This window comes from Streptomyces sp. NPDC087420 (assembly GCF_044744165.1).
Taxonomy (GTDB): Bacteria; Actinomycetota; Actinomycetes; order Streptomycetales; family Streptomycetaceae; genus Streptomyces.
The window spans coordinates 354184-410132 of the sequence record NZ_JBIUXU010000007.1 but is presented as its reverse complement, the minus strand read 5'-3'; the positions used below and the strand labels follow the sequence as shown (position 1 = coordinate 410132).

The following is a 55949-nucleotide window of genomic DNA, read 5'->3' as shown; positions in this document are numbered from 1 at the left end:
AAGCCGATCTCCTGGTTGAGCACGAGTGGCGTGCCGCTCGTCGGGCCGCCGTGCACGAAGACGACCCACGGCGGGAGTTCGCCCGCCGGTCCGGTGTGGGTGGGGCTGTAGGGCGGATACACGTGGGCGTACACGTCCTGGCCGTCGTCGCCGCGGAAGGCACGGCGGTACGGCGTGGTCGCCCACGCGTCGAGCGTGGTGCCCGAGGGCGGCCGTACGACTCGCACACTGCCGTCCGCCGGGTCCGCGAGGACCACACTGCGGCGCTGTCGCGGCCCGGCGCACACCGCGGCGACGCGCCGGCCGTCGGTCGCCAACGAGAACCACTCCGCGCCCGCCCCGGCGAAGCCCTCCGGGTCGGTGAGCGTGCCGTCGGGGGAGAGGATCCCCAGCGTGCGGCGGCCCTTGCCGTGCACGACGGCGAGCGTGCCGTCACGCAGCGGGAGGCACCAGCGCAGCCCGATCCGCCACAGCGCGTCGCCGAACTCCTCCTCGCGCGGGCACAGGTTGCGCAGGAGGCCGCCCTCCGGCGCGACCTCGTGGACGTTCCACCACCCGTCCGGGTCGGCGAGCGCGTACAGCGTGCCCGATCCGTCGGCGGCCCACTCCGCCTGCGTCACCGCCAGGCGGTCCCCGACGAGGACGGCCGGCTCGCTCAGGGTGCCGTCGGCCCGGACCACGGCACCCATGAGCCGGGTGGCGTCCCAGGGCATGTCCGGGTGGTCCCAGCCCAGCCAGACGACCCGGTCGCCGCCGGGCTCGATGCGCGGACCGCTCATGAAGTGGTGACTGGCCGTCAACTCTCGTACACGGGAGGCGTCGTCGGCCGCGCTGCCGTCCAGGGGCAGTGCCACGAGATGGCGGGTGACCCGGGTGCCCTCCTCGTCCTCGACCCGCTCGCGCAGGCACCAGACCTCGTCGCCGCGCACCGCCAGGTCGGCGTGGCGCAGCTCGGCCGGCCACGCGCCGGGCGGGCTGAGGGGCACCGGCTCCGTGCCCGGCCGCCAGAGATGGACACGCTGGTCCCCGGCGTGGGTGAAGACGACGCCGTCCTCGGCGCGGTCGGAGAGCGCGAGCCAGGGGCGGCCTCCGTACTCGATCACACGGGTCCGTACGTCCCAACCGCCGCCGGGCAGCGCCTCCTCGGGTCCGTCGGGGCCACCGCGCATCAGGGCGGCGCGGCCACCCTCCTCGGGCAGCGCCTCGGTCCACCACACCTCGTCCCCGACGAAGCCCACCCAGTCGAGCTGGGCCTCGCCCCGGGCGACGTCGGCGGCGCCGAGCGGGGACGGCCAGCTTCCGTACGGCGCCGTCCGTTGTCCGTGTGCCATGTCCTGCCTCCCGATTGACAAGCTTGGCAAGATATTGACACTGTGTCGGGCATTCAGGCAAGTGCCGGGCATTCGGGCAAGCGGTGCCACTGATGCCACGTCACCAGGTCGGCGCGCCTTGCCTCTTCCTGCGCGAAGGCCTGTGCGAAGGATGCGAAGAAGGAGTTGATCGACATGGCGGAACGCGCTCTCTCCGTACGGTGGACAAGGGCGGGGGACCGGCCATGACCCACCAGCCGGGGACCCTTACCCCCCTCGAAGCGCCCGCGGCGCGGGCTCCGCGCCACCTGCGCTCCGCGCTCTCCCTCGACCATCTCCTCGGCAGTCTCGGCCTGTTCACCGTCTTTCCCGTGCTCGGCCTGCTGCTCGCCGCGCGGGCGCCGGGGTCGGGGACCGCCGTGGTGGGCGCCGGGCTGTTCTGCTACACCGCGTCCGCCGGACTCGCCGCGCTCACGCTGAACCGCTGGCTGCACCGGGTGGGCTACCGCACCGGGATGGTGGGCGGGGTCCTGCTCTCCGCCGTCGCCTTCGGATCGCTGCCGTACGCCGGTACCGCGTGGGCGCTGTGCGCGCTGCTCGTCCTCGCCGGCACCGGCGTGAGCATCCACTTCACCCTGTCGCGCGTGCTCATCGCCGAGGTCGTGCACGACAACATCGGCCGGAACCGGATCTTCTCCCTGTTCCAGATAGCCGTCAACGCGGGCGCGATGCTCGGCCCGTTCGTCGCCAACCTGCTCTACACGGATTCCGACCCCCGGCTGCTCATGGGGTTCGTGGCGCTCTGCTACCTGGGCGCCGGCGCGGTCATGGTGCCCGGTGTCCCGGCCCACCGCAGGCCGCCCGCCACCTCCGGCACGTGGCCGGTCAGCAAGGCGGTCCTGCTGCGGGTCGTGCGGACCCCGGCCATGCTGCGGCTGGTGGTCGTGAGCACCCTGGGCACGTTTGTGTACGCCCAGTTCTACTCGGCGTTCGCGCTGTCCGTCGGCCGGGACTTCGAGTCGGCGGCGGCCCGTTCGGTGCTGATCGCCGCGCCCGCCGTGTCGATCGTCCTGTTCCAGACGGCGGTCACGGCGCTGATCAGCAAGCTGATGGCGGCGGGGAGGACCCCCTTCGCCATCCTCGGCCGCGCCAACATCCTCTTCGGCGTGTCCATGGTGCTGCTCGGGGTCGGCCTGCCACCGCTGTTCGGAGCGGGTGTCGCGGTCCTGGTGTTCGCCCTGGCCGAGATGATGTTCGCGCCGATGATGAGCACCGCGTTCGCCGGGCTCGGGGTGGGCTCCAGCCTGGAGGTCATGCACCTGCGGCAGGTCTGCTGGTCCACGGGGGAGGCGCTGGGATCGCTGGCGGGCGGGTCGCTGTTCCTCATGCTCCACGACGCGGGTGAGGCGTGGCTGTACTGGGACGTGCTCGGGGTGGTCACGCTGGTGTGCACGGGGCTGCTGGCGTTCCTCGTACGGCCCGGGACACCTCGTACCTGACGCTGTCATTCTTCTCGTGGAGTGTGCCGCCGCGTCGACCGCTGCCGTACCGTCGGAGCATGGGATTACGACGGCTCTTATCGACGGTGGCGGTCCTGGGCGGCCTGCTGGTGAGCGGATGCACCTCGTCGGACGGGGCGTCGAGCCCCGCCGACCCGAGCGCCTCCGGCGACGAATTCGACCCCTCGTACATGCAGCGGATCATGGACTCCCAGCTGGACCGTGGAGTCTCCGAGCTGCGCGCGGGTGTGGTCCACCGCCCCAAGAAGGACCGGCCCCTGGGGATCTCACCCTGCCGGCTGGTGGAGCTGGACAGAGACGTGCGCATCACCGACGCGGGGGCGGCCACCCGCAAGGCGGTGCCCGTACCGGCTCTGTACGAACTGCGGTCGGAGCGCTACGACCCCGGATTCAGCGTCAGCGTCTACCTCCTGCCCCGGCGGACCGACACCTCCGAACTGCTCGCCGAGGTGCTCACGGCGGCCCGCGACTGCGGCCCTCGCACCGCCGACGCCCCGTTGACCGCCCTCTCCCGTTCCCAGGCGCCGGTCACCACCGTCGCGCGGGCCACCGCGGGGAAGCACGGCCCGGGGGTGGCCGTCCTCAGCGACGCCCGGTACCGGGCGGCGCCGCCCTCCCCCGGGCCGGGCTGGACCATCGGGCCCGACGGGAAGCTTGCCCCTGTCGGCGAGCTGCCCAGGGCGTCCAGGCCGCCGCTCACACCGACCGACACCTCCGTGGAGTACGGCCAGGCGGTGGTGTACGGCACCAACGGACGCTTTCTCGTCGAGGTGTTGAAGGTCGCCGAGGAGAGCCTGTCGGCCCCGGAGCCGGACCCGACCCCGGCGCCCGGCGGGCAGCCGAGCGGCCCGACGTACACCGAGGCACAGGAGATTCTCACCACCGTGCTGACCGGCTTCCAGGGCGTCCCCGAGTAGGGGGTCCGGGTTCAGCGGCAAGAGGGTCCGGGTTCAGCTTCGGACGACGGACCGGTCGAGGAGGCCGAGGACGATCTCGGTCTGACGGCCCAGTGTGCGGCCGATCAGGAGGTCGCGGAGTGATACGGAGACCCCGAGCCGCAGTTTGATCCGGCGCGCCAGATGGGTGGTCGCCAGTGAGTCGCCGCCCAGGTCGAAGAAGTCCGAGTCGCCGGTGAGGCCGGTGTGGCCGAGGAGTTCGGCCCAGAGCCCGGCGAGGACGGTCGCGGGGTCTTCGGCGGCCGGCGCTTCCTCGACCCGCACGTCAGGCAACTGCCCGTTTGCCGTCGCCGTGCCCGGACCCTCCGCCGTCCCCGGCGCCCGTCCTGCGACCCCCCGGAGCGCGGCCTCGCGGGGGCGGGCCTCCGGGGCCATCCAGCGCGGTCCGGCGAACGCGTATCCCGGCAGGTGTACGCGTCGTCCCGGGCCGCTCAGCGCTGTCGGCGCGAGCGGCAGCCCCTTCGCCCAGAGCGTGCCCAGGGCCGTCAGGACCTCCTCGCCCGGCCGGTCGGTACGGGCCGGGGAGAGCGCGACCGGAGTCAGCCCGGCGGCGACGGCCAGGGCCGACAACACCCGTCCCGGGCCGATCTCGACGGCGACCGCGCCCGGGAAGCGCCGCGCCAGGGTCTCCATCGCCTCGGCGAACCGCACCGCCCCCCGCGCCTGGGCCACAAACCGGTCCGCGGTGATCCGGGCGCCCGCCGGGACCAGTTCCCCGGTGGCGTTGGCCGCGAACGGCAGCACCGGCCGCCGCAGGGTGATCCCCGCGAGCGCGGCGGACAGCGGGGCGAGCGCGGGTTCGACGAGCGCCGAGTGGAACGCGCGGCTCGTCCGCAGCCGCTTGGTGGGCACGCTCTCACCGAGCCAGGTACGGAACGCCTCGACGGCGTCCTCGGCGCCCGCCACGACACAGCTCTCCGGGGCGTTGTGCGCGGCGAGTTCAAGCTCCTGCCCGCTCTCCGCGAGCAGGGTACGGAGCGTCGCCTCGTCGCAGCCCACCGCGAGCATCGCGCCCGGCGGGCAGTCGGCCATGGCCCGGCCGCGTACCGTCACCAGTCGGGCCGCGTCGGCGAGGTCCAGCGAGCCGGCCACACAGGCCGCCGTGATCTCGCCGAGGCTGTGTCCCGCCACGGCGGCCGGGGTGACACCGAGGGCGCGCAGCGCGGCCGACGCCGCGTACTCCACGGCGAACAGGGCGGGTTGGGCCAGCTCGGTGGCCTCCAGCTCCGCCGCGGGGAACGACTCGTCCAGCAGCGCGCGGCGTACGACACTGGCCGTCGCGGGGTCGAACGCGGCGAGGCAGTCCCGCAGGGCGTCCTCGAAGCCGGGCAGTGCCTCGGCGAACGGCCTTGCCATGCCTGGGTATTGGGACCCCTGCCCCGGGAAGAGGAACAGCGCCGGGGCCGGCAGGCCACCCGTGGTGACCTCGTCCCGTACGACCCCCGCGCCGGACGCGAGGCGCTCGGTGATCTCCGCGCCGGTGCGCCCCGCCACCGCCAGCCGTACGGGCAGTTCGGCGCGCGCGGCCGCGAGGGTGAACGCCACGTCGGCCAGGGCCGGTTCCGCGCGCCGCAGATGCGCGCCGAGCCGCTGGGCGGAGCGCGCGAGGGCCTCGGGGTCGGCGGCGGACAGCAGCACAAGATGACCGGAGTCCTCCTCGCCGCCGGTCTCCGCGGCCTGTACCGGCGGCGCCTGCTCGATGACCACATGCGCGTTGGTCCCGCCGACGCCGAACGAGCTGATCCCGGCCCTGCGCGGCAGCGGCCCCCGCCACTCCCGGGCCTCGGCGGGCACGTACAGCGGTGAATCGGCCGTCTCCAGCAGCGGGTTGAGCCGGGTGAAGCCCGCCACCGGCGGCACCACCCCCTCCTTGACCACCAGCAGCGCCTTGATGAGCGAGGCGACCCCGGCCGCGTTGTCCAGGTGGCCGGTGTTGGCCTTGAGGGCGCCGACCGCGATCGTGGCCGGGCCCGCCCCCGTACCACCGAGCGCGGCGGACGCGGCCGTCCACTCGATCGGGTCGCCCACGCGGGTACCGGTGGCGTGCGCCTCCAGATACCCGAGCGACCCCGCGTCCACGTCAGCCGCCGCCAACGCCGCCCGGATGACGGCCTCCTGGCCGTCCACGGACGGCGCGTAGTAGCCGGCCTTCGACGCGCCGTCGTTGTTGATCGCCGTACCGAGCACCACGCCGTACGGCTCGGGGCCGTCCTCCAGGGCGTCGGCCAGCCGCCGCAGCACCACACAGGCGACGCCGGACCCGGCGACCACCCCGTCGGCGCTCTCGTCGAAGGGGCGGCACGCCCCGGTGGCCGAGTGGATGCCGCCCGGCACGTGGAGGTGCCCGCCCTGCGGATGCGCGATGCCCGCCCCGACCACCAGCGCCTGGTCGCAGTCCCCGTTCAACAGGGCCTGCACGGCCATGTGGACGGCGACCAGCGAGGAGGAACAGGCGGTCTGCACGGCCACCGCCGGTCCGGTCAGGCCGAGTTTGTACGAGAGGAGGCTCGCCATGAAGTCGGGCTCGGTGCCGTGCAGCGCGTCTTCGAGGGTGAGCGGGTCGAGCGCGCCTCCCGCCACCATGGCGCGCAGGTAGCCACTGCTGCTCGCGGACGCGAAGACCCCGGTGACCGAGGTGTCGCCGGGCCTGCACCCGGCGTCCTCCAGTGCCCCCCACGCGACCTCCAGCATCAGCCGGTGCTGCGGGTCCATCATCTCCGCCTCGCGGGGACTGACCCGGAAGAGCGTGTTCTCAAAGCGGTCCGCGTCGTCCAGATGGCCGTGCACGGGGACGAAGTCCGGGTCGTCCAGGAGGCTCCGCGGCATCCCGGCGTCGAGCAGTTCGCCACGTGTGTGACGCCGCGTCAGGACGCGTCCCGCCACCAGGGCGGACCACCAGTCCGCGAGGTCGGTCGCGCCGGGAAACCGCGCGGCGAGGCCGGTGACGGCGATGTCGAGAGAACGGTCACGGGACATGCTTCCCCTTCGGTCGCTGGGCGGTGCCGTCCGCGCCGGGGCGTGTCCTGACAGCACTCTGTTGGCAATAGATTGCCTTGACTGTGACTCATGTGGCAACCTATTGCCTCACATTGGACCGTACGTACCACGCGTCCCCCAGGAGCCCTGTCATGACGGTCACCGTTGCCCTGAGGCCAGAACAGCTCGCCGACCCCGGACTGCACGCCACCGGCGACCCCCACGAGGTGTGGCGCTGGATGCGCGCGTACGCGCCCGTGCACCACCACGAGGCGGGGGACCTGCCCGCGTTCTGGTCGCTGACGCGGTACACCGACATCAGGTCCGTCTACCGCGATCCCGGTACGTTCAGCTCCGCGCGCGGCGTCCTGCTGCGGCCGGTCGCGATGGGCGAGGACCCGGGCGGCGGCACCACCCTCGCGCTCACCGACCCGCCGCGCCACAAGGCGCTGCGCGGACTCATGGCCGACTGGTTCAGCACGCGGGCCGTCCGCGAGCTGGAGGGGTACATGCGGGACGCGATCCGCGCGGTCCTGGCCCGCGCGGTCGAACAGGGCACCTGCGACTTCGTCCACGACGTCGCGGGCCGGGTCTCGCTGTACGTCATCGGCCGCATCCTCGGCGTCCCCCCGGAGGACCACGAGGACCTGTTCCAGTGGACCAACGAGGCCTTCCTCGCCCATACGTCGCTGGCCGCGCACCACCGCTTCATGGCGTACTTCGTCGACCTCATGGACCAACGGCTGGAGCATCCCACCGACGACCTCGTCACCTCCCTGGTCCACGGCACCATCGACGGCGAGCCGCTGACCGAGGAGGAGATCCTGCTCAACTGCGAGAACCTCGTCGGTGCCACGGAGAACGGCCGGCTGGCCCTGGCGGGCGGCATGCTCGCCCTCCTCGAACACCCCGGCGAGCTGCGCAGGCTGCGCGAGGACCGGAGCCTGCTGCCGAGCGCGGGCGAGGAGATCCTCCGCTGGACCTCCAGCGCGACCCACAGCATGCGTACCGTCACCACGCCCACCGTCATCCGGGGACAGCGGATCGAGGCGGGCGAGCGTGTGGTCGTCTGGGTGCCGTCCGGCAACCGCGACGAGGAGATCTTCGACGACGCCGACCGCTTCGACATCGGCCGCGCCCCGAACCGGCACATCGCCCTCGCCGCCGGTGAACACTTCTGCATCGGCAGCACCCTGGCCCGCGCGGAGATGCGCATCCTGCTCACCGAGATCCTCGACACCGTGGGCCGTATCGAGCTGAACGGCCCGGTCGTACGGCTGCGTTCGATCCACGTCGCCGGTCCCGAGAGCATCCCGCTGTACCTCGCCGCGCGCTGAACACCCCACGTCACCGCCGCCTCACGCGTGGTGTCACGACCACCCGCAGACCCGCAGACCCGCAGACCTCAACCCTTCCCAGGAGAAGCCCAGATGGCCCACCCGCACGTACTCCTGATCGGCTGGCGGCCCGACGCGGTGACCGCCCTCCACCGCCTCGGCGCCGAGGTGACCTGCGTCCTCACCGCGAGCGAACTCGACCTGCGCGGGGACCTGTTGGACGACGCGCACACCGTCGCCGTGCACGACCCGTCCGACACCGAGTCGACCCTCGCGGGACTGGTCCGCCACGGACTGGACGCCGAGCGCTTCGACGTCGTCACCAGCCAGTTCGAGTTCACCCTGGTGAACGCGGCGGTGCTCGGCGGCGCCCGCAGCCCCATGACACCCGTGGACGCGCTGGCGCTGCGCGACAAGGACCTCCAGAAGCGGCGCATCCGGGCGGCCGGCATCCCCGTAGCCGACTCGCGGGTGATCGTCCGCCCCCGCGACCTGGTCGGCTTCCCCTCCGTGCGCGGGGTGCTCAAACCGCTGGCCGACTCCTCCACCCGGGGGGTACGGACCTGGAACAGCCACCCGGAACGCGAGCAGATCGCACGGCAGTTGGAGCAGGACAGCGTCGGCGCGCCCTGGCTCGCCGAGGAATGGGTGGACGGCGGCGAACTGCACATCGACGGTGTGGTGCGCGGCGGCGAGGTGGTCTTCACGTCCGTGGGGCGCTACCTCCAGAACGTCATCGCGATCCGCGAGGGCGGGATCGTGGCGTCCGTGATGCAGCACCCGGAGGAGTGCCCCGACCTCTACGCCCGCGCGCACGCGGTCGCCGGGCGGGTGATGGCGGCGCTGGGGCACCACGACGGGGTGTTCCACCTGGAGGTCTTCGAACAGGGCGACACGCTCGTCTTCGGTGAGTGCGGCGGCCGGATTCCGGGCGGGTCCTTCGACGAGATGATCCGCCTCCAGCACGGCGTCGACCTGCACGACGAGTGGGCCAGGTCGGTGCTCGGCCTCCCCTCCGCCGCGACCCCGACGACCGCCGCCACCTGGTTCGGTGACGTCTTCCTCGCCACCGCCCCCGGCCGGCTCGTGTCCCGCCCGGCCGACGACGAGGTGGCCGCCCGGGACGGCGTACGGTACGTGTCGCTCCAGGCGCGGCCGGGCGACCTGCTGGCGGACGCCGCGCAGGCGTCGAGCGTCTTCGCCGGGACGGCGGTGGTCGAGGGCAAGGACGAGGCGCACACGGCCGACCGCATCCGCCGGCTGGCGAGCTGGTTCGCGGAACAGAGCGTGCTGACCTCCCCCTGAGACGCCCCACCACCCGTCCCCTCATGGGACTTGACCCCGCCCGGCCCTCATTCAGGAGCACCTGTGACCGCACTACCCACCCCTCCCCACCTGCTCTTCGTCGGCGGGGCGAGCCCGCTCGCGTCCAGCCTGGACATCGTCACCGCCGCGCTGACCCAGGCGCGCGCCCGGGGGATCCGTACCCATGTCACCGGCAGGAGTGAGGTCCTCGCGGCGACCCCCGCCATCGGTGAACTGGCCGACGAGGTCTCCCCGGTCGACCCCGACGACCCGGTGCTGTCCGAGGCCTGGGCCCGCCGACGCCTCGCGGACGGCGACTCCTTCGACCTGGTCCTCGGGCTGCGGGATCCCGTACAGCTCAGCGTGGCGCGGTGTGCGGCGGTCGCCGGGGCCCCCGGCAACACCCCGGAGGCTGTCCGGCGCGTGCGCGACAAGGACGCCTGCCGGGCCGCCCTGGCCGCCGCCGGGTTCCGGCAGCCGCGGGTGCGGCTGTGCGCCGGCCTCGGCGAGGCGGAGGCGTTCCTCGCGGAGTCGTACGGCCCCTGGGTGGTCAAGCCCAGGGACGGCATGGGCAGTGTCGGGGTACGGAAGGTGACCGGCCCCGCCGACCTCCCGCGCGCCGTGGAGGAACTGCCCACCAGCGAGCCCTTCCTCGTGGAGGAGTTCGTGGAGGGAGCGGAGTTCAGCGTGGAGGGCGTGCTTCTCAAGGACGGGCCCAAGGTGCTCGCGATCACCGCGAAGGAGAAGCTGCCGCCCCCGTACTTCGTGGAGATCGGCCATGTCCTGCCCGCCGAACTGCCCGGCCCCGTACGGCGGGAGGTCGAGGACGAGGTCGTGCGGGCGCTGATGGCGCTGGACCTGCGCTTCGGGGTCTTCCACGCCGAACTGTGGGTCACCGACGCCGGGATCGTCCTCGGCGAGGTGCACACGCGTCCCGGCGGCGACTGGCTCCACCTGCTGCTGTCCCACGCCATCCCCGGACTTGAACTGTTCGGCCTGTTGTACGACGACGCCCTGGGACGCGACCACACCGGGGACCTGGTCCCGACCCGTGCCGCCGCCGTCGCCTTCCTCGCCCCGGAGCCGGGGCGGCTGGTCGGGGTGACCGGCTGGGCGCGGGTCCTGGCCCATCCCGCCGTGCTGCGGGCGGAGTTGAGCGTCGGGCCCGGGGACGTGATCGCTCCCGTACGGAACTCGGGCGACCGGGCCGGATTTGTGGTGGTCGGCGCGGCCACACCCCGTGAGGCACGGGCGCTGGCGGCGGAGGTGACCGCCCTGCTGTCGTTCGAGGTGGAGCCGGCGGTGGTGGCGGTGTCGCACTGAGACCGGCGGGACCACGAGCCAGCTGCCGCATACGTGAACGACCCGGACGGTGCGCCGATCCGTATTCCGTACGGAGGCGCACCGCCCGGGGCGGTTCGTTTCGGCGGCGGCCTCCGGGTCAGCCCGCCTCCCGGCGGCCCGTCGCCGCCCGGGCCGCGTCGAATTCCACGTACCGCCGGCTCAGGATCGCGGCCAGGTCCGCCCATCCGGCGTAGTCCCCGTACTCCAACGCGCAGCGCTGGAAGGCCAGCCGGGGATCGTCCACCACCAAGCGGCCCTGGTTGGCCGCCACATGGTCCAGGAACGCCCGCGACTCATCGATGATCTTCGCGTTGTTGATGTGCCACTCGCCGGAGGAGTACGCGGCGACCCGCTTGGCCAGCCGCTCGCGCGCCGAGGCGGTCCACTTGAAGTGGTGCACCTGCGCGTACACACGCTCCGCGGGGGCGCCCCGGCCGGTCCAGCTGTTGTGCTGCCCGTACCCCAGCTCCACCCGGCCGCGGGCCAGCGGCACCTTCGTCGGCCGGGCGCCCATGAGCCGCAGGGTCACCAGTCCGGCGAGCGGGTACTGCCGCCACAGAGGCGCGGAACCGAACGGTTCGGGGTCGGGGAAGGAGCCGTCGGCGGCCACCCGGTCGAGGAACGCCCCTTCCACGTAGTCGAATCCGTGCCGCTCGCAGTGGGCGACCGTCTCCTTCAGGGAGTCGGGGTAGACCTGGAACTCGTCCAGGTCGGCCACCACCCACCAGTCGTCGGGGTGTTCGGCCATCGTCTCGCGGATCAGCCGCGGGTTGAGGTGTTCGTGCCACGGTCCGACACTGATCCGGGTGAAGTCGTGCCCGGCGCCCCGGACGACCTCGACGGACGGCGGGAGGGCGGGGTCCGCCATGCTCTCCACATGGCGGATCACATGGAACGCCTCGACGCCGAGCCCCTCGTAGTGGGCCAGCATGTGGGCCAGGAGAGAGGTGTCCCCGCCGACGACCGACACCAGCCGGACGGTCACGACGAACCGGTCAGGGCGAGGACGGAGGAGTACTCCTCGTAGAGGCGGCGCAGCGCGTTGTCGGGGAACACGTCACCCCACGGCTTGTCCCCGCCGATGAAGTGGATGATTCCCTCACGGCGCGTCAGATAGTCGAGACGCCCGCTGCCGAAACGCCCGTGCACCGGGTGCTCGATGAGCTTGTTCCACTTGTCGGGTACGGGCGTCCAGCGCTCCGCGTAGAGGTAGTTGAGGATGTCCTGGTCGAGCGTCGGGATGTCCTTCCCGTACGTCCGGTAGATGTCCAGGGACCGTTCCGTGGTGTTCTCGGCCCGCCACCGGTCCATGTCGATCAGCAGGACTCCCGCGTTGAAGTAGCCGGGCGGCTTGGCGCCGGTCTGGCTGAGGCTCGCCCGGTCGCCCAGGGTCAGCACCCGGGCCGGCGCCACCTCGTTGATCACGGCACCGATGGTGTTCCCCGCCAGGTCGTACCGGTACAGCTCCGTCAGGTCGTCCAGGACCAGGGTGTCGACGTCCAGGTAGATGACACGGCCGATGTCCCGGGGGACGACGTCGCCGATGTGCAGGCGGTGCAGTGTGGCGGCCGTCCAGTGCTTGCGGGGTGTGGCCATCTCCAGGCGGTCGGGGACGGTGTAGAGGTCCACGTCCCCCACCCGGCCCAGGGCGTCGGCGAGGAACCGCCGGCCGTCGGCCCCGAGTCCGGAGTCGATGACGTGGAAGGCGGGGCGGCTGCTCGTGTCGCGCAGGCCGGCGCCGATCGAGTGGGCCACCACGGCGGCGGCGTCGACATAGTTCTGGTCCACCGCGAACACCACGTGGAGATCCTGCTGTCCCATGACCGCTCCTCGGCTTCTCGGGGGTTCGTGATCGCCACTCTACGAGGCGGGACATGCGCTGGCAATGTTCTGCCTCAACTTGGCACAATGGGATAACTCCAGCGGCTCGATACCGTTGCCACGTTGGGCAATGGCTGGCAAACTTGCTGTCGGGCGCCTCGCCCGCCCTTCCCCGAGCCCGTCAGAAAGGCGTGCACCGTGACCATGACCCAACTGCCCTTGACCGACGTGGGGATCGTCCCGCTGGCCGGCGCTATCGGCGCCGAACTGACCGGTGTGGACGCGGCAGGACCGCTCGGCGACGAGACAGTCGCGCAGGTGCGCCGCGCCCTCCTCGCCCACAAGGTGGTCTTCCTCCGCGGCCAGCGGCTCGACTACGACAGCCAGGCGGCGTTCGCCCGCCGGTTCGGCGACCTGACCCTCGGACACCCCGTCTACAGCGCCCCCAAGGACCGGCCCGCCGTACGGGAGATCGACTCCCGCGCGGGCACCCGCGCCAACCACTGGCACACCGACCTCACCTTCGTCGAACAGCCGCCGGCCCTCGCCTTCCTCCACAACAAGGTCATCCCGCCGGTGGGCGGTGACACCATGTGGGCGAACACCGTTGCCGCGTACGAGAGCCTGCCCGAGCCCCTCCGCGAACTGGCCGACCGCCTGCGGATCGTGCACAGCAACGACTCCGACTACACCGACGAGACGGTCGCGGCCCGCGCGGAGTACATCTCCACGCTGTACGAGACCGAGCACCCCGCCGTCCACGTGCACCCGGAGACCGGCGAACGGTCGCTGCTCCTCGGGGGCTTCGCCCGCCGGGCGGTGGGCTTCGGCCCGCAGGCCTCGCGCGACCTGATGCGGATCCTCCAGGAGTACGTGGTCCGGCCCGAGCACACCGTCCGGTGGACCTGGCGCGTCGGCGACCTGGCCATCTGGGACAACCGCGCGACCCAGCACTACGCGATCCACGACTACGGCACCGAGGACCGCCGCGCCGAGCGCTGCACGGTCGTCGGCTCCGTCCCGGTCGGGGTCGACGGCCGCCCGAGCGTGACCGTGAGCGGTGACACCTCCACGTACAGCGCCGGTGTCGCCTGAGCGTCCGCCCGTCGAACCGAGAGGGTCCCATGACCACGACGATCCGCAGGGCCGTCATTCCCGCCGCCGGCCTGGGCTCGCGCCTGCTGCCGCTGACGAAGTCGACACCGAAGGAGATGCTCCCGATCGGTGACAAGCCCGTCATCGAACACACCGTCAGAGAGCTGGTGGCGTCCGGCATCACGGACATCACCATCGTGGTCTCCGGGGGCAAGGGCCTGATCCAGGAGCACTTCCGGCCCAACCCCGCCCTGGCCGAACAGCTGCGTATCGACGGCAAGCCGGCGTACGCGGACGCGGTGGAGGACGTCGCCGAGCTGTCCCGGCTCGGGCACATCACGTACCTCGACCAGCACGGCCCGTACGGCAACGGCACCCCCGTCCTGAACGCGGCCCGCAACTTCGACGACGAACCGATGCTCGTCCTGTGGCCCGACGACGTGTTCGTCGCGGAGGTCCCGCGCGCCCAACAGCTCATCAGGGCCTACGAGATGACCAACAGCCCCGTCCTGGCCCTCATCCCGATGGACCCCGCGGACTCCCGGCGCTACGGCGTCCCGGTGGTCGCGGAGGACCTGGACGACGGGCTGCTGCGCATCACCGGCCTGGTCGAGAAGCCCAAGCCCGAGGACGCGCCCTCCGCGTACGCGGCCATCGGCGGGTACGTCATCACCCCCGCCATCATCGACGAACTGCGCGAACAGACCCGGTGCTGGCACGAACACCGCACCGGCGAGATCTACCTGACCGACGCCATCAACGCGTACGCGCGGCGCCACGCGGCGTACGGGCAGGTCATGCGGGGGACGTGGTACGACACCGGCAACCCGCTGGCGTACCTCACCGCGCAGTTCGCGGTGGCTCTCGCCGACCCCGAGTACGGCCCGCACCTGCGCCGGCTGGCGCGGGACCTGGGCGATCCCGAGGGCTCCGTCCAGACGCCTGTCCGTGGGGGGCGGCGGCGCACCGGGACTGGCCGGTTCCGGCCCGGCGCGTTCGGCCCCGTTGACCGTCCGAATCGGCACATGTCAGCTTGGGTGCCGCCCGGGGACGCGCCCCGGGCACGACGTGTCGAGGGAGAACGATGAAGGCGGAGAGATCCCGTTCCATGTCGGCTGTCACACTGGTCGCCGTCCTGGCGACACTGTCCGTCGGTACGGCGGTCACGGCGCAGGCACAGCCGTCGGCGTCCGGGGCCGCCGTGACGGCCGTCGCCTTCGGGGCCGAGAGCGAGCCGTCGCCCGAGGAGCAGGCGCACCTGCGGGAGGTGGCCGGGACCATCTGGACGCCGGAGCTGGCCGCCGGGTGGAACATGAACAGTGAGGTCGAGGCCGTACTCTCGACCGTGACCAACGAGATCCTCGAATGCTCCCGCGCCTTCGCGCTGGTGCCGAGGCCGCCCGCGTTCTTCCCCGGTCCGAGCTACCTGCGCCAGTACTGGAAGCAGGTCAAGGACTACTTCCTGGCGGTGCGGGACAACCGTACGTACCGGGCGTGTGTGGTCACCGGTGCGGCGAACTACCGGTCCGCGATCGAGATGGCGTCCCAGGGCATCTGACGGCCGGCGGCCCACCGGAACACACGCTTCGGCCCCTGTGCGGCACCCGCCGCCCAGGGGCCTCCGTGCAACCTCTTCCGTACAACCCTTCCGTTCAGCCGGAGCTACGCGACCGTGTCCGCCAGCGCGCCCGCGAGACCGTCGACCACCGCGCGGGCGCCCTCGTCGTCGATCACCAGGGGCGGTACGGCCATCACGGACGGCCCCGCCTGCCGCAGCAGCAGCCCCTGTTCCCTGGCGCGGACCACCACGCTCGCGGCGGTCTCCGCCGACGAGGTCTCCACGACGAGGATGAGCCCGAGCCCCCGGACGTCGACCACGTGCTCGTTGGCGGCCAGCGGGGCCAGCCGGTCGAGCATGGCGCTCCCGAGCGTTTCGGCGCGCTCGACCAGACCGTCCTTCTCCACCACGTCCAGGGTGGCCAGGGCGGCCGCGCAGGCCACCGAGTGCCCGGAGGTGGTGTGGCCGTAGCGCAGGCCGCCGATGACCGGGTCCTCGCCGAACGTGTCGTGGACGCGCTGCTGGACGTTGACCGCCGCGATCGGTACGTACCCGCCGCTCAGGCCCTTGCTCGACACCAGGATGTCCGGGGTGACGTCCTCGCGCAGCGACGCGAACATCCGCCCGGAGCGGCCGTACGCCGTGAACACCTCGTCCACGATCAGCAACGTGCCGGTGGCGTCGCACAGTTGGCGCAGGCCCCGCAGGAAGCCGGGCGGCAGGACAATGGCGCCGCCGACGTTCAGGAACGGCTCGACCACCACGGCGGCGGGCGGGTCCGCCGGGTTCTCGTACAGGGCCCGCTCGAAGGCGGCGAGCAGCAGCGGCGCGGACTCCGGGCGGCGCAACTCCCTTGGCGGCAGCGGCAGGTCGACCAGGGTGGCGTCCACGGGCGACCGGAGGAGGTGCTGACTGCGCGGCAGGGTCGACATGCTGCGTGTGAGCAGGGTGGAGCCCTGGTAGCCGCGCGCGAACCCGACGACCCTCGACCGGGGGCGGCCGAGGTGGGACCAGTAGGCGGAGGCGATCATGAGGGCCGCCTCGAAGCCCTCGGAGCCGCTGTTGACGAACAGGGTCTTCGACAACTCCGGCGGCAGGTAGGACGACAGGCGTTCGGCGAGCAGTCCCGCGGGCTCCTGGCTGGCGAGCGAGAGGTCGAAGTGGTGCAACCGGGCGGCCTGTTCGCCGATGGCCCTGATCACCTCGGGACGCGCGTACCCGCACGTGGAGTTGAGGGACGCGGCGTCGAGGTACTCCTTCCCGTCGACGTCCCACACGCGGTGGCCGGCGCCGTGCGAGATCATCAGCGCCGTACGGTCGGCCGCCAGGGGCGACCAGGTGTGCCACACGTGCCGCCGGTCCCGTGCCCGGGCCTGTTCGAGCCGGGAGTCGGCGATGAGGTGCTGACGGGGTGCGGGGGTGGTCCGGGTTGCGTCCATGGTGTTGCTGACTCCAAGGGATGTGTCGGGGCGTTCCTTCTGGGTCCTGGGTGCGATCGGAGGGGCGCTGGGGCGGCGGGTACTACCAGGCCACGGGGCCGTGGTCGTCGAAGAATCCGCCCGTCGGTCCGTCGTCGGGCAGGGTGGCCAGCTCCACGATGACGCGCGCTCCCTCCTCGGCGGAGCGCGGCGCCCGGAAGTCGTTCATGTCCGTCGCCGTGTAGCCGGGCGAGGCTGAGTTGATCTTGAAGTGGGCCAGGCCGGGATCGTGGGCGAAGGCCCTCGCGTACTGGAGGGTCAGCATGTTGAGCGCCGCCTTGGAGCTGGTGTAGGCGAAGCGCCGGTCCGCGTCGCCGGGGAGATCGGCCCCGTCGCCGGTCAGGGTCAGCGAGGCCGTGGTGCTGGAGACGTTGACGATCCGGGGCGCGGGGGAGCGGCGCAGAAGGGGCAGCGAGGCGTGGGTGACGGTCACGACGCCGAAGACGTTCACGTCGAACATGTCACGCATCCGGTCGGGGGTGGTCTCCACCGCCCTCGAACCGACGAACATCCCCGCGTTGTTGACCAGGACGTCGAGCCGTCCGTGTGTGTTCCGTACGTGCTCCGCCGCCGCCTCGACCCCGGCGGGATCGGTGACGTCGAGCTGAAGGGCCGTCACGGGCAGCCCTTCCCAGGCCAGTTCGCGCGCGGCCTCCTTCCCCCGGTCGAGACTGCGGCTGCCGAGCAGGACCGTCACGCCCCGCCGCGCCAGCGCGCGCGCCGTCTCCTTGCCGATCCCCTTGTTGGCCCCCGTCACCAGGGCCACACGGCCGGGACTCCTCATCGGTGAGGTCCTTTCGCGAGACGACATTGCCAGAGATGGCAACTATAGGGCAAGGTGTTGTCATCCTGACAGGCTTTCAAGTGCCTGAAGCCGTCCGTGCTTTGGCTGACAGTGAGGTGGGCCCGCGATGACCGTGCCTGAGAACGTGGTGCCCGACCGGGCCGCTTCGGTGAGTGAGGCGAGCCGGGTGGGGCCGGCGGATCCCCGCGTCGGGATCACGCCGGGCAGGGGGGTGACTCCACCGGGGCGTGCCCGCTGGGCGGCGCCCGCGCCGTTCCTGATCGCCGGGCTGCTCTTCGCCAACTACTACCTGCGGATGCCGTCGTTGAAGACGGAGTACGCGCTGTCCAACGGCCAGCTCGGCCTCTTCCTCCTCCTGCCGGTCGTCACCGGCCTGGTCACGCTCCAGACGGCCGGGGCCCTCGTCGCGCGCTTCGGCAGCGGCCCGATCGCGCGGACCACCATGGTCGCCCTGCCCCTCTCCCTGGCCGGGATCGCGCTCGCCGGCGACCGGGTCCAGTTCGGCGCGGCCCTGCTGGTGTTCGGCGCGGTCAACGGCCTGGTGGACGTCTCCATGAACGCCCACGCCATCGCCGTCGAACGGGCCCTGGAACGCCCCATCATGAACAGCTGTCATGCGGCCTGGAGCATCGGGACGATGGTCGGCGCCGTCCTCGGCGGCATCGCCGTGAAGACCGGCCTCTCCTTCACCCAGCACTTCCTGCTGGTCAGCTTGGTGCTGGCGGTCATCGGGGCGGTGGCGGGCCGGTCGATGCTGCCGGGCTCCGCCGACCGGGGCAAGAAGGAGGCGGACGGCAAGCGCGAGCGCGTCGGCTGGCGGGACGGCTGGACCCCCCGCGTGGTGGTGCTCGGGCTCACCGGGACCGTCGTGCTGGTGTCCGAGTCCGCCGTGGGGGACTGGAGCGGGATCTTCCTGCGCGACGAACTCGGCGCGACCCTGGCCACGGCGTCGCTCGCGTACATCGCCTTCAGCTTCTGCCAGACCGGCGGCCGGCTCATTGGGGACCGGCTGAACCAGAAGTACGGTCCCTCCGCCCTGGTCCGAGGGGGCGGCGCCATCGCCGTGGCGGGCCTCGCGGTGGTGGTGTTCAGCCCCACGCCCGCGGTCGCGGTGGTGGGGTTCGGGCTGCACGGCGCTGGGCTGTCGGTGATCGTGCCGATCATCTTCAGCGCGGTGGGCCACGGAGCCGCCGACGGCGAGACCGGCAGCGCGACCGCCGCGCTGGCGAAGGTCAACACCCTGACGTACGGCGGGTTCCTCGCCGGTCCCATGCTGGTCGGCCTGTTCGCGGACGGGTTCGGGCTGACCATGACACTCGCCGGACTGCTGGTGGTGCTGGCTGTCACGGTGAGTACGGGCCTGAGGCGCGTGTAGCCCGCCCGCGGATGCGCGGAGTTGCCAGAAATGTGCCTCAGGCGCCCCCTTTCGACGAACGACGAACGACGAACGACGAACGACGAACGACGAACGACGAACGACCGAACGAACGACGACCCGCAGAGGAGTTCTGATGTCGGATTCACTGGGAACGGGCCTGCTGCCCGGCCGGACCGAGACCCGGGCGAGGGACCAGGAAGCATGGACGGCGCTCGGACGGGGCGCACCCCTGCCCCTGTCCGGGCGGACCCCGGTGCACGAGCTCGTGGCGCACTACGCCCGTACGGAACCGGCGCGTACCGCCGTGCACAGCGGCGACACCGCCCTCAGCTACCGCGCGCTGGACGCGTGGGCCGGACGTGTCGCGGCCCAACTTGCCGCGCTGGGCGTCGGCCGGGGCTGCCGGGTCGGCGTGGTCGCCGACCCGTCGACGGCCATGGTCGCCTCCGTACTCGGCGTCCTGCGGTCCGGGGCGGCGTACGTCCCCGTCGACCCGTCCCACCCCGAACGGCGTGTCGCCGACATCCTTGCCGACGCCCGGGTGAGCGCCGTCGTGGTCACCTCGGAGGCCGGGGCGCGCCTGGGGGGTCTCGGGCTGCCGCTCGTGGACGCGGAGGGCGAGGCCGCCCGGCCCGGCTCCCACACGGCGGACCCGCCCGCCCACCGGGTCGGTCCGCAGGACCCGGCGTACCTCATCTACACCTCCGGCAGCACGGGAGAGCCCAAGGGCGTCCTGGTCGAGCACGGCCAGCTGGCGGCCTCGACCCTGGCCCGCCGTACGGTCTACCCGGGCGAACCGGTCTTCCTCCTGGTCTCCCCCCTGGCCTTCGACTCCTCGGTGGCCGGCCTGTGGGGCACCCTCACGGCGGGCGGACGCCTGGTGGTGGCCACGGCCGACGAGGTCCGCGACCCCGAGCGGCTCGTGGAGCTGGTCGAACGGCACCAGGTGACCCAGATGCTGTGCGTCCCCTCGCTGTACCGGGTGGTGCTCGACGCCGCCGAACGGCTGGGCGCGGAGCGGCTGCGCTCGCTCCACACCGTGATCGTGGCGGGCGAGCCGCTCCCCGCGGAACTGGTCACGCGCCACTTCGCCTCACACGGCGACCCGGTGTCCCTCGTCAACGAGTACGGCCCCACCGAGGCTACCGTGTGGGCCAGTTACCACCGCTTCGACGGCGCGGGCCCGGTGTCCGTCGGACGTCCGGTGCCGGGGGCCCGGCTCTACGTACTGGACGAGCTGATGCGGCCGGTGCCGCGCGGGGTCGAGGGTGAGCTGTACGTCGGCGGCGCCGGCGTGGCCCGTGGCTACTTCGGCCGTCCCGACGCCACGGCCCGCGCCTTTGTCGGGGATCCGTTCGCGGGGGCGCCGGGCGCCCGCATGTACCGTACGGGCGACTTCGTCCGCTGGAACGACGCCGGGACGCTCGACTTCGTCGGCCGCCGCGACCACCAGGTGAAGATCCGTGGCCAGCGGGTCGAACTCGGCTTTGTCGAGGCCCAGTTGTGCGCGCTCCCCGGAGTGCGCGAGGCGGTCGTCGTACCGGTCGGCGGGGACACGGGACTGGCCGCGTTCGTGCTCGCGCCGTCGGGCCCGGACGGCGGGGCGCTGCGGGAAGAGCTGGCGCGGCGGCTGCCCGCCGTGATGGTCCCGGCCCGTGTCACGGTGCTGGAAGACCTTCCCCGTACGGTCAACGGCAAGGCGGACCGGGCGGCACTGGCGGCACGGGCGGCGGAAAACACCCACACCGCCGCTGCCGGCCAAAGTCACACCGACACGGACACCGCCCCGCACACCGACACCGATCTGGCCACCCGCGTCTCGGCCGCCTGGGCCGAGGTGCTCCAGAACACCTCCGTCCCCACGGACGTCAACTTCTTCGACATGGGCGGCCACTCCCTCGCCATGTTCCAGCTCCAGGAGGCCCTGGAGCGCCACACCGGAAAGCGGCCCTCGGTCGTCGCGCTCTTCCGGCACACCACGGTCCTGGCCCAGGTCGCGCTGATCCGCGACAGCGGTACGGAGTCGGACGCGGTCCTCACGGCCTCCCGGCAGGCCACCGCCCGGCGCGCCCGCGTCCTGCGGGCCCAGCGGCAGCGTACGGAACAGGAGACAGTGAAGTGACTGAAGTGACTGAAGTGACTGACGTGAGCGAAGTGACGGAGAAGCCGTCGACCTGGCTCCAGTGCGCCGTCCCGGTGGCGGACCCCCAGTGGCAGCTCATCTGCTTCCCCCACGCGGGCGGTTCAGCCTCGTTCTTCCGCGACTGGGGCCACCACCTGCCCGGCGTCCGCGTCCACGCCGTCCGCTACCCGGGGCGCGCCGAGCGCCTCGCCGAGCCCGTCCCCACCGACCTGCGGGACCTGGCCCGCTCGACCGCCGACGCCGTGGCGGCCCTCCCGGGCGTCCCCGACCTGCCACTCGTGCTGTTCGGACACAGCATGGGGGCCGCCGTGGCCCTGGAGACGGCGCGGGCCCTGGAGGCCCGTGGCATCACCCCCGCCCACCTCATCGCCTCCGGCTCCCGCGACGCCGACTACCCGCCCCCCGAGCCCGTGACCGAGATCGACGAGGACGACGCCGAGGTCGTCACCCGGCTGATCACCCTCGGCGGCACCGACCCCGAACTGGCCGCCGACCCCGTCTTCCAGGAGCTGGTCCTGCCGTACATCCGGGGCGACAGCCACATGTTCCACTCCTACCTCCCCCGCCCGGAACCCCTCCTGCGCTGCCCGGTCACCACGATCGTCGGCGACGCCGACCCCGACGCCGACCGGCGCCCGTGGAGCGGACTGACCGGCGGCGGCTTCCGTGAACAGCGTGTGCCGGGCGACCACTTCTACCTGGTCCCCGAGCCCCCGTACGCCCTGGTCCTCAACTCCGTCGCAGCCCCCGCCGAGCACTGAGCGGCCTCATCCCGGAGGGCACCATGACCACCGACGAACGGAACCCCGACCGGCCCCACGACTACCTCATCAGCATTGTCCTGCCCTGCTACAACGAGGAGGAGGTGCTCGACCGGACCCACCGGCGGGTCACCGAGGCCGTACGGGACCTGCCGCACGAGATCATCTACGTGGACGACGGCAGCTCCGACTCCACCTGGTCCCTCATCGAGGGGTACGCGGACCGGGCGACCACCGTGCGGGCCGTCCGGTTCAGCCGGAACTTCGGACACCAGGCCGCGTGCCTGGCCGGACTCGCGGAGGCCACCGGGGACGCGGTGGTCCTGATGGACGCCGACCTCCAGGACCCGCCCGAACTCATCCCGCGCATGGCCCGCGCATGGCTCGACGGCTGGTCCGTGGTCTCCGCGCGCAGGACCGCCCGACACGGCGAGAGCCACCTCAAGAAGGCCACGGCGTACGCGTACTACCGGATCCTCGCGGGGCTCTCCGACCGCCCGGTCGCCCTCGACACCGGGGACTTCCGGCTGCTCGACCGCCAGGTGGTCGACTTCCTGACCGGCCTGGCGGGCGAGCGCGCCCTGTTCCTGCGCGGGGCGATCAGCTGGTCGGGCTTCGCCGAGACCAGCATCGAGTACGAACGCGACGCCCGCCTCGCGGGCGGGACCAAGTACACCCCGCGCAAGATGATCGCCCTCTCCCGCAGCGGTCTGCTCGCCAGCGGGAGCGCGCTGCCCCTGCGCCTGCCGACCTACATCGGCGCGGCGTCGCTCCTGGGCGCCTTTGGAGTGGGGGTGGCGCGCCGGAGCGTCCGGCGGGCCGTGCCCCTGGGGGTGTTCGGGCTCCAGTCCCTGGCGAGCGGAGTGCTCGGTGAGTACCTCCTCGCGGCCTTTCAGCAGGTGCAGGGCCGGCCGCCCTATCTGGTCGCCCGGCGCACCTCCGAGGCGCGTACGGCGCACGGCAGCGAACCGCGACGACCCATCAAGGAGTTCGTGTGAACGGCGAGTTGAGGAACCCCGCAAGCGCCCAGGACATCAGGTCGGACGTCATCGTGGTCGGCGCGGGCTTCACCGGCCTGTCCGCCGCCCTCGAACTGGCCACCAAGGGGCACCGGGTGCGGATCGTCGAGCGGGACCCGGAGATCGGCGGGCTGGCCGGCAGCTTCGACGTCGGCGGCGGCCGGCGCATCGAGCGCTTCTACCACCACTGGTTCGCCTCCGACGAGGAAATCCTCAACCTGTGCGCGGAGTTGGGGATCTCCGAGGCCGTCGAGGCGCACGTCACCCGTACCGGCATGTTCTACGCCAACTCCATCTACCGCCTCTCCCGGCCCACCGACCTGCTGCGCTTCGCCCCGCTCCCCCTCCGCGACCGGCTGCGGCTCGGCCTCCTGGCGCTGCGCGCCCAACGAGTCAAGGACTGGCGCGAGCTGGAACACCGTACGGCCGAGGAATGGCTGGTCTCGCTGGGCGGGCGCCGGGTGTACGACGTGGTGTGGCGCCCGCTCCTCGAAGGGAAGTTCGGCCACTACGCGGACCAGGTCGGCGCCACCTGGATGTGGACCAAGCTGCACCTGCGCGGCGGCAGCCGCACCAAGTCGGGCAGCGAGACCCTCTACTACCTGCGCGGCGGCAGTGAGACCCTCCTCACCGCCCTGCACAAACGCCTGACCGCGCTCGGCGTCGACCTGCTCACCGGCACGCCCGTCGACTCCGTCACCTTCGAGGACGGCAGGGTCAGCGGCGTACGGACAGCCGCGGGCGAACACCTCCCCGCCCGCCAGGTGTTGCTCACCGTGGCCCCCGAACAGGCCGCCGCCCTGCTGGAGTCCGGACCGTCCAACACCGAACCCCACCCCTCGGCCCCCGCGCTGCTCCGGCAGCTGCGCCGGATCCCGTACCTCGCGAACGTGTGCCTCGTCCTGGAGAACAACCGCCGCCTCTCCGACACCTACTGGCTCAACGTCAACGACCCGTCGTTCCCGTACGTGGGGGTGATCGAGCACACCAACATGGACGACCCCGGCAGGTACGGCGGAAAGCACGTGGTCTACCTGTCCAAGTACCTCCCGGCCGACGCCGAGTTGTACCGCATGAGCGACGAGGAGGTCTTTGCCCACAGCCTCCCGCACCTGCGGCGGATGTTCCCGCGCTTCGAACGCTCCTGGGTGGACGACTACCACGTGTGGCGCGCCGAGCACGCCCAGCCGGTGATCACCCCCGGCTACCGCGAGGACATGCCCCCGCTGGAGACCCGGCTGCCCGGCCTCTACCTGGCGAGCATGGCCCAGGTGTTCCCCGAGGACCGCGGCACCAACTACGCCGTACGGGAAGGCCGGTCGGCCGGCCGGCTGATGGCCGACCGCCTGCGGACGCGGCCCGCCGCCCGTGCCACGGAGGCCTCCCGTGACTGAGCTGCTCACACTCGACCAGGCCGAAGCCCTCTCCATCGGCCAGGTCCACGACCTCTACGGCAGATACGTCAGCCGCAGCCAGGTCTCCCTGATCGGCGCGTTCGGCTTCGGCAAGGACCTCGCCGAGAGCGCCGAGGGCTGCTGGATCCGGCTCAAGGACGGGCGGCGTGTCCTCGACTTCACCGGCGGGGTGGGCGTACTCAACCACGGGCACAACCACCCCCGCGTCCTCGCCGCCCGCGACCGGTTTCGCCGGGAGCGCCGGATGGAGGTGCACAAGAACTACTTCTCGCCCTACGTCGCCGCCCTCAGCCACAACCTCGCCGCGCTCCTCCCCGGCGACCTGAACGTCTCCTACTTCCCCAACTCCGGCGCGGAGGCGGTCGAGGGCGCCCTGAAACTCGCGTACAAATACCACCGCGGACGGCGGGGCACCGTCCTGCACACCGACATCGCCTTCCACGGCAAACTGCTCGGCGCGGGCAGCCTCACCGCCTCCCCGGAGATCCACTTCGACTTTCCCCGGATCCCCGGGACCGACTCCTTCGCCTACGACGACCTCGCCTCCTTCGAGCTGGCCCTGGAGCGGCACACCGGCACCCGCGGCGACAGCGACGTCTACGCGCTGGTGCTCGAACCGTTCAGCGCCTCCAGCCTGCGCGAATGCTCCGCCGGGTTCCTGCGGGAGGTGCGCCGGATCTGCACCGAGCAGGACATCGTCCTGATCTTCGACGAGGTGTACACCGGCTGGGGCAAGACCGGGGAGCTGTTCCACTTCATGCGCCACCCGGGACTGGTCCCCGACGTGGTGACCATGTCGAAGTCGTTCGGCGGCGGCAAGGCCTCCATCTCGGGGTACGTCACCCGCGAACCGGTCTTCCGCGCGGCTTACGACAACCTCGGCGACGCCACCCTGCACAGCACCACCTACTACGGCTTCGGCGAGGAGACCGCGACGGCGCTGGAGGCCGTGGCGGTCGCGGTCGAGGAGGACTTCCCGGGACGGGCGCGCAAGCTCGGCGACCTCCTGTCGGCGGGCCTCGCGGACCTCGCCGCCACGTACCCCGCGCTGATCACCGGGACGGCGGGACGGGGCGCGCTGCACGGCGTGTATCTGCGGCAGGGCCCCCAACTGCCGTCTGCGGTACGGGAGATCCTGCCGGGCCCGCTGGCCGGGGACCCCCAGATCTTCGCCAAGCTGCTCACCGGCGCGGTGATCGCCGCGCTCTACCGGGATCACGACGTGCTCACCTTCTTCGGCTCCAACCGGAGGATCGCGCTGATGGTCTCGCCCCCGCTGGTGGCGGGGGAGGAGGAGGCCGGGATCTTCCTGCGGGCCCTGGACGCCGTACTGGCCAGGGGCGCGCTGCGGCTGCTCACGGACTTCGTCGTGGAACGCTTCGCACCGGCCGGGAAGGCACACTGATGCACGGCCCCACACTGATGCACGGCCCCCCACTGATGCGCGGCGCGCTGCGCGGGAGCGGACTGCGCTCGTACTGGCTGAGGAACTACCCGTGCCTCGCCGAACCCGGCGCCCGGGCGGCGGCCGAGACGCACGTCCTCGGCACCCTGGCGACCCTGCCCCTGCCCTACCGCGCCGGATACGCCGTCGCCCTGCGCGCCCTGCCCGTGGCGTACCGGCTCAGGACCGGGCGCTCCCTGCGCCGCGCCTCCCCGCACCAGGCGCGCCGGGGCATGGCCGCCCTCACGGCACTGCCCGGATTCACCGAGGTGGTGCGGTCGAGTACGGCACTGGCGCTGCTCGGCGCCCTCGACCGGCGTACGGGCGGCAGCGGAAGGGGACCGGCATGAGAGCGACAGGCCGTGGCGGGGTGCGCGGGGTCCGTACGATCGACACGGACGTCGTGGTCGTCGGCTCGGGCGCCGGCGGAAGTGTCGCCGCCCTCGAACTGGCCGCCGCCGGGCTGGAGGTGACGGTCCTGGAGGAGGGCCCGAGGGTCGACACCGCCCGGCTCGCCGCCGCGGGCCCCGCCGAGAACATGCGCGCGCTCTACCGCCACGGCGGGCTGATCCCCGTCCTCGGCGAGCCGACCTTCCCGTACGGCGAAGGACGCTGTGTGGGCGGCACCACGGTCGTCAACGGCGGCCTGCTGTGGGAGCCCCCGCCCGCGCTGCTCCGGCGCTGGGCCGAGCACTCCGGCATCGACGGCTACCGCGCCGCCGACCTGGAGGCCCATCTGCGGACCGTCACCGACCGCCTGGGCGTCTCCGTCCAGCGCCACGGCGACGGCAACCGCGACTCCTCGCTCCTGACGGAGGGCGCCGACCGGCTCGGCTGGCGCTGGAAGCACGCCCGGCGCGCGGTCCGCGGCTGCCTGCACAGCAACCGCTGCACCACCGGCTGCCCGAGCGGCGCCAAACAGAGCATGGCCGTCAGCTACCTGCCTCTCGCCGAGGCCCAGGGCGCCACCGTACGGGCCGGCACCCGCGTCCTGCGTGTCCTGCACGACGGCGGTGCCGCCCGTGGGGTGCTCGCCGTGGACGCGGACGGCAGGCGTACGGTCCACCGGGCCCGCGCCGTGTTCCTCGCCGCGGGACCGCTGGGCACCCCCGCCCTCCTGCAACGCAGCCACATCCACCGGCGTCTGGCCGGACGGGAGTTGGCCCTCCACGTCAACCTGCGGACCGTGGCGCGCTTCCCCGGGGAGGTCCGCGCCGAGCGCGGCACCCTCTTCACCGCCCAGGTCCAGGAGTTCGACGACCGGGGCGTACTGATCATGCCGTCCAACGTGTCCCGGGGCTCGCTGGCCGCCGCCGTGGCCGGCCGGGGTCCCGCCGACACCGAGCGGCTGCTGGCCGACTTCGGCCGCCTCGGTGTGTACACCACCCAGGTGCGCATGGCCGGCACCGCACGGGTCAGGGCCACGCCCGGCGGGGGAGTGCTGCTGCGCCACGGCATGACCACCGGGGACCACAGCGCCCTGCGCGACGCCTTCCGCGCCACGGCGGAGGTGCTGTTCGCCGCCGGTGCCACCGAGTTGCTGCCCCCGGTGTCGTCGGCGCCACCGCTCCACACCCCGGCCGACGCCGACACGTTCTGCGACCGGGTGCGGCCGGCCGACTGGGAGCTGGTGTCGGTGCACGGCATGGCGTCCGCGCGGATGGGCGCGGCGGACCGCGGCGGTGTGTGCGACGCGGACGGCCGCCCCTACGGCTTCACCGGGCTGCGGATCTGCGACGCCAGTGTGCTGCCGGGGGTCACCGGCATCAGCCCGCAGGGCACGATCATGGCCTTCGCCCACGAGATCGCCGCCCGCTACGCCGAGTTGTCCGGGAGGAACCATGACTGAGCCGCCGCTCACGAGCCGTACGGCACCCGAGGCCGACCGGCACCAAGAGGTGCCAGGGGTACGGATGTTCAGCACCGCGGCCCTGGTCGCCTCGTGCGTCGGCTTCGCCCTGATCGGGGCGCTCCAGTCGCTGTACGGGCCCGCCATTCCCGCGCTGCGCGAGGAGTTCGGGCTCACGCCCTCGGCCGCCGGGCTTGCCCTGAGCGCCCACTTCACCGGCGGCGTCGCCGGTGTCCTCGTCTTCAACCGGGTGCACGGCAGGGTGGGCAACCGCGCCCTGCTCGGGACCTCGTACGCGCTGATGGCGCTCGGCAGCCTGGGCTTCGCCCTCGCCCCGTCCTGGCCGGCCGCGCTCGTCGCCGCGCTGGTCTCCGGGCTCGGCTTCGGCGGGATCGACTACGGCCTCAACCAGCTGTTCGCGGTGGGCTTCGGGAACCGGGGCGCCGCCATGCTCAACGTACTCAACGCGCACTTCGGCATCGGCGCCGTCGCGGGCCCCGCGCTCATCGGACTGCTGGGCCCCGGCCGGTACATGGTGGTGTTCGCCGCCTTCGGTGTGGTCTCGGCGCTGCTGCTGTTCTCGCTCCGGGGCGTCAGCGACAAGGGCGGCTCGCCCGTCCTGCCTGGTGCGGCGGGCGCGGCGGGCGCCACGGACGCGGCGGTGCTGCGCCGCAGCATGGGCGGCATCCTCGCCGCGTTTGTCGCGCTGTACGTCCTGCACGTGGCCGTGGAGGCCGGAGTGGGCGGCTGGGAGCCCACCCACCTGGAGACCGTCGGGTACGGGTCGGCCTTCGCCGCCTCCGCCACCTCCGTCTACTGGTTCATGATGACGGTGGGCCGCTTCCTCGTGGTGCCCCTCACCCTGCGCCTGTCGGAACCGGTCATCGTGGCCGTCAGCTGCGTCGGCATGGTCGGCTGCCTGGCGCTGGCGACCGTACCGGCCGCCGCCCCCTACGCGTACGCGGGAGTCGGCCTGTTCATCGCCCCCATCTTCCCCACCGGCCTCACCTGGCTGAACCGGACCGTCCCCACCGCACGGCGCGCCGGCGCGTACGTGATCGCCGCGTCGATGATCGGGGGTGTCGCCGCGGGACCCGCGTTCGGCGGGGTGATCGAGTGGTCGGGACCGCGGATGGTGCCGGTGCTGCTGTGCGCGACCGCGCTCGTCTGCCTGGCCCTCGTCCTCTGGATCCACCGCGCGACCGGCCGTACGGAGGCGGCCCGTTGACCTTGCTCCCTTGACCTTCTCTTTCCTTGCCAAAGAGCGCCGGGCATCTGGCAAAAGGAGCCCGACGCGCACGATTCACGTACCGGAGTCGAGTCTTGGAGCTGGGCGTACGCGGCCCAACTCCTGTGAAGTTTTGGCAAGATGATGGACGTGGAGTTGCCAGGTGCGTATCGTTCTGTGCGTCGGCAGAGGCCCGAACCACGGACCGGGAGGTCGCCCTGATGCGTATCGCTGGAGCAACTGTTCTGCTCACCGGTGTGACGGGCGGCATAGGCCGCGCCCTCGCGCTGAAACTGTCGGGCAGGGGCGCGCGGCTGGTGGTGACGGGCCGTCGCGCCGAGACGCTCGACCCCCTCGCGGCCCAGCTGGGCGCCCGCCCCGTGGTCGCCGACCTCGCGGACCCCGAGCAGGTCACCGCCCTCGCCGAGCAGTGCGCGGACGTCGACATCCTCCTCGCGAACGCGGCCCTGCCCGCCAGCGGCGACCTGCTCGACTACACCCCCGCGCAGATCGAGCGCGCCCTCACCGTCAACCTCAGCTCGCCCATCCTGCTCGCGCGGCTCCTCGCCCCGCGCATGGTGAGCGCGGGCAGCGGGCACCTCGCCTTTGTCGGCTCGCTGTCCGGCAAGGCCGCGACCCCGTACTCCTCCCTCTACACCGCGACCAAGTTCGGCCTGCGCGGCTTCTCCCACAGTCTCCGGCAGGACCTGCACGGCACCGGTGTCGGTGTGTCGCTCATCCAGCCGGGCTTCGTGCGCGAGGCCGGGATGTTCGCCGCCACGGGGGCCGCCGTGCCGAGCGGTGTCGGTACGGTCAGCCCCGACCAGGTGGCGGACGCCGTCCTGCGCGCGATCGAGGAGAACCGGTGCGAGGTCAATGTCGCGCCGGCCGCACTGCGGCTGCGCTGTGCCGTGGCCGGCCAGTTCCCCGGTTACGCGGAGAGGTCGGCCGGCCGGGGCGGGGCGAATCCCGCCGTCGACCGGATCGTCGAGGCACAGCGGGCGTCCCGGTGAGCGGACGGCCCGGGGGTGGACGAAAGTCGCCGTCCCGCGCCTCACCCCTCGGGGAACAGCGCCTCCAGGAAGCCGTTGGAGAACTTCCCCTCCGGGTCGTACTTCCGCGCCAACCGGCCGAATTCCACGGCCCGTTCGTACCCGGCGGCGATCTCGGACGCGCCCAGCGAGGTCAGCTTGCCCCAGTGGGGGCGGGCCCCCAGCGGCACGAGAAGCTCCTCGACGGCGGTGATCAGCGGCGTGATGGCCGCCGCGTCCTTGATCCAGGTGAAGTGGAACGTGGCCGAGTCGCGGCCGTGGGCGGGGCTGAGCCAGAGGTCGTCCGCCCGGACCGTACGGACCTCCGCGATGTGCAGCACCGGCGCCAGCAGGTGCCCGATGCCGCGCAGGGCCGCGAAGGCGGCGGGAGCCGCCTCGCGCGGGAGGTAGTACTCGGACTGGAACTCCTCCCCGGCACCCGGCGTCAGCTCGGGCCTGAAGTGCGGCAGCCGCTCGAACCAGGGGCCCACGCTGCCCAGTTGCTCCGTACTGAACTCCGGAGGCATGCCGGGCACTGGGTTGAGGGGCACCCGAGCGGGCTCCCCGCCAGCCCAACCGCCGTTCTCCCCCTTCCCGCTCCGGTCGACCCGGTCCTTGAGCCACACCTGGGTCTCGTCACCGAGCCAGTCCGTGAACACACTGACGCTGTACGCGGCGGAGAACACCTCGCCGAACCGCTCCGCGACCTCCGTGAGCGGCACCCGGACGCGGACCCGCTGTGTCATGTCGTAGGACGGCTCCACGTCCAGGGTGACCTGGGTGACCACGCCCAGCGCGCCGAGCGCGACCACCGACCCCGCGAAGGTGTCCCGGTCGGTGTCCCGGCGCAGCTCCACCAGATCGCCCTCAGGGCCCACCAGTTGGAGCCCGGCCACCGAGGCGGCGAGACAGCGCCGGCTGTCGCCCGAACCGTGCGTACCGGTCGCGCACGATCCGGCGACCGAGATGTGCGGCAGCGAGGCCAGGTTGGCCAGGGCGAGCCCGGCCCGCTGCAACGCGAACGCCAGGTCCGCGTAGCGCGTACCCGCCGCGACGGTGACCGTCGCCTCCCGCCGGTCGAGGCGGACCGTGGGCGGCAGGCCGTCCAGGAGGACACGGTCCCCCGGCGCCTCGGCTACGGCGCTGAAGGAGTGACCGCTGCCGAGCGGCCGTATCCGCCTCCGCTCCGCGACGAGCCGGCGCAACTCGTCCAGCGTGCGCGGCCGGTGCACCCGGCCGGGGTCGTAGGACACGTTGCCGGCCCAGTTCGTCCGCGGCAGGTCTGTGGTGGCTTCGAGCTGTGTCATCGCTTCGACTCCAATGAGCGGGACGGACGGCGCCGGGGCGCGTGGCGCCGCATCGGGAAGAGGCCCGCGCCCGCCGGCCCGGTACGAGGCACCGGGCCGGCGGGAACACGGGTGACACCAAGAACACGCCCGTGGCGGTCGGGTGCACGGACCCCACGGCCGCCATGGACGGTCGTACGACTGCCAGGGACGGTCACACCACCGCGGCCGGCACCATGTCGTCGACCAGGACGAAGCGGAATCCCCGCTCCAGAAGCCCCTCGATGACGGCGGGCAGCGCGCCCACGGTCTGCGACCGGTCGCCGCCCCCGTCGTGCAGGAGGACCACCGACCCGGGACGTGCCTGGTCGAGGATGGCCGACGCGATGAAATCCGCGCCGGGCATGGTCCAGTCGTCCGGCGCGACGTCCCACAGGACGGTCCTCGCGTCGGTCCCGGCCAGCCATCCCATCACCTCGGGCGTACGCGACCCGTACGGCGGCCGGAACAGGGTCGGCACGGCACCGCCCCCCACCTCGGCGATCCCCTCCCCGGTCCGGTCGATCTGCTCCACGAGCTGCGCCCGGGACAGATCGGGCAGGAACGGGTGCGACCAGGTGTGATTGGCGACCCCGTGCCCCTGCTCCCGCATGCGGACGATCTCCTCGCCGTACGCGCGGGCGTTCATCCCGACACAGAAGAACGTCGCCGGTACGCCGTACCGTTCGAGGACGTCGAGGATCTGCCCGGTGTACGGCGGCAGCGGACCGTCGTCGAAGGTCAGGGCGATCTCGCGCCGGTCGCGCCGGCCGTGGCTCAGACAGAGGCCCGCCGTCGTCATCGCCGCCAACTCGCCCGTCGCCGAGGCGATCCACTCCGCGAGCAGGTCCTCCCGGCCGGTCTGCGTACCGCGTCTTCTCTCCAGCCTGGCGAGGGAGCCGAGCCCGCGCCGCGCCGCCACCCGCGCCAGCTCCCCGGCCCCCACCGAGCCGAACACCGGCCGGGACGGCAGGAGATGGGGGTCCGCGCGGTACACGTCCAGGCCCGCGGCCATCATCCGGCCGTCGAGTATCCCGTTCGTACTGTCCACCACGGTGACGAGCCGGTGGCCCATCCCCCGTAGGTGGGCGATCAGTTCATCGGCGCGCCGGGCGTCGAACGACACCGGGGACGTCATCCGCCGGCCGTCCCCGTCGACCGTCTCGACCTCGTAGCCGGCGGCGCTCCAGGCGACTCCCGCGTACAGCATTCTGTTCCCCCTCGATGTCATCCGTTCAGGCGGGCTTGACGTATTCGGTGAAGTGCCGCTCGGCGAACAGCTCGGGCCATCCGCCGCCGTCGAGCCCCAACTCCCCGGCCCGGCGCAGCATGTGGCGCCAGTACGGCTTCACCGGCGGCCAGAGGGTCCCGGTCTGGCAGTACGAGGCGTCGACGAAGTAGCGGGGCTTCCCGGGGCTGTCGGGCCGGGGACGGCGGGCGTGGAACAGCGCCGAGTGCAGGACCACCGTCGACCCGCTCGGCAGCCGGTCGATGACCACCTCGCCGGGCAGCTCGCGTGTCCCCAGGTGACCGCGGGCCGTCTTCTCGGCCACCTCGTGGTGCGAGCCGGGCAGCACCACCAGCGAGGAGGTGTCGGGGGAGAGCCCGTCGAGGTAGTGCAGTGCGTGGATCATGCTGTGGGCGCGGTCGGTCTGCGGTGTCTGCTCGTAGTCGTGGTGCCAGGACTTTCCGGCGATGCCGGGGGCCTGGCGGTCACTGTGCAGGTGGTGGAAGACGAACGAGGGACCCATCAGCTGGGCGAGCAGCGACAGGAGGGGCCGGTGGTTGATCAGCTCACCGTGGCCCGGGAGTTCGAGCTCCATGACCGGGGGGACGCCGTGGATCTCCGGGTGGGTCGCGGAGGCGATGGACCGGGTCCGCAGGCCGTCGTCCACCCAGCTGTCGACTTCGGGTTTGACCTTGGACACCAGTTCGGTGGGGAGGAAACCGGGGAGGACCAGGTAGCCCAGCCGCTCGAAGCGGTCAAGGTCGGCGCCGTCCAGAGCCGGCGCGGCGAGGGTCAGTGTCTCTAGCGTCATGAGGTCGGGCTCCGCTCTGTCTTGGTCTGTGATGGTCTTTTCGGGTCGGGTCGGCTCGGGTCAGGGCAGGGGAGGTCGGGTGGGCTCGGGTCAGTGCCAGCCGAACCAGGTGAGGTCGCAGCCCTCCCAGCGCAGGGACGGCTGGTCGGTCTCGTTGGCCTCCAGGATTCCGCCGGCCGCCACGAGGGAACGGAGCCGTGTCTCGCTCCCGTCGGGCGACACGACCACGAGCCGCTGCCCGTCGCCGGCCGTCGAGCTGCCGACGAGGACATGCCCGAGATCGGTGTCCTTGCGGACCTGGAGGTGTTCGTCCTCGACCAGGCCGAGCGCGGCCAGGTCGACCGACGCCTCGGCGACGGTGGCCTTGTCGAGTTCCTCGACGTAGTCGATGCCCGCGCGCTGGAGGAACGCCAGCTTGGCGGTACGGCGGTGGGTCTCCGTCCCCGCGTCGAGGAACCGCCGCAGGATCTCCAGGTCGGTGGCGCCGATGTCGATGTTGGTGGAGATGTTCTTGCTGTGCATGTTGTAGACGTACGTGGCTTCCGCCGGCAGCGAGATCGGGATGCCGGCGGCGGCGAACCGCAGCCACAGGTCCCAGTCCTCCGCGTAACGGCACGGCCGGTAGCCGCCGACCGCCTCGTAGTCCTTCCTGCTGTACAGGCATCCGACGCCGATGTAGTTGCGTACCAGCATGTAGACGTACTGGTCCTGGGAGTCCGGCAGCCGCTCGACCACCGGGCGCGGGATGTTCTCCGTCTCGCCCTCCACCAGCAGGAACCGCCGGGGCGCGATGAGTCCGGGCTGCCGCGCGTACGCCTGGGTCATGCCGGCCACCGCGCCGGGCAGCAGGGTGTCGTCGGCGTCGAGCTGGAGGATGAACTCCGAGCCGGTGGCCTCGATCGCGGTGCGGCGGGCGTGCCACGTACCCCGGGGGTCGGAACGGATGACCTTGAGGGGCAGCAGGTCGACCCACCGGCGGGCCCGGTGGTAGGTGTCGTCGTCCGAGCCGTCGTCGACGACAACCACCTCGTCCGGCGGGACGGTCTGGGTCACGAGGGAGGCCAGTGCGCGGTCGATGTACGCGGCGCCGTTACGGGCCGGGATGATCACCGCGACGGTGGGGGTGTTCACCGGGAGTTGCTGCTCGGCTGACATCGATGCTCCTTGATGGGTGGGCAGGTGAAGGGCGGGCGGCGCGCCGCGATGGCCTCGTACGGCCGGGTCGGTGTGCGCGGTCGGCACGGCACACCGGAAGAAGGGGGGGCGGCGACGCCGGAGAGTCCTCGACGGGTCGGCACTGGGGGAGCCGGGTGGTGCGGGAAAACAAGGGAGAAGCAAGGGAAGGCGGGGAAGGCGGGGGAAACGGGGAAAGTGGGGGGGAAACGGGCGGGGGTCCCGTCTCCCGGCCAGGGCCTTACGGCCAGTCGATGTCGTCCGTGCCGGGGGCGCCGGCCGGGTTGACCACGGGGTTCGGCCCCGGCCAGTCGATGCTGTTGGTCGTCGTGTCGAAGGCGGAAACAGCCGTGAGGGTGTTCCCCGGCCAGTCGATGTCAGCCACCGCGGAGGCGAGCGGAAGCGCCAGGAGAGCGGTGGCGGCCGGCAGTGTCAGTAAAAACGCCGCGACGGCCGAGGTGGACGAGGTACCGGTGAACTTGCGCATGGGAACTCCAGTGGATCCGTGGCTGACTCGGGCGGCGCTGCGACGCCGGGTGGTGACGAGGAATAAAGCTAGTAACTGGAAAAGCTGTTTGGCAAGTACTTGCCTAGGATCTGCCAAAGTGTGACTCAGGGTGATCCCGTCCCAGGGAGATCAATTGCCAACCGGTCTGGAACTTTGTCAGCACGCAGTGTGGTTGTTACAGTGACCGTCAGGCATAATGGTGACTCTTCTGAGGTGTCTGAGACGCTGAGGCAGGAGGTCGACCGTCGGCCGAAAACTGGATCCGTGTGTATCTGGATCCCCGTGAATAGTGGGACCGCCATGATGGAACAGCCCTATTTCGGTCGTCGCCTCAAAGAGCTGAGGAGGGCGCGCCGGCTCTCCCAGGCCGCTCTGGCGGGTGAGGAAATCTCCACCGGGTACCTGTCACGACTGGAGTCCGGTGCGCGACAACCCACCGAGCGTGTTGTCACATACCTTGTCAAGAAACTTGCCGTGGAGCGGTCGGCGTTCGATGTGCCGCCGAGCGGCGGTTCGCTGGCCCAGGCGCTGTCCCTCGCGACCTCCTCCGACAGTGACGAGACGGTCGAACGCCTGATCATCGCGCTGGACCAGGCGGAGGACGAGGATCTCCTGCTGCGCTGGCAGGCCCTGTGGATCATCTCCAGGCACTGGCAGCGCCGCGGCGAGCACGCCGAGGAGCGGGCCGCCCTGGAGGAACTGGTCAGGATCGCCGACGAACTGGCGCTTCCCGAGTTGCAGTGCAGGGCCCAGTCCCAGCTCGCCCGGTTGCTGAGGGCGACGGGCGAGGTGACCCGTGCCATCGACATGGCCACCCACGCCTATCAGCTGGCCACGCAGGGCAAGCTGTCCGTCTCCGACGTCGGGACGGCGTTGCAGACGCTCGTGGCGGCCGAGGCCGAGGCGGGCCGGCTGCCCGACGCCAGGGCGCACGTGGACGAACTGGTCACCCTGGTGGAGAACGGCGGCTCTGAGGTCATGCGGACGGAGGCGCTCTGGTCGGCCGCCACGGTGCGTTTCCGGCAGGGCGACCACGAGCGGGCCCGGGAGTTCCTCGAACGCGCCATGAACGAGCTGGACAGCCGGGTCGACCTCACTCTCTGGGTACGGCTCCGGCTGGCGACCGCCTCGCTCTGCCTCCAGACCGAGCCGCCGCTCACCGACCTCGGGCGCGCGTACCTCCAGGAGGTGGAGGGCGCGCTCGCCCTGGTCGGTACGTCGGTGATGCGCCAGGAGCTGCTGATGCTCCAGGCCTATCTCGCCTTCCACGAGGGCCGGTACGAGGACGCCCGCGCCGCGCACGACGAACTCAACTGCGACGACATGCGCATGACCTACCGTGACCGGATCAGGCTCAGCATCCTCGACAGCCAGCTGCTGCTTCTGGAGGGCGACGAGGAGCGGGGCCTGAGCCGGCTCAGGGAGTTGGGCGAGCAGGCCAGGCAGGCGTCGAACATCGACCTCGCGGCGGACATCTGGCGCATCCTCGCGGGCGCGCTGGAGACGTCCCGCCAGCGCAGGTCCGCCGCCGAGGGCTGAGGACGGCACAGCCCCCGAGGGCGGCCGGGAAACGGCCGGGAACAACGGATCCCCTCGCCCCCACACCGGGAACATCAGGGTGTGGGGACGAGGGGATGAGTGTGCTCAGAGGGCCAGTACGCGCCGCAGCCAGCCGACCCGCGCGAGATGCGCCGTCCGCGAGACGACCGCGTCGGGGACCCACTCGTCGAAGCTGTGGAAGGCGCCCGCCCACACGTGCAGTTCCGCCTCGCCACCGGCCTGCCAGAGCCGGGACGCGTAGGCGACGGCCGTGTCCCGCAGCGCCTCCACGGACCCCACCTCGATCCAGGCCGGCGGAAGTCCTGAGACGTCGCCCGCCCGGGCGGGCGCGGCGTAGCAGGAGACGTCGTCGGTGCCCCGCCGCTCGCCGAGCAGTGCCGTCCACCCCGCGGCGTCGGACTCCCCGTCCCAGAGCCCCACCCGGCCCATCTGCCGCGCCGAGAAGCTGTCGCACCGGTCGTCGAGCATCGGGAACTGGAGGAACTGCCCCAGCAGCGGCGGCCCTTGGCGGTCCCGGGCCAGCAGGGTGAGACCGGCGGCGAGGGCCCCGCCCGCGCTGTTGCCGCTGACGACCGTACGATCCGCCGGGAGCCCGAGCCGCCCGGCGTTCTCGGCCAGCCAGAGGAGGCCGGCGTAACAGTCCTCCACCGGCGCCGGGTCCGGGTGCTCCGGGGCGAGCCGGTAGTCCACGGACAGCACGGCGAGCTGAAGCTCCTCGGCCCGGTTGAGCTCGCCCGTCAGCTCCGTGCTGCGGTGGCTGCCGGCCACCATGCCACCGCCGTGCGTGTGATAGATGACACCGCGCGGCGCGGCCGTCCCGGCCGGACGGCAGAGCAGCAGGGGGATCTCGGGAGCGTCGGCCGTCGCGGGCACGGCCAGTTCCTCGATCGTGAAGGCCCCGTCCCGCCGGATCTCGTCGTCGGAGAGCCGGCCGCGCAGGCTCCTGCGCCGCCGGTCGGCGACGAGCCCGGGGGTCAGCGGCATGGGCAGCTCCGCGAGGATGGCGCGCAGCGGCGCCCCCAACTCGCCGTCGAACGGGGGTATCTGCCCGGTGCACGGGTGGGGTCGTGGTGTGGTGACGGTCATGGTGGTGGGTGCTCCTGTGGTTGTGTCGGGGGTGGTTTCCCGGATCAGCGGGCGGCGGCGCCGACGGTGTCACCGACCAGCGCGAACGCGTCCACTTCGAGCAGCAGTTCGGGCCGGAACAGCGCCACGACCTGCACCACGGTGCTGGCCGGCGGGCGCGCGGTGTCGATGAACTCGTCCCGTACGGCCAGGACGGCCGGCACGAACGCCACGTCGGTGACGTAGTACGTCAGCTTGATGACGTCGTCGAAGGTGGCCCCCGTGGCGGCCAGACAGGCCCGCATGTTCGTGAAGACCTGGCGTGCCTGGGCGGCCGGGTCGCCCTCACCGACGAGTGCGCCCTTCTCGTCGAACGGCATCTGCCCGGCGAGCGCGGCCAGCCGCCCCGGTCCCGTCACCACGTGGGTGTAGCCGGAACTCGGCTCGACGCCCTCCGGGGCCGAGATGTGTGTGAGCCGGCGTTGTTTCATGACCATGTCCTTCACCCTTCCGTTGTTCCCGACCTGTTCTCGGGGCCTGTTGTGCCGGGTCCCGCGTCGTCCTCGGGCCCGTACCGTCACACCACACGCCGTACCGTCACACCACGCCCGGCGACAGGCTGCGCAGACGGTCCGTGAAGCGCTTGGCGATTTCCTGGGCGGTGGTCTCCGTGACCGCCTCCGGGCGGAAGGAGACCTCCACCCGCAGCCCGCCCCGCTCGTCCGGCCACAGTTCGGTGTGCAGTTCGAGCGGGAGGTCCAGATACGGCTGGCGCAGGAAGTCGGTCCGTACGCCCGCCAGTTCGAGGCGGGGGACCGCGTTGTCCTGGAGCGCGAACAGCACCTGGTAGAGCGGCGGCCGGCCGGTACGGGGCCGGCCCGTCAGACTGAGGATGTCCCCGAGAGCGACGTCCTGCGCGGCGACGGTACGCGCGGTGATGCGCGTGGTCTCGCGGACGGCGTCCGTACCACCATCCAGCGCGGCACCACGCAACCGCAGGCACAGCATGGTGATGTGGCAGCCGACCACACCGTCGAGCCGCGCGCCGTCGCGCTGCGCCACGGGGACGCCCACGGCGAAGTCGCGCTGACCGGTCACCTCCGCCAGGGCCGACGCCCAGTTCGACAGCAGCACCGCGAAGCGGGTGACGCCCGCCTCGCGGGCCAGGTCGTCCACGCCGGCCAGTACGGCGGAGGACAGCGGCACCTCGACGCGGCCGGGTCCTCCGGCCGCCGGATCCGGGGGACCGGCCGGCCACCGCAGGTCCGGTACGCCGGTCAACTCGCCCCGTACGTAGTCCTCATGGGCGGCCGAAGCGGTCTGCCGCCGGTAGCGCGCGCGTTCCTGGTGGATCGCCGCCAGCGAGGGAGGCAGGGGCTCGGCGATCCGCTCCCCGCCCTTCGCCGCGTTGTACGCCGCCGCGAGGTCCCGCGCGAGGACGGACTCCGACCAGCCGTCGAAGACGACGTGGTGCACCACGACCCCGAACACCGAAGCCCGCGCCCCGGCCACCGGGACCACGACGGTCCGCCACATCTCGCCCTGCTCCGGGTCCAGTGGACTGGAGAGCGCGGCGCGCACCGCCAGGACGGCGGCGTCGGCGGTGGGCTCGGACGGCAGGATCTCGACGGGGGGCGGGGGCGCGTCCACGAGCAGTGCGTACGGCGCGGGGTCCAGGACGTACGCGGCGCTGAGGGACTCATGGCGTCGGTGGGTCTCGGCGACCGCGGTCTCCAGGGCCGCCGTGTCCAGGTCCCCCTGCACGAGCCAGGCCAGCACACAGTGTGCCGTCAGGTCCGAGGGTGCGAGCAACTGCCGGGTCAGATAGACGGTTTGCAAGGGGGTGAGGGGGGTGTCACCGGTCTCCGGCGGCGCCCCCGGCAGGTCGTCGGGCGGCGGGGTGGTGCGAAGCCAGTCGGCCAGCGCGACGACGGTCGGCCGCTCGTAGAGCGTGGCGACCGGGACCGGACGGTGGAGCCGCGCGGCCAGCCGGGCACAGACCCGGCCGGCGCCGAGCGAGGTGCCGCCGAGCGCCACGAAGGGGGTGTCGAGTGGGACATCCTCCCGGCCGAGCACGGCGGCGAACGTCTCGGCGACCGCCCGTACGGTCGGATCGGCGAGGTCGGTGAGGTCGGTGCGATCGGTGCGATCGGTGAGATCGGTGAGATCGCCGGCGCCAACGGCGCCGCCGGTAGCCACCGTACGTACGGTCCTCGCGCTTCCCGGGTCCCCACCGCCCGCGTCCGCGCCGGCCCCGCCCGCCGGCGCGGCCGGCACCAGCCGCAGCAGCGCCCGTTCGTCCAGCTTCCCCCGGGATGTCAGCGGAAGGGCGTCCACCGCGACCACCCGGGAGGGCCGTTGGTACGGGACAAGGGCCTCGGCCAGGGCGGCCGTCGCCCCCTCCAGCGGATCCCCCGGTTCGGCGGGCACGCAGAACGCCACCAACTCCTGTGCCGTACCGGCGGCATCCGTCCTGGCCAGGACGCGGCACGTCCGTACGGCCGGCAGGCTCCGCTCCACCTGGCGCTCGACCTCGGCGGGCTCCACCCGGTGTCCCCGGATCTTCACCTGCCGGTCGGCCCGCCCCCGGAAGTGCAGCAGCCCGTCCGCGCCCCACACCCCCAGGTCCCCGGTCCGGTAGACGCGCAGGGCCTCACCGTCGATCGTCACCTCGGTGAACGCGGCCTCGGTCAGGGCGGGATCCCCGAGGTAGCGCAGCGCGAGGCCTTCCCCCGCGACGCAGATCTCCCCCGTCTCGCCCACGGCGCACACCCGGTTTCCGTCCAGGACATGGACCCCCGTGCCGGGGACCGGGCGGCCCAGGGGGATGCCGCCGGGCAGGTCGCAGTCGGCCGGTGTGATGCGGTGGGTCGTGGCGAACACCGTGCTCTCGACCGGCCCGTAGCCGTTGAGCAGCACGATCGCCGGGTGCCGCAGCAGGAAGCGCCTGACGTGCGCGGTGGAGAGCCGTTCGCCGCCGATCATGACCTGGCGCACGCCCTCGAAGGCCGCCGGGTCCTCGTCGGTGATCATGTTGAAGAGGCTGCTGGTGAGCCAGACCGTGTCCGTCCCGTGGACCGACACCCCGTCGCGCAGCGCCGCGGGGGAGAGGTACGGGTCCTCGACCACCACCGAGCGGCCGCCGTTGAGCAGGGCGGACCACAGTTCCAGCGAGAACGCGTCCCACGGCGGCGGGGCCGCGAGGGGCGTCACCGTACCGGCGCCGAAGTGCGCGAAGGTGTCCGGTGCGAAGAGGCGGGCCGTCGCCCGGTGGGGCGTCACGACCCCCTTGGGCCGGCCCGTCGTCCCCGAGGTGAAGAAGACACACGCCGGGTCGGTGCCGGCGACCTCGGCGGCCCGGAAACCGGGCGGGGCCGTCACCGGTCCAGCGGGCGGCGTCCACACGGGCAGGCCGTGGCCGTCGGGGATCCCGGTGGCGGAACGGGCCACCACGAGGGGCGCCTCCAGATCGGCCACCGCCTCGCGCAGACGGCGCGCCGGCCACTCCGGGTCCAGCGGGGCGTACGCCGCGCCCGCCTTGAGGACCGCGAGCAGCGCGACCACCAACTCCGGTCCCCTGGGCAGCAGGACGGGCACAAACGCGCCCGGCGTGACTCCGGCGGCCACGAGCCGGGCGGCCCAGGCGTCGGCGGTACGGTCCAGCTCCCCGTACGTCATGCTCCGGCGGGCCCCCGCCAGGGCGACCGCGTCCGGGCGTGCCCGTGCCGTGCGCGCGAACGTCTCGTGCAGGCCTTCGTCGGGGGTGGCGCCGGGCCGTCCCGCGGTCCACTTCGGGTCTGGTTGCACGCCGTCCCACTCCCCTGGATGCTGGCGGCGCACGGCCGGGAGGCCGTACGGATGTCAATGGGTGAGGTGATAGGTTGTCATAATGTTGCCTAGCTTGGCAATGTCTTGTGGAGGGCCGGAACGGGCGCGAACGGCGGCCTCGGCGGCCCCAGTTGATGGGCGGTGTCCTGCCCGGCAGGATGAGGCCCCCTACCGAGGAGACACGCGTGTCATCGACCAGTACGGACGAAGTGCCCATCGACGCGGCCCTCGTGCGCCGGCTGCTCGCGGACCGGTTCCCGCAGTGGGCGGACCTGCCCCTGGCGACCATCCCCGTGCCCGGCATGGACAACGCGACGTTCCGGCTGGGCGACGACATGTCCGTACGGCTGCCCCGCTTCCCGCGCTGGGCGGGGCAGGTGGAGCGTGAGCACGAGTGGCTCCCGCGCATCGCGCCGCACCTCCCGCTCCCCGTCTCCGAGCCGCTGGCGATGGGCAAGCCGGCGGAGGGCTACCCCTTCTCCTGGTCGGTCTACCGGTGGCTGGCCGGGGAGAACGCGTCGGGCGCCGCCCTCGTGGACCCGGCCGGCGCCGCCACCGAGCTGGCCGCCTTCGTCTCCGCCCTCCAGGCGGTCGACGCCACGGGCGCCCCGGGACCGCAGTGGAGCAACGCGTTCCGTGGCGTGCCCATGGGGGACGAGCGGGACTCCCTGGCGTCCGAGGCGCGTGTCCTGCCCAAGATCGAGGCCATGAAGGGCCTGGTCGACACCGACGCGCTGACCGCCGTGTGGCAGGCGGCGCTAGGGGCTCCCGCCTGGGAAGGGCCGCCGGTCTGGATCCACGGCGACCTCGGGACGGGGAACATCCTGCTGGCCGGCGGCCGGCTGAGCGCGGTCATCGACTTCGGGACGCTGGCCGCCGGCGATCCGGCCGTGGACCTGCTGCCCGCCTGGAACTTCCTGCCCGACGAGGTGCGCGGTGTCTACCGCGCGGCGCTCGGCGTGGACGACGCGACCTGGGCGCGTGGGCGCGGCTGGGCGCTGGCGGGCTCGCTGCCCGTCCCCGACGACCCGTACTACCAGGACCCCGTACGGGCGGCCGCCGCGCTGCACGTCCTGGACCAACTGGTCGCGGATCTCGCGTAGATGCGTGATGAGGGGCGACCCTGATAATTGCCCGGCACTTGCCTAGCTTGGCAATATTGTGCCAAACTATCTCCACCTCCCCCCGGGAGATCTCCGGCAGCCACGCGAGGAGCAGAGATGGGTCGCCCCAAGTTCAGTGTCGTGATCCCTTACAAACAACGCCTGGACAACATCAGGCTGGTGTTCGCCGCGCTGGCCGAACAGACCATGGACCGCTCCGAGTTCGAGGTCGTCGTCGGCGCGCTGGAGTACTCGCGGGAGTACGTCGCCACCTGCCAGGAGTTCATGGACCGGCTCGACATCGTCACCGTCATGTCGGACGAGAAGTGGAACCTGAGCCGCGCCAGGAACCTGGCGATCAGGCAGGCCACGGGACAGGTGTACGTGTTCCTCGACGCGGACATGGTGCTGCCCCCCAACTGCCTGCGCAACCTGTACGACCGGCACTACGCGCACGGTCAGAGCATCTGTGTCGTGGGCCAGATGATCGGTTACGACGAGGTGGTCGACAGCCAGGTGGACGCCGTCGAGGCGCTGCCGTTCAGCCACTACCGCGAGGCCCTCGCCGCACTCGACGCGGGAACGACGGACGTCCTGGACGAACGCTGGTCGCCCGCCTACGCGTCGGCGATCGCCCGGTTCCCCTGGGTGTTCGCCCGGGGCGGCTTCCTCGCCCTGTCCGCCGCCACGCTCCACCGCCACGAACTCCTCTTCGACGAGGGCTTCGACGGATGGGGGCCCGAGGACCAGGAGTGGGGATTCCGGGTCGCCTCGACCGGGACCCCGATCGTCCTGCGCGAGGACGTCGTCGGACTGCACCTGCCCCACGCGCGGGATCTCTCCGCCAACGGCGCCACGGCCCACGTCAACAACCGGTACTACCTCGACAAGTGGCCGCGCCTGGATCTCGAACTGGCTCTTGTCTTCGGCTGGTTGGAGACGGACCGGATCTACCCGGACGTGGCACGCGAACTCGCCGGGGCCGCCGGCGGCGAAGGACGCGCGCTCGGTGTCGTACGCGGCACGATCAACGGCAGGACCGGCCTGGTGGTCGGTGCCGTGACGGAAGGAGGGGCGCTCCTGCCCTCCCCGGAGACCGACGCGCTGTTCGATCCGCGCGCGCCGCTCGACGTGGTGCCGCTGGCCGGATTCGCGCTCCCCTACGGGGACAAGAGCGTCGAGGAGTGCCGCGTCCTGCCGACGGTCACCGCCCTGAGCGAGCGGTACCGGGAGGCCGTCCTCCGCGAGGCGGAGCGGGTCGCGCACAAGGTTCTCACCCCCGCCGGCGGTGAACGGGGCTGACAGGAGAGCACAGTTGCCGGAGTGGGATCGTGTGTCCCGCTGTCGCGTCTCCCGCTGCCGCCCCGGCGGCCGGACCAAGGAAGAGCCGGTATGACTGCCGAACCCGATCCGACCACCGACATCTCCGCTGCCTCGTCCGCGTCCCCCGCCGCGAAGGGCGCCCGTCGGGCCTTCCTCCGCGAAGGTGCGATCGGCCGGCTCGTCGGGGTCACCGGAGCCGTCGGGGTGTCGGGTGCGATGGTCTCGACCTCGGCCAGTCTCTTCCTCGCCGACGAGGTGGGCGCGACCCCGCTGATGATCGGCCTGTTCTTCGCCGGGCGGGCCGTCGGTGAGATCGGCGTCGACCTCGTGATCGGTGTGCTCTCCGACCGGGTACGGGACCGCAGGCGCCTGCTGGCCCTGTGCACGCTCCTTTTCGCGATCGGGGGGCTGTCCTACGCCGGTCTGCGCGACTACTACCTGCTGCTGGTCGCCGGGGTGTGCTGCTTCGGCGTCGGCAGTACGAGCTTCGCCCAGCTCTTCGCGTACAGCAGGCAACTGGCCGACACCCGCGGCCAGGGCGCGGCGTTCTTCACCGGCTTCCTCCGCTCGATCACCTCGCTGTCCTGGGTGATCGGGCCCCCGCTCGCCTTCACCCTGATCGCCCGGCAGGGCTTCACCGCGATGTACCTGGCGGCCGCCGCGTTGTCGCTGGTCGCCTCGGCGCTGAGCCGGTGGGGCCTGCCGTCCGCCACGCGGCCGGCGCCGGCCGACGGCACGGACGGCGGTGAGCCCGCCGAGGCCCCCTCTTCCCCCCGCAACCCGTTCGCCGGACTCGACCGGGGAACGGCGGCCCTGCTCACGGCCGTTGTGCTGCTGCTGACGGCCAACATGATGTACCAGATCAACCTGGCGCTCTTTGTCACCCGGGACCTCGGCCTGGGCCAGGGCTTCGTCGGCTGGCTCCTCGGGCTGAGCGCCGCGCTGGAGATCCCCGCCCTGGTGTGGGTGGGCGCCAGGTCCGAGAAGCTCGGCAAGCGCCGCCTGGTCGTCGCGGCCTCGGCGCTGGCCACCGTCTTCTTCTGTCTGCTGCCCCTCGCGTCCGGCCGGGCCGCCCTGCTCCTGCTCCAGATTCCCAATGCGCTCTGGACCGCCGTGGTCCTGAGCATCCCGGTAGTCATCCTCCAGGACCGCCTGCCCTCCCGGCTCGGCGTGGCCTCGTCCCTCTACTCCAGCGCGTTCAAGACCGGCACGCTGCTCGGCGGCCTGGTCACCGGGACGGTGGCCACCTGGACGGGTTACACCCAGGTCTTCTGGGTCTGCGCCGCGCTGACCGGACTGGCCGCGGTGCTCCTCGCCAGTCGCGCGGGCGGGACCGGGCCCACCGACTGATCACGACGCCGTACCCCCGTACCCCCGTACCCCCGTACCCCCGTACCCCCGTACCCCCGTACCCCCGTACCCCCGTACCCCCGTACAGCGCCTCACCTCACACGCGGAACCGCGACGAGACCCACCGCGGCGATCACACCGACCACACCGACCACACCGATCACACCGACCACGCCGATCGCACCGATCACACCGACACACTCCTCACAGAAGGGCACCACCATGCTTTCCTTCAGCGCTCTCACCCGCCTCGGCACCAAGCGTCCCGGCCGTCCCGGCGCCCTGTCCGTCACGGCGGCAGCCGCCCTTCTCCTCGCGGCGGGTGCCGGTACGGTCCAGGCGGCCCCGGCGAGCCAGGCGGCCCCGGCCGGCTCCTGCGAATTCAGCAACACACTCTGTCTGTTCGAGGGCGCGGGCTACGCCGGCGCCCGGTTCACGGTCCAGGCCCTCCCCCCGGCGACCAGCGCCTGTGTGAGCCTGGCGGAACACGGCTGGGCCGGCCGCGCCTTCTCGGCCGTCAACACCAACTCCCGGGCCGCGACGCTCTACGCGGGCGAGAACTGCACGGGCGCCTCACTGAACGTCGGCGGAAGCCTCAGCCCCCTCACGGTCAGCGCGGTGAGTGTGCGGGTCTTCTGACCTCTTCCCGTCACGTGGGGTACGGCGGCGGCCACGGTCCGGATCGGTCCGGACCGTGGCCGCGCGGATCGTCGTCCTTCACGCCGTGTCACCGGGCTGGTCCCCGCCGGCGGGCTCCGCCGTGCCGGGATGGCTGAAGGTGGCGATCAACCGGGGCGAACTGCCTCCCACCAGCTCCCACGCCCTGCTGATCCCCATGATGAACATGATGATCACCAGAATGGAGTGGGTCTTCACGTGCGTCGCGTCGGACGCGGTTCCGTTGATCTGGAGGGCGCTCACCAACTGGACGATGTAGAGGCCGAGAAAAGCGCTGATCAGGAGCGACCAGCGGAACAGGGCGCGGGCCGGGTCCCGGGTGACTCCCGCGCGCAGGCCCGTCACCGCGAGAGCGACGGTCGAGAAGATCCCGGCGATCGCCATGATCGACGAACCGGTGCCGAGGTTGTCCCCGGGCATCAGCGCGACCATGGACACGACCAGCGCGTCCAGGAAGGCCGACATCGCGGTGGCCGCCTTCAGCCGTTCCTTGTGGTGTTCCGACCTGCCGGTGACCGCTTTCGGGGACACGGAGATCGCGACGAACAACAGTCCGATCAATGCCCCGACGGCACTCGCCGAGCCGAGGAAAAAATCGTGATAATTCTCGCCTACCATGATCGCGGAGTGTACAGGGAGCCCGATTCCGCACCGTTTCGCCGAAGACGGCCCGCGCTCTCGCTCCCCAGGTGGCGCGGGACCGGCGGTGGTGTACTGGACGCATGGAAAGAGCTGCTTCCGGTGCCGCCGCCGTGGCGGGCATCGCCCACGGCTCCGCGGTGGCGATCGGCGGCGAGGATGCCGACACCCTGCCGTGGGCGCTGGTCGACGCGGTCCGGGAGGCCGGTCTGACCGGCCTGCACGTGGTGTGTTCCGAGGCCGTGCTGCTCAGCGGCCCCGTACGCACCCTGCTGGCATCCGGTGGCGTGGCCCGCCTGACCTGCGCCGGGGACGGCGGGCGGGCGGGAGACCTCACGGGGGAGATCACCGTACGGTGGCTGCCCCCGACGGATCTGAACGAGCGACTGGAGGCGGCGGATGCCAGCATCGCCGCCTTCCTCGCCCCGGTCGGCCCGGACGACGACGACCCGTCGCAGCCCTCACAGCCGTCGCGGGGTCGCGCGAAGTACCGGCGCGAGGAGGCGCTGCGCTGTGACGCCGCGCTGATCAGGGCCGTACGGGTGGACAGCGCGGGCAACCTCGTCCTCGACTCCGGCCCGGCGGGGACCGACGCCAGGATGGCCAAGGCCGGCGGCCTGACCCTCGTCCAGACGTCCGCGATGGACAAGCGGCCACTGCACAGCTCGGAGGTCGACGTCCCGGGCATCCACGTGGACCGCGTCCTCCCGGCCCACGCCTCTCGGTAGGGGATGTCTTGCCGGTCAGGCCGACAAAGCCACCCCCTAGGGCGTTGCTCCCCGCTCAACCGCCGCCGGCGCGTCATCATCCTCGGGAGGGGGCGGCCGTACGAACCTGAGGAGCGTCAGTGGACAGTCGAAGAGTGCTCGGGACCGGCGTGGCGGGAGTGCTGGTCGTCGCCCTCGCCGCGGGCTGCTCGTCCTCGGGCGGTGACGGCGGCAGCGGGGACTCGGCCACCTCCGTCCTCACCGGTGAGAAGGGCGGCGCGGGCCGGGTGCTCGCCGTGAAGGTCGACAACGTGGCGGCGGCCCGCCCGCAGGTCGGGCTCAACAGCGCGGACCTCGTGTACGGCATCGAGGTGGAGGGCGGGCTCTCACGGCTCATGGCCGTGTTCGACAGCACGCACCTGCCGGACACGATCGGCCCGGTGCGCAGCGCCCGCGAGACGGACCTCCAGATCCTCGCCGAGTACAACCGGCCGGCGCTCGCGTTCTCCGGGGCGCAGAGCCGGTTGCTGCCCGTGCTGGAGGATTCGGACATCGTCGCCAGGACGGGGACGAGCGCCTTCTTCCGCGACCCCGACCGGCCCGTCCCGCACAACGAGTTCATCCATCCCAAGGGCCTCACCGACGGTGCGGGCGAGGCCAAGGACATCGGGCTGCGCTTCTCCGCGAAGACGCCGTCCGGCGGGACGGCCAACACCACCACCACGGCCTCGATGCCGCACTCCCGCTTCACCTTCACCTGGGACGGGTCGCGGTACACGGTCGCACTGGACGGTACGAAGTCCCCCTGGACGGCCGACAACGTGATCGTCCAGCGGGTGAAGGTCAAGGAGTCGCGTTTCCGGAGCCGTACCGGCTTCGTGCCGTTCTCCCAGACCGTGGGCAGCGGCTCCGGTGTGGTGCTCCGCGACGGCCGGTCGTACACCGTGCGGTGGAGCAGGCCCTCGGAGGGCGCGGGCACGACGTACACGCAGGACGGCGGGTCCGGGAGCGGTACGACGATGCGGCTGCACCCCGGCCGGACGTGGATCGTCCTCGAACCGGCCTGACCCGTCCGCGACGTGACGCCCCGTATCGCCGGAAAGCGGTGGCCGAAGACCGTACCTTGACGGGTTCATGCCAGCGTCCCACGATGCGTCGCATGGGGAGACCCCCAGACTTCCCCCGCGAGCAGGAGAGAGCATGCGACTACGCATCCACGGCAGGAAGACCGCCAGAAAGACCGCCACCCTCGCGGCGTTGGTGGCGCTCGCCGTCGCGGCGCCGCTCACCGCCACCGCGACGTCCTCCGGAGCGCCCGGCGCGAAGAACCTCGCCCCGGCCGCCGCCGCCGAGGAGGTGATCCGGCAGTACACCATCAACGGTCCTTCCACCGTCGCCGACCGGACCGCCCTCCTCGCGACCGGTGTGTCGATCGACGAGGTCGACGACCACGCGGTGGTCGTCAGCGCCGACACCGCCCAGGCCAAGCGCCTCCGCGCCCTCGGCCACCAGCTCACCGCGCTCCCCGCGCCGCCCGCCAGGAGCGGCGGATCGGCCGTCGCGCCCTTCGACTTCCCCTCCGCGGACTCCCGGTACCACAACTACGCGGAGATGAACACGGAGATCGACCAGCGGATCCAGCAGTACCCGAACCTGATGTCCAAGCGGGTGATCGGCAGGACCTACCAGGGCCGGGACATCATCGCCGTCAAGATCAGCGACAACGTCGCGACGGACGAGAGCGAGCCCGAGATCCTGTTCACCCACCACCAGCACGCGCGTGAACACCTCACCGTCGAGATGGCGTTGTACCTGATACGGGAACTGGGCGCCGGGTACGGCTCCGACTCGCGCGTCACCAGCGCCGTCAACAACCGCGAGATCTGGATCGTGCCGGACCTCAACCCGGACGGCGGCGAGTACGACGTGGCCTCCGGCTCGTACCGCAGCTGGCGCAAGAACCGTCAGCCCAACACCGGTTCGACGGCGATCGGCACCGACCTCAATCGCAACTGGGACTACAAGTTCGGCTGCTGCGGCGGCTCTTCGGGCACGGCCAGTTCCGAGACGTACCGCGGCCGCGCCGCCGAGTCGGCCCCCGAGGTGAAGGTCGTCGCCGACTTCGTCCGTTCGCGCGTCGTCGGAGGCAAGCAGCAGATCAAGGCGGCCATCGACTTCCACACGTACAGCCAGCTGGTGCTCTGGCCGTACGGCTGGACCAACGCCGACACCGCGCCGGGACTGACCCAGGACGACCGCGACGCCTTCGCCGCCGTCGGCCGGAAGATGGGCGCGAGCAACGGGTACACGGCCGAGCAGTCGAGCGACCTGTACATCACGGACGGCTCGATCGACGACTGGCTGTGGGGCACCCAGAAGATCTTCAGCTACACCTTCGAGATGTACCCGGCCAGCTCCTCGGGCGGCGGCTTCTACCCGCCCGACGAGGTGATCGAACGGGAGACGTCCCGCAACCGCGACGCGGTCCTCCAACTCGTCGAGAACGCCGATTGCATGTATCGGTCCATCGGCAAACAGGCGCAGTACTGCGCCTGATCGGGGTCTGATCGGTATCTGATCCGCGCCGGATCCACGCTCGTTCCCCGGCCGCCGCGCCACGGTCTCTCCCCGCCGTGTCGCGGCGGTCGCGTGCGTCCGGCGCTCAGGGCGGTTCTATGGCGAAGCGGTGTTTTTTGCATGTACCCCATGTGACGAAGACGTGTTTCAGGCGTGACGGGTGATGTCGGACATGTGTTCTTGTGCAGGTCGGGGGCTCGTGGAACAGTCCGGCACCGCGTCTCGTGGCTGTGGGGTGGGGTTGGACAGCTGAGAGTGACGGGGGAAGCGGGGGCTTTTTCACGCGCTGCGTAGCGGTGCGCGCCCAGCGGCCTGTCGCCGAGCCCGGCTCCCATTTCCCGGCCTGACGTGGGGACTCGCCGTCCCGTACGGTGCGGCGATTCCCCGACCGGTTGTCAGAGGTTCGCCGGCCCGACCAGCCGGGCGCGGACCGCACAGGGGTGGGGGAGAGCAATGCCGCTTGTGGGTGGACCCATGGGCCGGGGGGTGGCGGCCTTCGGGCTCGCCGCCGTCCTGTCCGTGCCGGTTCAGGAAGCGACGGCGGGGCCGCCGGCCGCCGTCGCCGCGGTCTGCGCGGGGACGACGCAGTCCGATTTCAACGGCGACGGCATTCGTGATGTCGCCATCGCCGACCCGGAGGCCACCGTCTCGGGGAAGGAGCGCGCCGGGCAGGTCCATGTCGTACGGCGGCGGCAAGGGCACCTTCGTCCTGTCGCAGGACTCGCCCAACGTCTCCGACAGCGCGGAGGCCGGCGACCAGTTCGGCTTCTCGTTCGCCGTGTACGACGCCAACCTCGACGGATGCAGCGACATCGCCGTGGGCATCCCGTACGAGGACATCAACCTGCCCGACAGGACGATCAGGGACGCCGGGCTCGTCCATCTCGTCTACGGCTCGCCGACCGGCGTCGCCTCACCCGCCCTCGGCACCATCGGATTCCGGCAGGGCGCCGACGGCAAACTCGGCGGCGGATACGAGCCGGACGACTGGGTCGGCTACGCCGTCGCCGCCGGGAAGAACTGCTGATCGTCCACAACGGCGAGGTCGGCGCGCGCAGAGCGTGCTCGAATACGACGGCCTGGGCCGCGCCACCGCGCAGGTCATGGCGGTCTCGGGCGTCGAGCAGTGGCGTACCACCACCACCTACGACGGCGAACGCACCACGGTCGACCCGCCCAAGGGCGGCGTCCCGACCACCACGATCACCGACGCGGTGGGCAACACCTCGGAGATCTGGCACTACCGGGGTGACTCCCCGAACCCGCTGCTGGGCTACGACGTCACGAAGTACACGTACACCCCGCAGGGCAGGCTGGAGCCGGTCACCGACGCGCAGCAGAACAAGTGGCGCTACGAATATGATTAGTTGGGCCGGACGACCAGGACTGTCGACCCCGACTCGGGGGGCAACCGGGTCCAGCGCAAGGACCCTTCGGGCACGACGGTGTACCTGCCCGGTACGGAGCTGAAGCTCTCCGCCGACGGCGCCAAGAAGGAAGCCACCCGCTACTACTCGCACGCCGGACAGACGGTCGCCGTCCGCACCGGTGACGGCAAGGTCTCCTTCATCGCCGCCGACCATCACGGCACGGGCGAACTGGCGGTCGACGCCGCGACAGGAGCTGTCTCCCGGCGTCGCTTCGACCCGTACGGGGTCGAGCGGGGCGCGGCGACCGGCACGTGGCCCGGCGAAAAGGGCTACGTCGGCGGCACGATGGACAAGTCGACCGGTCTGACCCATCTGGGCGCGCGTGAATACGACGCGGGCATCGGCAAGTTCATCTCCGTCGACCCGCTGATCGATCCGACCCAGCCGCAGCAGATGAACGGCTACGCCTACGCGAACAACAGCCCGGTCACCCATGCCGACCCGAGCGGCATGATCGTCCCGGAGTGCATGCAGGGCCTGATCGAGTGCCGGGGCGGCTTCCCGGTGCCGAGCAGTGAGCAGGACCCGGTGGACAACGCCCAGAACAAGGCGAACGACGCGGCCTCCGCCGTACAGGGCGCACAGGGTCAGCAGAGTGCCGCCAAGCAGCGCATCAAGTCGACGGGCAAGGCCCTGGTCAAGATCGTCCGGGACATCCTCGGCGTCGACGCGGCGCTCGACTGCATCTCCACCGGCGACTTGGGCTCCTGCGGCGAGACGGTGCTGAACATCGCGGGCAGCTTCGCCGGCGGTCTCGCCGGGAAGATCCTCGCCAAGTACGGCGCTCCATCGGACTGGGCCAAGGGGGCCAGACTGGCCAAACGGGTGATCGGCGCGTCGGCGACCTCGTCGGCGGAGTCAAGGATCTGTACAAGGCCAACAAGGCTGTCTCCAAGGCGAAGGACGGTCTGGCGAGGGCTCAGGACGCCTTGGCCGTGGCCAAGAAAAGGGCGGCGGAAGCCGTCAAGAAGGCCAAGAAGGCGGACGAGGGCGAATCCGAACTGTTGCGCAAGGGCGCCTCGGGCACGGGTGGGAGCAAGAAACTCCCGATGACGATGGAATGCGTCTGCGAGGTCGCCCAGAAATACGGGGTCGACATCTCCGACGTGAAAATCAAGATCGACAAGGGGAAGATCGGGTATTACGGTTCCACGGCACCCGACCAGGGCGTCACTTTGACGCGCGAAGCGTTCCGCAATGAACAGCAGTTGGCGCGCACCCTCGTTCACGAGCGGTTCCATGTGGACCAGATCCGTTCGGGGATGGGGTATCCAAAGACGTATGACTCGGGCAACGCTCGGGAAGCGGCCGCTCAGGCACACGAGGACAAATGGTGGGCCACCACCGGGAAGGGTCTGGAGTGACGAGTTTCGAGGCGTGGACGGACGCGTACCAGGAGGCCTACCGGCGTCCTTCCGCAGTGCCCGGCCTGACGTGTCCCCACTGCCGTTCGCACGCGTTGAGGATGATTTTTGTCGTCGGCGCGCCGGAGGACGCGGACGGAACGGTCGCGTTCTGGTGTGATTCGTGCCTGAATGGACTGGTTCCGAACCGTGCGCGCGTCCCCGGCGGAGGGGAGCGGCGGGTGCGCGGCACGGAGAGCGTTCCCGACTACGTGCTGGTGGTGGAGGACGCGGGACCTGCCTGATCCACAGCGTGCGACCTGGGTCCGACATGTCGGACCCGGGCCGGTGTGGGTGGTGTTGTGGAGGGGGCCCTCCGCGCAAACGGTGATGTGCGTCACGTCGTCGGGCCGGTGCGTTTCTCCGCCTGTCGGTCACTTCCCCCGCGTGCAGGGAAAGTTGGGTTCCCCGGTGTCGGGTCCGCATGCCTGGTTATGGCCGACCTGATTCGCGGATGAGATCTCGGTGTGAATTCAGGACTTGTTTCGGCCAGGCGTTCTCGCTTACGTTCACCCCACTCCGGGTGGATCGCCGAATCCTGCCGCTGTCCGGATACACACTCACCCACTCACGTACGGCAGGAGCGGGGGACCCAGGTAAGTCGCCGATCCGTCACAGGACCGGCTCGGGGTGAAGTCGCACTGATAATGCGGCCGGGCATCTCCAGCTCGAACCCGACAGCTCACCTCGCAGGCGACGGAGAGGATTTCGTCATGCCCATAAAGGGTAAGCACCGTCGTTCCAGGATCAGTCCGCTCGCCCGGCGCCTTGTCGCCGTGGGGACCGGAGGTGTCGCGCTCGCCCTTCCGCTGGTGGCCGCTCACACCGCGAGCGCCGCCACCGGCACCAGCGCCGCCGTCACCGCGGAGAAGAAGAGTGTCACCACCTACTCCGTGGTCGCCGGGGACTCCCTCGCCAAGATCGCCCGCACCCACTCCCTGAGCGGCGGCTGGAAGAAGCTCTACCAGGACAACCGGAAGGCCGTCGGCGCCGACCCGTCGGTGATCCGGCCCGGTCTCCGGCTGACCCTCGGCGGCAGGGCCGCGACGCCCGCGGCCACCACCGCCACCAAGGCCGCGACGGGCGGCGCCGCCACCGCCGTACAGGCCGCGGCGAAGACGTACACCGACAACCTGGACGGCTGGATCAGGGAGTCGCTGGACGTCATGGCCGCCCATGGCATCCCGGGCACCTACGACGGCATCTACCGCAACATCATGCGGGAGTCCTCGGGCAACCCGAACGCCATCAACAACTGGGACTCGAACGCCGCCGCCGGCATCCCGTCCAAGGGGCTGCTCCAGGTCATCGACCCGACCTTCCAGGCCTACCACGTGTCCGGTACGTCGATGGACAGCTACGACCCGGTCGCCAACATCACTGCCGCGTGCAACTACGCCGCCGACAAGTACGGCTCGATCGACAACGTGAACGGTCCGTACTGACCGGCCCGTACTGACCGGCCCGTACTGACCCGTCCGGCGTCACCGTCAGGCCGTCGTACCCCCACCCCCGTGGGCCCGCTCCGATCCCTGGAGCGGGCCCACGCGCGTGTCCGCTACCTCCTGCTCGGATGAGCGAAAATCTACTATGGTCGCAGTAGACATTATTTCCTCGTGTGGTTAGAGTCCGGGGTGTGAACAAGCCCCAGGGCGAGCCCGGGAACGAGAGCCGGAACCCGAAGAACCGGAGCCTCACCGACAGCCTGGACAACGACGACTACCCCGCGTACACGATGGGCCGGGCCGCCGAGATGCTCGGCACCACCCCCGCGTTCCTGCGCGCCCTCGGTGAGGCGCGGCTGATCACGCCGCTGCGCTCCGACGGGGGCCACCGCCGCTACTCCCGGTACCAGCTGCGCCTCGCCTCCCGGGTCAGGGAGCTGGTCGACGGCGGCACCGCCATCGACGCCGCGTGCCGCATCGTGATCCTTGAGGACCAGCTCGAAGAGGCCCGGCGCATCAACGAGGAGCTGCGCTCCGCGTCCGAGACTTCCCCCTGAATCGTGCGTGGGCCCCGACCACGAAGGTCGGGGCCCACCGCATGACCGCTCGGTCACCACGTCACCACGTCGTCGGCATTACCAGCGGTACCACCGGCCCCGCCTGCCGCCCGAAGCGGCCGGCCGGACCACGAAGCCCAGCAGCCATACGACGAGCACGATGACGGCGATCCACCAGAGTGCCTTGAGTGCGAAACCGGCACCGAAAAGGATCAGGGCCAGCAGAAGAACGAGAAGCAGGGGAACCATAGTTATCAACCTCCGAGCAGCCGTGTGCCCTCGGTAAATCCGTTCACGCGTACAAATCGGCACGTTTCTCGTGCCGATCACAGGGCAGCCGAAACGCCCGCGAAGCAGTGGGAAAGTGGGGGGCATGGGGACCGTCGTGCACGTTCCGCAGACGCGGGACATGATCGGGGAAGAGCTGTCCGGCGACGAGGCGCTGATGGCGCTGCGCCGCTACGGGGGCCGCAAACTGCTCCTGGACGCCTTCGCCCGCTTCCGGTACGCCGACGGGTTCAGCCAGGCCAGGTCGCTGGGCTTCCAGGTGGTCCTCGGAATGGTCCCGTTCACCATCGCGCTGGTCGGTGTGACGGCGACCGTCCACACCGAGAGCATCGGGCGGATCATCGAGCTGACCCTCGCCCGGATCGTCCCCGGAGCCAGCGCGGACGTGGTCCAGGAAGCCCTGGACGGCACCCGCCGCAGCGCGGGCGCCGACGTCTCGGGCGCCGTCGCGATCTGGGTGGGGCTCGGGTTCGCCGTACTGAACCTCGCCTCCGCCATGGGCCAGATAGAGCGGGGCTGCAACCGTATCTACGGCGTGGAGCGCGACCGCCCCTTCCCGGCGAAGTACGCCCGCGGTCTGCTGCTGGCGCTCGGCGCGGGAGTGCCGATGGCCCTGGGCTTCCTGGTCCTGGTCGCGGGGGAGGCGGTGGGCGACTCGGTCGTGGAGGCGCTGGGCTGGTCACGGCAGTGGCTCGACTGGTGGGGTCCGCTGGAGGTGCCGGTCGGAGTGACCCTCGCCGGGGTCGCCTCGGCGGTGATCTTCCGCTGGTCCCCGCGCAGGGACCAGCCCGGCTACACCTGGCTGGCCTTCGGCTCGGCGGTCCATCTGGTGCTCTGGGTCGTGGCCACCTGGCTGCTCGCCTTCTACGTCGAACGGAGCGGATCGTTCGGAGCGGTGTACGGGCCCCTCACCGCCTTCGTCGCCCTGCTGCTCTGGGCCAATCTCACCGGGATCGCGCTCTTCCTGGGGGTGGCCTTCGCCGCCCAGCTGGAGGCCGCGAGGGCGGGGATCGCGGACGCGGTCCACCCGGACCCGGGTTCCGGACCATAGGGCCTGTCGTTTGGATCACCGTGGCGTGCCGGACACCGCGACGCCTCGCGCCTCCCAACGCTCCGCACCGCCCGCCCGGCCAAGCCCCGCGGACGGGCCGCCGCCTTATTCCGGGCCGGGAGGGGCC

General features: G+C 71.7%; 50 protein-coding genes, 2 pseudogenes and 1 riboswitch (1 of these 53 running past the window's edge). Of the genes and pseudogenes, 34 read left to right on the top strand and 18 right to left on the bottom strand.

Annotation, left to right across the window (positions count from 1 at the left end):
* Together ACIO1C_RS17130 and ACIO1C_RS17125 are read right to left on the bottom strand one after the other, a co-directional pair.
* Window positions 1-1331, bottom strand: the 5' portion of a protein-coding gene (locus ACIO1C_RS17130; RefSeq protein ID WP_401863991.1) for an alpha/beta hydrolase family protein. 640 nt of this gene lie to the left of the window's left edge; only the first 1331 of its 1971 coding nucleotides appear in the window; its start codon is at window positions 1329-1331; its stop codon lies off the left edge, out of view.
* A 53-nt stretch (window positions 1332-1384) separates the two neighbouring features.
* A complete protein-coding gene (locus ACIO1C_RS17125) occupies window positions 1385-1507 on the bottom strand; it encodes a hypothetical protein (RefSeq protein WP_401863989.1) in 123 nt (40 codons plus the stop codon).
* A gap of 48 nt (window positions 1508-1555) precedes the next feature.
* On the opposite strand from ACIO1C_RS17125, the gene ACIO1C_RS17120 reads away from it, so the two are divergent.
* Window positions 1556-2809 carry an MFS transporter gene (locus ACIO1C_RS17120; protein WP_401863987.1) on the top strand — a complete coding sequence of 418 codons (1254 nt, stop codon included), beginning with the start codon at window positions 1556-1558 and terminating at the stop codon, window positions 2807-2809.
* Window positions 2810-2868: 59 nt separating this feature from the next.
* On the top strand, window positions 2869-3747 hold the full coding sequence (locus ACIO1C_RS17115; protein WP_401863984.1) for a hypothetical protein: 879 nt from the start codon (window positions 2869-2871) through the stop codon (window positions 3745-3747).
* 33 nt (window positions 3748-3780) lie between these two features.
* Here the strand turns inward: ACIO1C_RS17115 and ACIO1C_RS17110 are convergent, their stop codons facing one another.
* Window positions 3781-6762, bottom strand: coding sequence for a type I polyketide synthase (locus tag ACIO1C_RS17110; RefSeq protein ID WP_401863982.1), 2982 nt, complete (start codon window positions 6760-6762; stop codon window positions 3781-3783).
* 152 nt (window positions 6763-6914) lie between these two features.
* Here ACIO1C_RS17110 and ACIO1C_RS17105 point away from each other — a divergent pair, with 152 nt between their 5' ends.
* From ACIO1C_RS17105 to ACIO1C_RS17095, 3 genes are all read left to right on the top strand, one after another.
* Window positions 6915-8099, top strand: a complete 1185-nt coding sequence (locus ACIO1C_RS17105; RefSeq protein ID WP_401863979.1) for a cytochrome P450 — start codon at window positions 6915-6917, stop codon at window positions 8097-8099.
* Between the two features lie 93 nt (window positions 8100-8192).
* Entirely contained in the window at window positions 8193-9404 is a 1212-nt protein-coding gene (locus ACIO1C_RS17100) for an acetyl-CoA carboxylase biotin carboxylase subunit family protein (RefSeq protein WP_401863976.1), read from the top strand.
* 63 nt (window positions 9405-9467) lie between these two features.
* Window positions 9468-10727 carry an ATP-grasp domain-containing protein gene (locus tag ACIO1C_RS17095; RefSeq protein WP_401863974.1) on the top strand — a complete coding sequence of 420 codons (1260 nt, stop codon included), beginning with the start codon at window positions 9468-9470 and terminating at the stop codon, window positions 10725-10727.
* A gap of 118 nt (window positions 10728-10845) precedes the next feature.
* Here the strand turns inward: ACIO1C_RS17095 and ACIO1C_RS17090 are convergent, their stop codons facing one another.
* Both ACIO1C_RS17090 and ACIO1C_RS17085 read right to left on the bottom strand, forming a co-directional pair.
* On the bottom strand, window positions 10846-11733 hold the full coding sequence (locus tag ACIO1C_RS17090; protein WP_401863971.1) for a hypothetical protein: 888 nt from the start codon (window positions 11731-11733) through the stop codon (window positions 10846-10848).
* Window positions 11730-12569: a glycosyltransferase family 8 protein gene (locus ACIO1C_RS17085; RefSeq protein ID WP_327233978.1), complete on the bottom strand. Its 840-nt coding sequence runs from the start codon at window positions 12567-12569 to the stop codon at window positions 11730-11732. Before ACIO1C_RS17085 ends, ACIO1C_RS17090 begins: the two co-directional genes overlap by 4 nt.
* A gap of 204 nt (window positions 12570-12773) precedes the next feature.
* On the opposite strand from ACIO1C_RS17085, the gene ACIO1C_RS17080 reads away from it, so the two are divergent.
* The 3 genes and pseudogenes from ACIO1C_RS17080 (at window position 12774) to ACIO1C_RS17070 (ending at window position 15222) form a co-directional block, all read left to right on the top strand.
* On the top strand, window positions 12774-13664 hold the full coding sequence (locus tag ACIO1C_RS17080; protein ID WP_401864157.1) for a TauD/TfdA dioxygenase family protein: 891 nt from the start codon (window positions 12774-12776) through the stop codon (window positions 13662-13664).
* A gap of 29 nt (window positions 13665-13693) precedes the next feature.
* Window positions 13694-14578: pseudogene (locus tag ACIO1C_RS17075) on the top strand (UTP--glucose-1-phosphate uridylyltransferase); the annotation flags it as partial.
* Between the two features lie 194 nt (window positions 14579-14772).
* A complete protein-coding gene (locus tag ACIO1C_RS17070) occupies window positions 14773-15222 on the top strand; it encodes a hypothetical protein (RefSeq protein WP_401863968.1) in 450 nt (149 codons plus the stop codon).
* A 104-nt stretch (window positions 15223-15326) separates the two neighbouring features.
* Here ACIO1C_RS17070 and ACIO1C_RS17065 read toward each other — a convergent pair whose 3' ends face one another.
* Both ACIO1C_RS17065 and ACIO1C_RS17060 read right to left on the bottom strand, forming a co-directional pair.
* On the bottom strand, window positions 15327-16661 hold the full coding sequence (locus ACIO1C_RS17065) for an aspartate aminotransferase family protein (protein WP_401863965.1): 1335 nt from the start codon (window positions 16659-16661) through the stop codon (window positions 15327-15329).
* A gap of 82 nt (window positions 16662-16743) precedes the next feature.
* Window positions 16744-17484, bottom strand: coding sequence for an SDR family oxidoreductase (locus ACIO1C_RS17060; RefSeq protein ID WP_401863962.1), 741 nt, complete (start codon window positions 17482-17484; stop codon window positions 16744-16746).
* 127 nt (window positions 17485-17611) lie between these two features.
* Here ACIO1C_RS17060 and ACIO1C_RS17055 point away from each other — a divergent pair, with 127 nt between their 5' ends.
* From ACIO1C_RS17055 to ACIO1C_RS17010, 10 genes are all read left to right on the top strand, one after another.
* Window positions 17612-18880 (top strand): MFS transporter, encoded by a 1269-nt coding sequence (locus ACIO1C_RS17055; RefSeq protein ID WP_401863960.1) that lies wholly within the window; start codon window positions 17612-17614, stop codon window positions 18878-18880.
* Window positions 18881-19016: 136 nt separating this feature from the next.
* Window positions 19017-21005 carry a non-ribosomal peptide synthetase gene (locus ACIO1C_RS17050; protein ID WP_401863957.1) on the top strand — a complete coding sequence of 663 codons (1989 nt, stop codon included), beginning with the start codon at window positions 19017-19019 and terminating at the stop codon, window positions 21003-21005.
* Between the two features lie 23 nt (window positions 21006-21028).
* Window positions 21029-21787, top strand: a complete 759-nt coding sequence (locus ACIO1C_RS17045; protein ID WP_401863955.1) for a thioesterase II family protein — start codon at window positions 21029-21031, stop codon at window positions 21785-21787.
* Window positions 21788-21810: 23 nt separating this feature from the next.
* On the top strand, window positions 21811-22785 hold the full coding sequence (locus ACIO1C_RS17040; protein ID WP_401863953.1) for a glycosyltransferase family 2 protein: 975 nt from the start codon (window positions 21811-21813) through the stop codon (window positions 22783-22785).
* On the top strand, window positions 22782-24200 hold the full coding sequence (locus ACIO1C_RS17035; protein WP_401863950.1) for an NAD(P)/FAD-dependent oxidoreductase: 1419 nt from the start codon (window positions 22782-22784) through the stop codon (window positions 24198-24200). Before ACIO1C_RS17040 ends, ACIO1C_RS17035 begins: the two co-directional genes overlap by 4 nt.
* Entirely contained in the window at window positions 24193-25626 is a 1434-nt protein-coding gene (locus ACIO1C_RS17030) for an aspartate aminotransferase family protein (protein ID WP_401863947.1), read from the top strand. The genes ACIO1C_RS17035 and ACIO1C_RS17030 overlap by 8 nt, the downstream gene beginning before the upstream one ends.
* A complete protein-coding gene (locus ACIO1C_RS17025; protein ID WP_401863944.1) occupies window positions 25626-26015 on the top strand; it encodes a hypothetical protein in 390 nt (129 codons plus the stop codon). The genes ACIO1C_RS17030 and ACIO1C_RS17025 overlap by 1 nt, the downstream gene beginning before the upstream one ends.
* Window positions 26012-27514, top strand: a complete 1503-nt coding sequence (locus ACIO1C_RS17020; RefSeq protein ID WP_401863942.1) for an FAD-dependent oxidoreductase — start codon at window positions 26012-26014, stop codon at window positions 27512-27514. Before ACIO1C_RS17025 ends, ACIO1C_RS17020 begins: the two co-directional genes overlap by 4 nt.
* A complete protein-coding gene (locus tag ACIO1C_RS17015; protein WP_401863939.1) occupies window positions 27507-28742 on the top strand; it encodes an MFS transporter in 1236 nt (411 codons plus the stop codon). Before ACIO1C_RS17020 ends, ACIO1C_RS17015 begins: the two co-directional genes overlap by 8 nt.
* A 221-nt stretch (window positions 28743-28963) precedes the next feature.
* Complete coding sequence (locus ACIO1C_RS17010; protein ID WP_401863936.1) at window positions 28964-29755, top strand: SDR family NAD(P)-dependent oxidoreductase; 792 nt, start codon at window positions 28964-28966, stop codon at window positions 29753-29755.
* Between the two features lie 41 nt (window positions 29756-29796).
* Here ACIO1C_RS17010 and ACIO1C_RS17005 read toward each other — a convergent pair whose 3' ends face one another.
* The 5 genes from ACIO1C_RS17005 to ACIO1C_RS16985 all read right to left on the bottom strand — a co-directional run bounded on the left by ACIO1C_RS17005 (window position 29797) and on the right by ACIO1C_RS16985 (window position 34797).
* On the bottom strand, window positions 29797-31080 hold the full coding sequence (locus ACIO1C_RS17005; protein WP_401863934.1) for a D-arabinono-1,4-lactone oxidase: 1284 nt from the start codon (window positions 31078-31080) through the stop codon (window positions 29797-29799).
* A gap of 193 nt (window positions 31081-31273) precedes the next feature.
* Complete coding sequence (locus ACIO1C_RS17000) at window positions 31274-32308, bottom strand: polysaccharide deacetylase family protein (RefSeq protein WP_401863932.1); 1035 nt, start codon at window positions 32306-32308, stop codon at window positions 31274-31276.
* A gap of 25 nt (window positions 32309-32333) precedes the next feature.
* Complete coding sequence (locus tag ACIO1C_RS16995; protein WP_401863929.1) at window positions 32334-33137, bottom strand: phytanoyl-CoA dioxygenase family protein; 804 nt, start codon at window positions 33135-33137, stop codon at window positions 32334-32336.
* Between the two features lie 90 nt (window positions 33138-33227).
* The gene (locus ACIO1C_RS16990; RefSeq protein WP_401863927.1) at window positions 33228-34292 is read right to left on the bottom strand and encodes a glycosyltransferase; all 1065 of its coding nucleotides are present in this window, start codon (window positions 34290-34292) and stop codon (window positions 33228-33230) included.
* A gap of 259 nt (window positions 34293-34551) precedes the next feature.
* Window positions 34552-34797, bottom strand: coding sequence for a hypothetical protein (locus ACIO1C_RS16985; RefSeq protein WP_401863924.1), 246 nt, complete (start codon window positions 34795-34797; stop codon window positions 34552-34554).
* A 321-nt stretch (window positions 34798-35118) separates the two neighbouring features.
* On the opposite strand from ACIO1C_RS16985, the gene ACIO1C_RS16980 reads away from it, so the two are divergent.
* Entirely contained in the window at window positions 35119-36357 is a 1239-nt protein-coding gene (locus ACIO1C_RS16980) for a helix-turn-helix domain-containing protein (RefSeq protein ID WP_401863922.1), read from the top strand.
* Window positions 36358-36462: 105 nt separating this feature from the next.
* Here ACIO1C_RS16980 and ACIO1C_RS16975 read toward each other — a convergent pair whose 3' ends face one another.
* From ACIO1C_RS16975 to ACIO1C_RS16965, 3 genes are all read right to left on the bottom strand, one after another.
* Window positions 36463-37464 (bottom strand): alpha/beta hydrolase fold domain-containing protein, encoded by a 1002-nt coding sequence (locus ACIO1C_RS16975; protein ID WP_401863919.1) that lies wholly within the window; start codon window positions 37462-37464, stop codon window positions 36463-36465.
* A gap of 44 nt (window positions 37465-37508) precedes the next feature.
* On the bottom strand, window positions 37509-37934 hold the full coding sequence (locus ACIO1C_RS16970) for a RidA family protein (protein ID WP_401863916.1): 426 nt from the start codon (window positions 37932-37934) through the stop codon (window positions 37509-37511).
* A gap of 106 nt (window positions 37935-38040) precedes the next feature.
* Window positions 38041-41250, bottom strand: coding sequence for an amino acid adenylation domain-containing protein (locus ACIO1C_RS16965; protein WP_401863913.1), 3210 nt, complete (start codon window positions 41248-41250; stop codon window positions 38041-38043).
* A 206-nt stretch (window positions 41251-41456) separates the two neighbouring features.
* Between ACIO1C_RS16965 and ACIO1C_RS16960 the strand changes: the two genes are divergently transcribed.
* From ACIO1C_RS16960 to ACIO1C_RS16950, 3 genes are all read left to right on the top strand, one after another.
* Window positions 41457-42374: an aminoglycoside phosphotransferase family protein gene (locus ACIO1C_RS16960; protein ID WP_401863911.1), complete on the top strand. Its 918-nt coding sequence runs from the start codon at window positions 41457-41459 to the stop codon at window positions 42372-42374.
* A gap of 117 nt (window positions 42375-42491) precedes the next feature.
* On the top strand, window positions 42492-43676 hold the full coding sequence (locus tag ACIO1C_RS16955) for a glycosyltransferase family 2 protein (RefSeq protein WP_401863908.1): 1185 nt from the start codon (window positions 42492-42494) through the stop codon (window positions 43674-43676).
* Between the two features lie 90 nt (window positions 43677-43766).
* Entirely contained in the window at window positions 43767-45047 is a 1281-nt protein-coding gene (locus ACIO1C_RS16950; protein WP_401863905.1) for a sugar efflux transporter, read from the top strand.
* Between the two features lie 92 nt (window positions 45048-45139).
* Here the strand turns inward: ACIO1C_RS16950 and ACIO1C_RS16945 are convergent, their stop codons facing one another.
* Window positions 45140-45271 (bottom strand): hypothetical protein, encoded by a 132-nt coding sequence (locus tag ACIO1C_RS16945; protein WP_401863902.1) that lies wholly within the window; start codon window positions 45269-45271, stop codon window positions 45140-45142.
* Here ACIO1C_RS16945 and ACIO1C_RS16940 point away from each other — a divergent pair.
* A complete protein-coding gene (locus ACIO1C_RS16940) occupies window positions 45270-45686 on the top strand; it encodes a peptidase inhibitor family I36 protein (RefSeq protein ID WP_401863900.1) in 417 nt (138 codons plus the stop codon). The two genes, ACIO1C_RS16945 and ACIO1C_RS16940, sit on opposite strands and share 2 nt — an antisense overlap.
* 78 nt (window positions 45687-45764) lie before the next feature.
* Here ACIO1C_RS16940 and ACIO1C_RS16935 read toward each other — a convergent pair whose 3' ends face one another.
* The gene (locus ACIO1C_RS16935) at window positions 45765-46343 is read right to left on the bottom strand and encodes a hypothetical protein (RefSeq protein WP_401863897.1); all 579 of its coding nucleotides are present in this window, start codon (window positions 46341-46343) and stop codon (window positions 45765-45767) included.
* Window positions 46344-46447: 104 nt separating this feature from the next.
* Between ACIO1C_RS16935 and ACIO1C_RS16930 the strand changes: the two genes are divergently transcribed.
* The 10 genes and pseudogenes from ACIO1C_RS16930 to ACIO1C_RS16885 all read left to right on the top strand — a co-directional run bounded on the left by ACIO1C_RS16930 (window position 46448) and on the right by ACIO1C_RS16885 (window position 54483).
* Entirely contained in the window at window positions 46448-47092 is a 645-nt protein-coding gene (locus ACIO1C_RS16930; protein ID WP_401863895.1) for a CoA-transferase, read from the top strand.
* Between the two features lie 119 nt (window positions 47093-47211).
* On the top strand, window positions 47212-48138 hold the full coding sequence (locus ACIO1C_RS16925) for a DUF3048 domain-containing protein (RefSeq protein WP_401863893.1): 927 nt from the start codon (window positions 47212-47214) through the stop codon (window positions 48136-48138).
* A gap of 133 nt (window positions 48139-48271) precedes the next feature.
* Window positions 48272-49627, top strand: coding sequence for a M14 family metallopeptidase (locus ACIO1C_RS16920; RefSeq protein WP_401863891.1), 1356 nt, complete (start codon window positions 48272-48274; stop codon window positions 49625-49627).
* Window positions 49628-50101: 474 nt separating this feature from the next.
* Window positions 50102-50293 (top strand): annotated as a pseudogene (locus ACIO1C_RS16915) (VCBS repeat-containing protein); the annotation flags it as partial.
* A gap of 31 nt (window positions 50294-50324) precedes the next feature.
* Window positions 50325-50675: a hypothetical protein gene (locus tag ACIO1C_RS16910; RefSeq protein ID WP_401863888.1), complete on the top strand. Its 351-nt coding sequence runs from the start codon at window positions 50325-50327 to the stop codon at window positions 50673-50675.
* 34 nt (window positions 50676-50709) lie between these two features.
* A complete protein-coding gene (locus ACIO1C_RS16905) occupies window positions 50710-51015 on the top strand; it encodes a hypothetical protein (protein ID WP_401863885.1) in 306 nt (101 codons plus the stop codon).
* Window positions 51016-52131 (top strand): RHS repeat domain-containing protein, encoded by a 1116-nt coding sequence (locus ACIO1C_RS16900; protein ID WP_401863883.1) that lies wholly within the window; start codon window positions 51016-51018, stop codon window positions 52129-52131. It begins immediately after the preceding gene.
* Complete coding sequence (locus ACIO1C_RS16895) at window positions 52128-52442, top strand: hypothetical protein (protein WP_401863881.1); 315 nt, start codon at window positions 52128-52130, stop codon at window positions 52440-52442. Before ACIO1C_RS16900 ends, ACIO1C_RS16895 begins: the two co-directional genes overlap by 4 nt.
* A gap of 590 nt (window positions 52443-53032) precedes the next feature.
* A riboswitch (cyclic di-AMP (ydaO/yuaA leader) is annotated at window positions 53033-53190 on the top strand.
* 4 nt (window positions 53191-53194) lie between these two features.
* Complete coding sequence (locus ACIO1C_RS16890; RefSeq protein WP_401863878.1) at window positions 53195-53926, top strand: transglycosylase SLT domain-containing protein; 732 nt, start codon at window positions 53195-53197, stop codon at window positions 53924-53926.
* Window positions 53927-54216: 290 nt separating this feature from the next.
* The gene (locus tag ACIO1C_RS16885; RefSeq protein ID WP_401864154.1) at window positions 54217-54483 is read left to right on the top strand and encodes a MerR family transcriptional regulator; all 267 of its coding nucleotides are present in this window, start codon (window positions 54217-54219) and stop codon (window positions 54481-54483) included.
* Between the two features lie 78 nt (window positions 54484-54561).
* Here the strand turns inward: ACIO1C_RS16885 and ACIO1C_RS16880 are convergent, their stop codons facing one another.
* Entirely contained in the window at window positions 54562-54732 is a 171-nt protein-coding gene (locus ACIO1C_RS16880) for a hydrophobic protein (RefSeq protein WP_307711549.1), read from the bottom strand.
* Between the two features lie 124 nt (window positions 54733-54856).
* Between ACIO1C_RS16880 and ACIO1C_RS16875 the strand changes: the two genes are divergently transcribed.
* Window positions 54857-55822 (top strand): YihY/virulence factor BrkB family protein, encoded by a 966-nt coding sequence (locus ACIO1C_RS16875; protein ID WP_401863876.1) that lies wholly within the window; start codon window positions 54857-54859, stop codon window positions 55820-55822.
* The last annotated feature ends 127 nt before the right edge of the window (window positions 55823-55949 follow it).

What these genes read in the sequence shown, in the direction of transcription:
- ACIO1C_RS17015 (WP_401863939.1), top strand. Translation starts at nt 27,507, where the DNA reads ATGACTGAGCCGCCGCTCACGAGCCGTACGGCACCCGAGGCCGACCGG.
- ACIO1C_RS16975 (WP_401863919.1), bottom strand. Translation starts at nt 37,464, where the DNA reads ATGACCGTCACCACACCACGACCCCACCCGTGCACCGGGCAGATACCC.
- ACIO1C_RS16875 (WP_401863876.1), top strand. Translation starts at nt 54,857, where the DNA reads ATGGGGACCGTCGTGCACGTTCCGCAGACGCGGGACATGATCGGGGAA.
- ACIO1C_RS17040 (WP_401863953.1), top strand. Translation starts at nt 21,811, where the DNA reads ATGACCACCGACGAACGGAACCCCGACCGGCCCCACGACTACCTCATC.
- ACIO1C_RS16970 (WP_401863916.1), bottom strand. Translation starts at nt 37,934, where the DNA reads ATGAAACAACGCCGGCTCACACACATCTCGGCCCCGGAGGGCGTCGAG.
- ACIO1C_RS17125 (WP_401863989.1), bottom strand. Translation starts at nt 1,507, where the DNA reads ATGTCGATCAACTCCTTCTTCGCATCCTTCGCACAGGCCTTCGCGCAG.
- ACIO1C_RS17050 (WP_401863957.1), top strand. Translation starts at nt 19,017, where the DNA reads ATGTCGGATTCACTGGGAACGGGCCTGCTGCCCGGCCGGACCGAGACC.
- ACIO1C_RS16980 (WP_401863922.1), top strand. Translation starts at nt 35,119, where the DNA reads ATGATGGAACAGCCCTATTTCGGTCGTCGCCTCAAAGAGCTGAGGAGG.
- ACIO1C_RS16890 (WP_401863878.1), top strand. Translation starts at nt 53,195, where the DNA reads ATGCCCATAAAGGGTAAGCACCGTCGTTCCAGGATCAGTCCGCTCGCC.
- ACIO1C_RS16880 (WP_307711549.1), bottom strand. Translation starts at nt 54,732, where the DNA reads ATGGTTCCCCTGCTTCTCGTTCTTCTGCTGGCCCTGATCCTTTTCGGT.
- ACIO1C_RS17115 (WP_401863984.1), top strand. Translation starts at nt 2,869, where the DNA reads ATGGGATTACGACGGCTCTTATCGACGGTGGCGGTCCTGGGCGGCCTG.
- ACIO1C_RS16985 (WP_401863924.1), bottom strand. Translation starts at nt 34,797, where the DNA reads ATGCGCAAGTTCACCGGTACCTCGTCCACCTCGGCCGTCGCGGCGTTT.
- ACIO1C_RS17060 (WP_401863962.1), bottom strand. Translation starts at nt 17,484, where the DNA reads ATGAGGAGTCCCGGCCGTGTGGCCCTGGTGACGGGGGCCAACAAGGGG.
- ACIO1C_RS17020 (WP_401863942.1), top strand. Translation starts at nt 26,012, where the DNA reads ATGAGAGCGACAGGCCGTGGCGGGGTGCGCGGGGTCCGTACGATCGAC.
- ACIO1C_RS17105 (WP_401863979.1), top strand. Translation starts at nt 6,915, where the DNA reads ATGACGGTCACCGTTGCCCTGAGGCCAGAACAGCTCGCCGACCCCGGA.
- ACIO1C_RS17065 (WP_401863965.1), bottom strand. Translation starts at nt 16,661, where the DNA reads ATGGACGCAACCCGGACCACCCCCGCACCCCGTCAGCACCTCATCGCC.
- ACIO1C_RS17000 (WP_401863932.1), bottom strand. Translation starts at nt 32,308, where the DNA reads ATGCTGTACGCGGGAGTCGCCTGGAGCGCCGCCGGCTACGAGGTCGAG.
- ACIO1C_RS16895 (WP_401863881.1), top strand. Translation starts at nt 52,128, where the DNA reads ATGACGATGGAATGCGTCTGCGAGGTCGCCCAGAAATACGGGGTCGAC.
- ACIO1C_RS16885 (WP_401864154.1), top strand. Translation starts at nt 54,217, where the DNA reads ATGGGCCGGGCCGCCGAGATGCTCGGCACCACCCCCGCGTTCCTGCGC.
- ACIO1C_RS16940 (WP_401863900.1), top strand. Translation starts at nt 45,270, where the DNA reads ATGCTTTCCTTCAGCGCTCTCACCCGCCTCGGCACCAAGCGTCCCGGC.
- ACIO1C_RS16950 (WP_401863905.1), top strand. Translation starts at nt 43,767, where the DNA reads ATGACTGCCGAACCCGATCCGACCACCGACATCTCCGCTGCCTCGTCC.
- ACIO1C_RS17110 (WP_401863982.1), bottom strand. Translation starts at nt 6,762, where the DNA reads ATGTCCCGTGACCGTTCTCTCGACATCGCCGTCACCGGCCTCGCCGCG.
- ACIO1C_RS16910 (WP_401863888.1), top strand. Translation starts at nt 50,325, where the DNA reads ATGTCGTACGGCGGCGGCAAGGGCACCTTCGTCCTGTCGCAGGACTCG.
- ACIO1C_RS17010 (WP_401863936.1), top strand. Translation starts at nt 28,964, where the DNA reads ATGCGTATCGCTGGAGCAACTGTTCTGCTCACCGGTGTGACGGGCGGC.
- ACIO1C_RS16930 (WP_401863895.1), top strand. Translation starts at nt 46,448, where the DNA reads ATGGAAAGAGCTGCTTCCGGTGCCGCCGCCGTGGCGGGCATCGCCCAC.
- ACIO1C_RS16955 (WP_401863908.1), top strand. Translation starts at nt 42,492, where the DNA reads ATGGGTCGCCCCAAGTTCAGTGTCGTGATCCCTTACAAACAACGCCTG.
- ACIO1C_RS16990 (WP_401863927.1), bottom strand. Translation starts at nt 34,292, where the DNA reads ATGTCAGCCGAGCAGCAACTCCCGGTGAACACCCCCACCGTCGCGGTG.
- ACIO1C_RS16995 (WP_401863929.1), bottom strand. Translation starts at nt 33,137, where the DNA reads ATGACGCTAGAGACACTGACCCTCGCCGCGCCGGCTCTGGACGGCGCC.
- ACIO1C_RS16945 (WP_401863902.1), bottom strand. Translation starts at nt 45,271, where the DNA reads ATGGTGGTGCCCTTCTGTGAGGAGTGTGTCGGTGTGATCGGTGCGATC.
- ACIO1C_RS17100 (WP_401863976.1), top strand. Translation starts at nt 8,193, where the DNA reads ATGGCCCACCCGCACGTACTCCTGATCGGCTGGCGGCCCGACGCGGTG.
- ACIO1C_RS17025 (WP_401863944.1), top strand. Translation starts at nt 25,626, where the DNA reads ATGCACGGCCCCACACTGATGCACGGCCCCCCACTGATGCGCGGCGCG.
- ACIO1C_RS17080 (WP_401864157.1), top strand. Translation starts at nt 12,774, where the DNA reads ATGACCCAACTGCCCTTGACCGACGTGGGGATCGTCCCGCTGGCCGGC.
- ACIO1C_RS16920 (WP_401863891.1), top strand. Translation starts at nt 48,272, where the DNA reads ATGCGACTACGCATCCACGGCAGGAAGACCGCCAGAAAGACCGCCACC.
- ACIO1C_RS17005 (WP_401863934.1), bottom strand. Translation starts at nt 31,080, where the DNA reads ATGACACAGCTCGAAGCCACCACAGACCTGCCGCGGACGAACTGGGCC.
- ACIO1C_RS17055 (WP_401863960.1), top strand. Translation starts at nt 17,612, where the DNA reads ATGACCGTGCCTGAGAACGTGGTGCCCGACCGGGCCGCTTCGGTGAGT.
- ACIO1C_RS16935 (WP_401863897.1), bottom strand. Translation starts at nt 46,343, where the DNA reads ATGGTAGGCGAGAATTATCACGATTTTTTCCTCGGCTCGGCGAGTGCC.
- ACIO1C_RS17120 (WP_401863987.1), top strand. Translation starts at nt 1,556, where the DNA reads ATGACCCACCAGCCGGGGACCCTTACCCCCCTCGAAGCGCCCGCGGCG.
- ACIO1C_RS17070 (WP_401863968.1), top strand. Translation starts at nt 14,773, where the DNA reads ATGTCGGCTGTCACACTGGTCGCCGTCCTGGCGACACTGTCCGTCGGT.
- ACIO1C_RS17085 (WP_327233978.1), bottom strand. Translation starts at nt 12,569, where the DNA reads ATGGGACAGCAGGATCTCCACGTGGTGTTCGCGGTGGACCAGAACTAT.